Origin of the sequence: Salmonella sp. NW177 (assembly GCF_051811585.1) — a bacterium.
Classification (GTDB): domain Bacteria; phylum Pseudomonadota; class Gammaproteobacteria; order Enterobacterales; family Enterobacteriaceae; genus Salmonella; species Salmonella enterica.
Map to the genome: position 1 here is coordinate 57,672 of NZ_JAMMZV010000006.1, position 57,671 is coordinate 115,342.

Here is a 57,671-nt window from a genome sequence, read left to right on the forward strand (position 1 = left end):
GATCTCGCGTCCTACTCCACCGGTATCACCCTGGATGTTAACGGCGGCATGTTAATTCACTAAGCGAGGCAATGAGATGAAGATGACCGAATCACAAAAAGTCGCCGCAGCGGCGTGGCGCATCCGCCGCTACGCCCTGCAAATGGGGGAAGTTCAGGGACAGGGCTATATCGGCCAGGCTCTGGGCTATGCCGATGTGCTGGCAACCGCGTTCAGCCACGCGATGACCTACCGTCCGGAAGACCCTGAGTGGGAAGGGCGCGACCGCTTCCTGCTTTCTCACGGCCATTACGCTATCGCCTACTATGCGGCGCTGCTGGAAGCGGGAATTATCCCGGAAGAGGAGCTGGAAACCTACGGTTCCGACGACAGCCGCCTGCCGATGTCGGGGATGGCGACCTACACGCCGGGGATGGAGATGTCCGGTGGTTCGCTGGGGCAGGGGCTGTCCATTGCCGTAGGAATGGCGCTCGGGCTGAAGCAAAAGAGCAGCACGTCCTGGGTTTATAACTCTATGTCGGATGGGGAGTTGGACGAAGGTTCAACCTGGGAAGCGGCGATGTCGGCAGCCCACTATGGCCTGACTAACTTGATTAACATCGTTGATGTCAACAAACAGCAGGCGGACGGCGATTCGCGCAAAATCCTCGGCTTTGAGCCGCTGCATGAAAAATGGGCCGCTTTCGGCTGGTACGTACAGCGCGTGGACGGTAACGATCTGGCCGCGGTGATTGCGGCCTTTGACAACGCGAAAAGTCATGCCGGCAACCAGCCGCGGGTCATTCTCTGCGACACGCTGATGGGCAAAGGGGTGCCGTTCCTCGAAACCCGCGATAAGAACCATTTTATTCGCGTCGATGCTGACGAGTGGCAAAAAGCGATTGCGGTGCTGGACGCTAACAAACCGGAAGGAGTGCTGTAATGAGCCAGAGTAAACCACGTTTAAAAACGTCCGCGATGATTGCTTCTATCGCCGATGAAGGCCAGGCGACGATCCCTGCGCCGTTTGGCGTCGCGCTGTCAAAACTGGCGGCGCAGCGCCCGGAAATCGTCGGTATGACCGCGGACCTGTCAAAATATACCGATCTACATATTTTCGCCCAGGCTTTCCCGGATCGCTTTTTCCAGATGGGAATGGCGGAACAGTTGCTGATGGGCGCGGCGGGGGGCATGGCGAAAGAGGGATTTATTCCCTTCGCTACCACCTACGCTGCGTTTGCCACCCGTCGCGCCTATGATTTTATCCATCAGGTGATCGCCGAAGAGCATCTGAACGTGAAGATCTGTGCAGCGCTGCCGGGCCTGACGACGGGTTATGGCCCAAGCCACCAGGCAACCGAAGATCTGGCGATTATGCGCGGCATTCCCGGCATGGTTATCGTCGATCCTTGCGATGCGCTGGAGATAGAGCAGGCGGTACCGGCAATTGCTGACCATAACGGCCCGGTGTATATGCGCCTGCTGCGCGGTAAGGTGCCGCTGGTGCTGGATAAGTACGACTATCAGTTTGAGCTGGGCAAGGCGAAACTGCTGGAGGACGGCAATGATGTGCTGATTATCTCTTCCGGGCTGATGACCATGCGTGCTCTGGAGGTGGTTGAAAAGCTACGCGCCGATAATATCAGCGTGGCCGTACTGCACGTGCCGACAATCAAGCCACTTGATGAAAAAGCGATTATTGAGCAGGCGTCGAAGCCCGGTCGCCTGGTGATGACCGCGGAAAACCATACCTCGGTCGGCGGGTTAGGGGAGGCGGTTGCCGCGCTGCTGATGCGTAAGGGCGTACGCTGTGAGCTGGATACCGTTGGTTTGCCTGACGAATTCCTGCTGGCCGGCGCGCTGCCGACGCTGCACGATCGCTACGGCATCTCCACCGCGATGATGGTAGAAAAAATTAAGCATCGTCTGCGTTAATGACTTTCGCCGCCGCGTTCTGCGGCGGCGCTTCTCTGTTTCCGTTCGAGGTTTCCATGTCGATTAATTCCATTGAAGAATTAAACGCGCTGGTTGCGCGCGTCAAAAAAGCCCAGCGTCAGTACGCGAGTTTCACGCAACAACAGGTAGACAAAATCTTCCGCGCCGCCGCTCTGGCCGCCGCTGATGCCCGCATTCCGCTGGCCAAAATGGCGGTCGCCGAGTCTGGTATGGGCATCGTGGAAGACAAAGTGATTAAAAACCACTTCGCTTCCGAATATATCTATAACGCCTATAAAGATGAAAAGACCTGCGGCGTGCTGTCAGAAGACGACACTTTCGGGACCATTACGATTGCTGAACCTGTCGGTATTATTTGCGGCATCGTTCCGACAACCAACCCGACCTCTACCGCGATTTTCAAGTCGCTAATTAGCCTGAAAACGCGTAACGCCATCATCTTTTCTCCGCATCCGCGCGCTAAAGAGGCAACCAACAAAGCGGCAGATATCGTTCTGCAAGCGGCTATCGCTGCCGGCGCGCCGAAAGATCTGATTGGCTGGATCGATCAACCTTCCGTAGAACTGTCTAACGCGCTGATGCACCACCCGGATATTAACCTGATCCTTGCGACGGGTGGTCCAGGCATGGTTAAAGCAGCATACAGCTCCGGCAAACCGGCTATCGGCGTAGGCGCAGGTAACACTCCGGTAGTGATTGATGAAACTGCTGACATTAAACGCGCTGTGGCGTCAATCCTGATGTCGAAAACCTTCGATAACGGCGTAATCTGTGCTTCTGAACAGTCTGTTGTCGTTGTTGACTCCGTCTATGATGCCGTTCGCGAGCGTTTTGCGAAATGCGGCGCGGTGATTCTGAATAAAAAAGAGAGGAAAGCTGTAGGCGGAGTATTGCTCAAAAATGGGGCGCTGAACGTGGCAATTGTCGGCCAGTCAGCGGCTACAATCGCAGAGATTGCCGGCATTTTTGTGCCTGAAAACAGCAAGGTTCTGATAGGGGAGGTGAGTGCAACGGACGTCTCTGAGCCTTTCGCTCACGAAAAACTCTCTCCGACGCTCGCCATGTACCGAGCAAAAGATTTTGCCGATGCGGTAGATAAAGCGGAGCAACTGGTCGCTATGGGCGGTATCGGTCACACCTCCTGCCTGTACACTGACCAGGATAACCAGCCAGAACGCGTTGCTTACTTCGGTCAGATGATGAAAACCGCGCGTATCCTGATCAACACCCCGGCCTCTCAGGGTGGTATCGGCGACCTGTACAACTTCAAACTCGCACCTTCCCTGACGTTGGGTTGTGGTTCCTGGGGTGGTAACTCCATCTCTGAAAACGTTGGTCCGAAACACCTGATCAACAAGAAAACCGTTGCTAAGCGAGCTGAAAACATGTTGTGGCACAAACTTCCGAAATCTATCTACTTCCGCCGTGGCTCTCTGCCCATCGCGCTGGATGAAGTGATTACTGATGGCCACAAACGTGCGCTCATCGTGACTGACCGCTTCCTGTTCAACAACGGCTATGCAGACCAGATCACCTCTGTGCTGAAAGCGGCTGGCGTTGAAACCGAAGTCTTCTTCGAAGTTGAAGCCGACCCGACGCTTTCCGTTGTTCGCAAAGGCGCTGAGCTGGCTAACTCCTTCAAACCGGACGTGATCATCGCGCTGGGCGGCGGTTCCCCGATGGACGCCGCGAAAATCATGTGGGTCATGTACGAACATCCGGAAACTCACTTCGAAGAACTGGCGCTGCGCTTTATGGACATCCGTAAACGTATCTACAAGTTCCCGAAAATGGGCGTGAAAGCGAAAATGATCGCCGTCACCACCACTTCCGGTACCGGTTCTGAAGTCACACCGTTTGCGGTTGTGACCGACGATGCAACCGGTCAGAAATATCCGCTGGCTGACTATGCCCTGACCCCGGATATGGCGATTGTCGACGCCAACCTGGTGATGGATATGCCGAAGTCCCTGTGTGCGTTCGGTGGTCTGGATGCGGTAACTCACGCTCTGGAAGCTTATGTTTCCGTACTGGCTTCTGAGTTCTCTGACGGTCAGGCTCTGCAGGCCCTGAAACTGCTGAAAGAAAACCTGCCGGCGTCTTACCACGAAGGGTCTAAAAATCCGGTTTCGCGTGAACGTGTTCACAGTGCAGCGACTATCGCCGGTATCGCGTTTGCCAACGCCTTCCTCGGTGTATGTCACTCCATGGCGCACAAACTGGGCTCTCAGTTCCACATTCCGCACGGTCTGGCGAACGCCCTGCTGATTTGTAACGTTATCCGCTATAACGCGAATGACAACCCGACCAAGCAGACCGCTTTCAGCCAGTACGATCGTCCGCAGGCACGCCGTCGTTACGCTGAAATTGCTGACCACCTGGGCCTGAGCGCGCCGGGCGACCGTACCGCCGCTAAGATTGAAAAACTGCTGGCATGGCTGGAAAGCATTAAAGCTGAGCTGGGCATTCCTAAGTCTATCCGTGAAGCAGGCGTGCAGGAAGCTGACTTCCTGGCACACGTTGACAAACTGTCTGAAGATGCCTTCGATGACCAGTGCACCGGCGCTAACCCGCGTTATCCGCTGGTATCGGAACTGCGCCAACTGCTGCTGGCAAGTTTCTACGGCGAGGCGTTTGCTGAACAATAACGCATGGATCTCCGTCGCGGGGCGTCATTTTCCCCGCGGCTCACCGTAAGGATAATTTATGCGCCGCATCACAAAAACTGCTACACTCCGCCCCTTCATGACATTGTGGTTTTTGTCATTCCAAATTTGAGCATCTCCCTGAAAACTACACCGGCAACGGTCGGGGCGGTCCGGAGTAGTTATGTCTTTTGATTCCCTGGGATTAAACCCTGATATCCTGCGCGCTATTGCCGAGCAGGGTTACCGTGAACCTACCCCTATTCAGCAACAGGCGATTCCCGCCGTGCTGGAAGGCCGCGATCTGATGGCCAGCGCCCAGACTGGAACCGGTAAAACGGCGGGTTTTACCCTGCCATTGTTGCAGCATCTGATTACCCATCAGCCGCACGCTAAAGGTCGTCGCCCGGTGCGTGCGTTGATCCTCACGCCAACCCGCGAGCTGGCGGCGCAAATTGGCGAAAACGTCAGAGATTACAGTAAATATCTCAATATTCGCTCGCTGGTGGTATTTGGCGGCGTAAGCATCAATCCGCAGATGATGAAACTGCGCGGCGGCGTGGATGTGCTGGTGGCGACGCCGGGACGTCTGCTCGACCTGGAACATCAAAATGCCGTGAAGCTGGATCAGATTGAGATTCTGGTACTGGATGAAGCCGACCGTATGCTGGATATGGGCTTCATTCACGACATTCGTCGCGTGCTGGCGAAACTGCCGGCGAAGCGTCAGAATCTGCTGTTCTCCGCCACGTTCTCCGACGACATCAAAGCGCTCGCCGAAAAGCTGTTGCGCAATCCGCTGGAAATCGAAGTGGCGCGCCGCAACACGGCCTCAGAGCAGGTGACGCAGCACGTGCACTTTGTCGATAAAAAACGTAAGCGCGAACTGCTGTCACAAATGATTGGCCAGGGCAACTGGCAGCAGGTGTTGGTCTTCACCCGCACCAAGCATGGCGCGAACCATCTGGCGGAACAGCTTAATAAAGACGGTATTCGCAGCGCGGCGATCCACGGTAATAAATCGCAGGGCGCACGTACCCGCGCGCTGGCCGATTTTAAATCCGGCGATATTCGCGTGCTGGTGGCGACGGATATTGCGGCGCGTGGTCTGGATATTGAAGAACTGCCGCACGTGGTCAACTATGAACTGCCGAACGTGCCGGAAGATTATGTACACCGTATTGGCCGTACCGGTCGCGCGGCGGCAACTGGCGAGGCGCTGTCGCTGGTCTGTGTTGACGAGCATAAACTGTTGCGTGATATCGAAAAATTGCTGAAAAAAGAGATCCCACGCATTACGACGCCGGGCTATGAGCCGGACCCGTCGATTAAAGCGGAGCCGATTCAGAATGGCCGTCAGCAGCGCGGCGGCGGTCGTGGACGCGGACAAAATCAGGGGGGAGCGGGGCGCAGTCAGCAGCCGCGACGTCAGGATAGTGGGGCAGCGAAGGCGAAACCAAAACCGCGCACAGGCGAGGGGAAACCCGCGGGCGACAAAGCACGTCCGCCGCGTCGCCCGCGCAGAATCACGCCTGCCCAGTAAATTTTATCCGGCAACATGCCCGGTAGCGCGACGCTTACCGGGCCTACGGACTATGCAAATACGTAGGCCGGATAAGGTGCTTGCACCGTCATCCGGCAAAATACACATCGCGTTGCGAGCCGCCTTCCAGAACCGGCAAAAAAGGTACTTCCCGCCCCTGAAATGTGCCACAATAGTGGCTGTTTATACAGTACTTCAGGTTTTCTCATGGCATTGACCGCTGCGCTGAAAGCGCAAATCGCCGCCTGGTATAAGGCGCTTCAGGACCAGATCCCCGACTTTATTCCCCGTGCGCCGCAGCGGCAGATGATTGCTGACGTCGCCAGAACGCTGGCCGGGGAAGAAGGGAGACATCTGGCTATTGAAGCGCCGACCGGCGTCGGGAAAACCCTCTCCTATCTTATTCCCGGTATCGCCATTGCCCGGGAAGAGCAAAAAACACTGGTGGTCAGTACCGCTAACGTGGCGTTACAGGATCAGATCTTTAGCAAAGATTTGCCGCTGCTACGAAAAATCATCCCCGATCTGCGCTTTACCGCCGCCTTTGGCCGCGGGCGTTACGTGTGTCCGCGAAATCTGGCGGCGCTCGCCAGTAGCGAGCCTACGCAGCAGGATCTGCTCGCCTTTCTTGATGACGAACTGACGCCTAACAATCAGGAAGAGCAAAAGCGCTGCGCCAGGCTGAAAGGGGATCTTGACGGTTACAAATGGGATGGTCTGCGGGATCATACCGACATTGCTATTGACGACGATCTGTGGCGGCGATTAAGTACCGATAAAGCCAGTTGTCTGAACCGCAACTGTCACTATTACCGCGAATGTCCATTCTTTGTCGCCCGACGTGAAATACAGGAAGCGGAAGTCGTGGTGGCGAATCACGCGCTGGTAATGGCGGCGATGGAAAGTGAAGCCGTACTGCCGGAACCAAAGCATCTGCTGTTGGTACTGGATGAAGGTCATCATCTGCCCGATGTCGCTCGCGATGCGCTGGAGATGAGCGCGGAAATTACCGCCTCCTGGTATCGCTTGCAACTGGACCTGTTCAGCAAACTGGTGGCGACCTGCATGGAGCAATTTCGCCCTAAGACCACGCCGCCGTTAGCGAATCCTGAGCGACTTAACGCCCATTGCGAGGAGGTGTACGAACTGATCGCCTCGCTCAATGCCATTCTTAATCTGTATATGCCCGCAGCGCAGGAGGCGGAGCACCGTTTTGCAATGGGCGAGTTGCCTGATGAGGTCATGGAAATCTGCCAGCGACTGGCGAAGCTGACCGAGACGTTGCGTGGGCTGGCGGAATCCTTTCTCAACGATCTCAGCGAAAAAACCGGGTCGCACGATATTGTGCGTTTGCATCGGGTGATTTTACAGATGAACCGGGCGCTGGGAATGTTCGAGGCGCAAAGTAAATTATGGCGGCTGGCTTCGATGGCGCAGTCTTCAGGCGCGCCGGTGTCCAAATGGGCGACGCGTGAAATACGCGAAGGGCAACTCCACGTCTGGTTCCATTGTGTCGGTATCCGCGTCAGCGATCAGCTGGAAAGATTGTTATGGCGCAGCGTACCGCACATTATTGTCACCTCGGCGACACTGCGCTCGCTCAATAGCTTTTCGCGTCTGCAGGAAATGAGCGGCTTAAAAGAAAAAGCCGGCGACCGCTTTGTGGCGCTGGATTCGCCGTTTAATCATGTGGAACAGGGGAAACTGGTGATTCCTCAAATGCGCTACGAACCCACCATTGATAACGAAGAGCAGCATATTGCCGAAATGGCGGCCTATTTTCGTGAGCAACTGGAGAGCAAAAAACATCATGGTATGCTGGTACTGTTCGCCAGCGGGCGGGCGATGCAGCGTTTTCTGGAGCATGTCGCTGATGTGCGCTTACTCCTCCTGGTCCAGGGCGACCAGCCGCGTTACCGGCTGGTGGAGCTGCACCGTAAACGGGTGGAGAGCGGCGAACGCAGCGTGCTGGTTGGGCTTCAGTCTTTTGCCGAAGGGCTGGATCTTAAAGGCGAGCTGCTGACGCAGGTCCATATCCATAAAATTGCCTTCCCGCCGATCGACAGCCCGGTCGTGATCACCGAAGGCGAATGGCTAAAAAGTCTGAATCGTTATCCGTTTGAGGTACAAAGTTTACCAAGCGCGTCTTTTAATTTAATTCAGCAGGTAGGGCGATTGATCCGTAGCCACGCCTGTCGGGGAGAAGTGGTCATTTATGATAAGCGTTTGTTGACCAAAAACTACGGACAGCGTTTACTGAATGCCTTACCTGTTTTTCCGATAGAGCAGCCTGCCGTGCCAGACGTTATAGTAAAACCAAAAGCAAAACCTGCACGCCGCCGACGGCGTTAATGCTGTGAGCACACTTCAAGGAGCTTTCAATGGATTATCGCAAGATCATCAAAGAGATCGGGCGAGGTAAAAATCACGCCCGCGATCTGGATCTGGATACCGCGCGCGGTTTGTATACCCGAATGCTGAATGGCGACGTCCCCGACCTGGAAATGGGCAGTATATTGATGGCGCTGCGTATTAAAGGCGAAGGCGAAGCCGAAATGCTGGGCTTTTATGAAGCCATGCAGAATCATACCATCAAACTGACACCGCCCGCAGATAGGCCGTTGCCGGTCGTTATTCCCAGCTATAACGGCGCGCGTAAACAGGCGAATTTAACGCCGTTGCTGGCTATCCTGCTACATAAATTGGGCTTTCCAGTTGTAGTACACGGCGTCAGTGAAGATCCGACCCGCGTACTGACGGAAACAATATTTGCGCTGATGGGGATTGTGCCCACCCTACACGGCGGACAAGCGCAGGCCAAACTGGACGGGCATCAGCCGGTGTTTATCCCGGTGAGCGCGCTCTGCCCGCCGCTGGAAAAACAACTGGCGATGCGCTGGCGGATGGGCGTGCGCAACAGCGCGCATTCACTGGCCAAGCTGGCGACGCCATTTGCTGAGGATGCCGTGCTGCGTTTATCAAGCGTTTCTCACCCTGAATATGTCCCGCGTGTGGCGACCTTTTTTAGCCGCATTGGCGGGCGGGCTTTGTTAATGCATGGTACCGAAGGCGAAGTCTATGCCAACCCGCAACGCTGTCCGCAAATCAGCCTGATTGATAGCCGTGGCGTGCAGGTACTGCATGAGCGTCAGAGCGATATGCACGACGAGCCGCTTTCACTGCCTGCGACTAAAGATCCTGAAATCACCGCGCGCTGGATTGAGCGCTGCCTTGCCGGCCGCGAGCCGGTGCCGCAATCATTAAAAACGCAAATGGCCTGTTGTCTGGTTGCGACGGGAGAGGCAGCGACGTTAGAAGACGGGCTTGCGCGAGTCGAACAGGCTTTTAGCGAATAAAAAAAGCCCGTCCAGTGACGGACGGGCAAATAAGGGTAACAAACAGGGTTAATGAGGGTTGGAGCAGTGGGTCTGTTGGCAAACAGACGAGGGTAATACCCGTCAGAATTCAAACAACAGCGATGTTACAGCCTGAAATCTGGCGGGCAGGTAAATTATTTATAAATCACCGCAGTGCCGCTCATTTTGTCATTACCCACGGCGGAGGTGATGTTATAAGCGCTTGCGCCAGCAGCGGCGGCTTTTTCAGCCAGTTTAGCTTCCAGGCCATCCAGCGTGGTGGCGCCATCGGCAGACACTACGCCGATTTTATGCAGGTCTTGCGTCTGAGACGCGCTAACCGGTTCTGCGGCAAAAGCGCCAAAAGAAAGGGTGGAAAGCGCGATGGCTGCAACAGCATATTTAATGGTTTTCATGATTAATCTCTCGCAGGTTATTCTGTTTATGGGACGATGTTCCGTCGATGTGATGAGTATCACGGTTTTTTGCGAAAGATAAAATCGAATAGAATTGACGGCCTTGCTCAAAATTTTTGAATGACAAATAACCTATTGATTATTAATTAATTCAACAGTGGAATTTACCGTTCTTGTCATCTGGCTTTACAGAGTCGAGGTTAACGGCACATTCTGCGACGCAGAACGCTAAAAAGCATGAGCGTAAAGGAATGGATGATACTGGCGGTTTCGGTAAAGAAAAGTCAGCGTAACTGGCTGTCTTTTGAACCTCTGCGATTATATCCTGAAAATGTTGCGTTATGTAAATCTTTCTCCTGTTGGCAGGATATGCATAACCGAACGCCCGGTACGGCTTTACGCCGCGCTTCAGGGATAGGATCACCGCAAGATTCGCATTCATCGCGACTTTCGCCGTGGGGAAGTTCGCCGCGAGCGCGGGCAACGGCATCTTCAATGGTATTGTTGATTTGTTCATTCACTGCGTCGTCATTTGCCCAGCCGGATGCCATCACGCTCTCCTGATTTTAGGGTACCTGAGGTTAAGTGTAGCGCCGTCAGGCGAAAAAATCGCATCGCGCGATCTTTTCAGACCATGAGCAGAGCCAATGTTATTCAGATATCCGATCAAACGAGCGAGGCAGGGAATTCGCGGTGGTATATTTACCCCGTGGCGTTATACGGGTATCTTACGCCGCTGCTAAAAGGAGAATGCCATGTCCGCCCAGAAACCGGGGTTACACCCGCGCAACCGCCATCAACACCGTTATGATCTCGCCGCACTGTGTCAGACCACGCCGGAATTGACGTCCTTTCTTATCCGCACGCCCGCCGGTGAACAGAGCGTTGATTTTGCTAATCCGCAAGCGGTAAAAGCGCTCAATAAGGCGTTGCTGGCGCATTTTTATGCCGTTACACACTGGGACATTCCGCCAGGGTTTTTATGTCCGCCAGTGCCTGGTCGTGCGGATTATATCCATCATCTGGCGGATCTGCTTGGCGAAACGACAGGGAGTATTCCGGCGCAGGCAACTATTCTGGACGTGGGCGTGGGCGCCAATTGTATTTATCCGCTTATCGGCGTCCATGAATATGGCTGGCGATTTACCGGTAGTGAAGTCAGCGACGCAGCGATGTCCAGCGCGCAGGCTATCATTCAGGCTAATACGGGGTTAAGCCGCGCCATTCGTCTGCGTCGGCAAAAAGATCCGGCGGCCATTTTTACCGGTATTATTCATAAAAATGAATTTTATGACGCAACGCTTTGTAACCCGCCTTTTCACGACTCCGCCGCCGCAGCCCGCGCGGGCAGCGAGCGTAAGCGCCGCAATTTGGGGCAGAATAAAGATGATGCGCTGAACTTTGGCGGTCAACAGCAGGAGCTATGGTGTGAAGGCGGCGAAGTCGCCTTTATTAAAAAAATGATTGCTGAAAGCCAATCCTTCCGCCGTCAGGTGTTGTGGTTTACGACGTTGGTGTCGCGCGGCGAGAATTTACCGCCGCTTTACCGGGCATTGACGGAGGCTGGCGCGGTGAAAGTGGTGAAAAAAGAGATGGCCCAGGGGCAAAAGCAAAGCCGCTTTATTGCCTGGACCTTTATGGATGACGACCAGCGTCGCCGTTTTATCACCCGTAAACGCTAAATCGTCGGTTCGCGCGGCGGCAGTGAATCAGGCGACGGGCCGCCGGCGGGGGCGGGTAGAACCTGATACGTTTGCACCGGCGCGCGCACATTGGCCAGATCAAAATGCTTTTTCACCTGGCTATCAAGGGCAAAACGCACCGTCCACTGCTTGAGCGGTAGCGTGGTGAACGACACGCGTAAAGTAAACGCCGTGTTCGTTAAACCGACAATACCGGCGAACGTGGGTTCGCCGATAATCAGCCCGCGAATATCCTCCGTCTCCATCAGCGCCGTTACCGCGTCTTTCAGCGCCTGATTCGCTTTATCCGCATCCTCATGGCGATCCACGTCATAGTTGGCGACAACAGAGCCGATACCGCGCACAAAGTTGGCGAAAGTGGTGATCGAGGACCACGGGATAATATGGTATGCCCCGGTATCCTGCCGCACGCCGACGGAACGAATCGACATTCTTTCGACCGTCCCCGTCAGCGGGCCTATGGTGACTAAGTCGCCGGTATTCATCCCGTTTTCAAACTGAATAAAGACGCCGGTAATAATATCTTTCACCAGGGTTTGCGAACCGAAAGAGATAGCCAGACCTAACGCCCCCGCGCCAGCCAGCAATGGCGCGATATTGACGCCGATTTCCGATAACACGATCATGATGGTTATGGTACTGATAATCACTGCCAGCGCATTGCGGAACAGCGTCAGCAGCGTGCGCGTGCGGGCGCTGGGTAGCGGGCGGCCATGAATATCGGAGGCCAGGCGATTCTCAATCAGACTGGCGAGAATCGTCCATCCCACGGCGGAGAAGAATAAGATTAACGCGATACGGATGAGGATATCGACCATCTTTTCCCCCGCGCCATAATGTAGCCAGTGCCAGAAATCGAATAATCCCCAGGCGTTGAGCAACAGCATAACGGCGACGCAGACGGTCAAAAAGCGTGCGACTTTTAGCGCTGAGGAGAGCCAGCCGTTAAGCCGCTTTTGTAATTCCGGGTAGTTGCGCTGCGTATGGGGCGACAGGGTGATGGTTTTCGCTATCCAGCGGGTAAACATACCGGAGATAAACGCCGCGATGCCAATAATCGCCAGACTGCGCACGGTCGCGCCCATCATAAACTTCAGACTATTGCCTGGGTCGAATAACGAGAAGAAAAACAGCACGATAAAGTAGGCGCTGGCCAGCCAGTGCCACACCAGCGCAAAGGCGCGGATAAACAGGCTAAAAAAGGCTAATGATCGTTCCGCCAGACTTAATAAATGTTGCGTAATCTCCGCTTTGTTTTTAAAGATCAGGTACAGCGCCCAGATGGTGATGCAGAGCATGATCGCCACATTCGCCATCGCGCCAACCTGAACATTCACCTGGTTGGAAATAATCGGAACGGCAACAATCAGCCCGTAGCCAATCAAACTGCTAAGGGAACTCATACGGCGATTCCAGTAACGCGCTGTCGCATCCTGAATCGCGAATGGGCGTAATTCCGGTACATTAGGGCAAAAAATAAGCCGCAGAATCGCTTTAAAGAACTCTATCAGCGCGAAGGCATTCAGGAACAGGCTTTGCTGAAAAGCGATAGTTCGACTTCCCGCATGGAAATTATCACTGAGCATCTGACCGATAAATAAGGTGAGCGCCAGTAGCAGCAGGTCGATAATAAACGCGCCGACGATCATCGCCGGGAGCTGTAACCAGTTGCTGCGTTCACGGTTTTTCTTGCGCGCCCACAGGCCCATTTTTCGATATAACGGCAGGGCGCAAAGCCGTATCACGCTATAAAAACCAAATACCGCGACGGCCAGAAATAAAAAGTGGGTTAACGCGTTGGTGAAGGTTTGCGAGTTAAACGGCTTGTGCGGCGCATCGGTGATGTTGCGATAAAGCTGGGCGAAACGGGTAGCGAAAGCATCGCCGTACTGACGGGTAACGGTGGTGACGTTCTCCAGTACCGTTTTCTCATCTTTGGCCGCAGGCGGCGCAAGCGCTGGCGCCGGCTCGGTCGGCGGCGTGGTTGAGGCTTCGCGGAGTTGCGCTATCAATTCGTTACGTGAAGCCTCGTTCTCCAGTACGTCAGCCAGGGCCGCATAGGCCGCTTTTTTTTGTTCAGGACTGGGCTCTGGCGCTGCTTGCTGGCTGGTTGATGTCCCCGTGGTCACGCCGGGTATGACGACCGCATGGGCAGGCGCGCCCAGTAGACAAAAAAGGATGAACAGGGTCCACCGCATGACTCCTCCAGTGAGAAAAGAGACGCAAAACACTAAGTATAGATGGCGCAGGGGAGGGAAAATGAAATGGGACTATTCCATGATGCCCTTCCTGCCGCAGGGCAGGAAGGGCGATATCTCAGGAGACGTGCTGTAAAAATTCCTGTAAACGTGGGCTTGGCGGGTTTTCGATCAACGCCTGCGGACTGCCATCTTCGGCAATACGGCCTTTATCGATAAAAATCAGCCGTGAGGCGACTTTTTCGGCAAAGCCGATTTCGTGAGTGACAATGACCATGGTCATGCCTTCTTCCGCCAGATCCTGCATGACTTTCAGCACTTCATGGCGCAGTTCAGGGTCCAGAGCGGAGGTTGGCTCGTCAAAGAGCATCATTTTCGGCTTCACGGCCAGCGCTCGGGCAATGGCGACGCGCTGTTGTTGACCACCGGAAAGCTCGGAGGGGTAGTGGTGCGCCCGTTCCGCCAGTCCAACTTTCGCTAACAGAGCTTTCGCCTGTTTTTCCGCTTCTTCTTTCTTTACGCCGCGCACGCGCAGAGGACCGAACATCACGTTTTCGAGCGCGGTCAGATGCGGGAACAGATAAAACTGTTGAAACACCATGCCGGCTTCCTGGCGAATCAGCCGTTCGTCTACTTTAGGATCGTTAACTTTCAGACCATCGACAATCAGATCGCCGGAGGTGATCTCTTCCAGTTTATTGATACAGCGTAATAACGTGGATTTACCCGAACCGGAAGGGCCGATAATCACAACCACTTCGCCCTGACGGATGTTTAAATCAATGTTATGTAGCACCTGGGTGGGGCCAAAGTGCTTGGAGACGTTTTTAAATTCAATCACAGGATTTTCATCCTTCTTTCAAGACGACGCAAAATAAAGCTCAGTACCAGCGTAATGATCAAATAGAAGACGGCCACGGCGCTCCAGATTTCCAGGGCGCGAAAGTTACCGGCAATAATTTCCTGGCCCTGACGGGTCAGCTCGGCTACGCCGATAACAATAAACAACGAGGTGTCTTTGATGCTAATGATCCACTGGTTGCCCAGCGGCGGCAGCATACGGCGCAGAGCAAGCGGTAAAATAACATGGCGGATGGTTTCCCGGCGAGAAAGGCCCAGCGCCAGACCCGCTTCGCGAAAACCTTTGTGAATGGATAGTACTGCGCCACGAGTAATTTCCGCGATATAAGCGCCGGAGTTAATCATAATTGTCACGACCGCTGCGCTGAACGGATCAATACGCAAATCATTAAATGCCATCGGCAGGGCAAAGTAGATAAACATGACCTGGACAACGATGGGCGTGCCGCGAATAATTTCAATGAAAACCAGGGCGATGTGGTTGGCGAACCAGCCGCCAAACGTACGGGCAAAACCTGCCGCCAGTCCAATAACCAGGCCGCCAGCCAGACCGAGGACCGAGATCCACAGGGTCATTTTAGCGCCCTCAAGCAAAAGCGGAATGGCGGGCCAGATGGCGCTCCAGTCAAACTGCATATGTCGTTCCTGTTACCGTGGTGTAAATAGTCAAATGCTCTATCCGGCGCGGAAATGGCGTGAAAGTGTCTTATCCGTCACGGAAAAGAGCTGTAGGCCCGGTGAGCGTCCTCACTACCGGGCCACAAGCCAACATCAGGTTGTTTTATTTAGGTTCTGTACCGAACCATTTTTTGTAGATTTCGTTATAGGTGCCATTCTCACGCAGCGTTTTCAGCGCGCCGTTGACTTTCTCGCGCAGTTCATCGCTGCCTTTCGGGAAGGCAACTCCGTATTGCTGTGCTTCCAGCGATTCGCCTACCGCCTTGAACTGGCCGTTGCCTGCGGTTTTGATAAAGTACAGGATGTTCGGCGTATCGTGCAGAACAGCGTCTGCGCGGTTGGTGCCTAATTCCATGTACGCGTTATCAATGTTCGGGAACTGACGCAGGTCTTTAGTTTTGATGTTCGCTTTCGCGTAATCCACCGACCCGGTTCCGCTCTTCACGGCAACGACTTTGCCATCGAGGTCTTTAACGCTTTTAATATCGTTATTGTTGGCTTTCACCATCACGAGCAGACCGCTTTTGTAATAGCCATCGGAAAAGTCGATCGCTTTTTTACGCTCGTCCGTAATCGTAATACCCGCCAGCGCCAGATCGATATTTTTGGTTTGTAATGCCGGAATAATGCCGCTGAAATCCATCGGTTTCAGGGTGTAGTCCAGCTTCAGTTCTTTCGCGATAGCGTCCCACAGATCAACATCAAAACCGACGTATTTGTCGCCCTGTTTAAATTCAAACGGAACGAACGCCGTATCGGTTGCCACCACGAGTTTCTTATCCGCAGCGTGCGAAGACACCGCAAAAGCCAGGGTAAGTGCAGCCAGTGAAACTTTTAATAGAGACTTCATAGCATTTCCTTTTCTATCCACGGGGCGATCCCCTGCGAGAACATGTAGCGTAATGAAAAAATCATGCCAATTATGTAACTCATTGTTTTAACAGAAGCGTCAATCATTCCTGTGCACAATAAGTCGGGCAAAACCAGTATGCCGCACCGTTTTGGGGCACTGATTTAGTGCATGAATAACAACGTAGAGATACAGGGTCTATTTAGCGTAAAAATTGTTGTTAAAACAATCTTTAATTAACGATTGTGTGATGTAATTATTACAAATAATTCACTTTTATCGGAGGGGAGTACAAGACGTGTGCACTATTTAAGTGCAAAACCCCTGTGCCAGGCAGGGGTATAGGGATGACTTATATACCTGTGTACATCAAGTTGCAGGTGCGTTCGCTTCAGTTACCGACGGAAGTCAGGCTTCTGCGGATTCGCTGCGTTTGTACCCTCCTGCAACTCGAAGTATTCAGGGTAGAGATAGATTTATTCGATGTTGGATTCGATAAACCACAGGAATTTATCGAGGTCGCGTGATGCGGCGGTAAAGATATCGGCAGTGTCTTCATCTTTGGCTTCACCGATAGCTTTGCGAACATCATTAGCGACAACAGCGTAGCGATCGGCCAGTTCTTTTAAGTGATCCTGCACGTTATGGATATCGAGCGGATAGCTTTTCAGTGGAGTTTTGCTGTTGATAACTTGCGTGGTGCCTAACGCCACACCGCCAAGCTGTACGGCGCGCTCGGCCATAGTATCCAGATGATCGGTCAGTGCGGTACGGAAGCCATCCAGCATCTCATGAACGGCAATAAAGTTAGCACCGCGCATGTTCCAGTGGGCCTGTTTCGTGATCAGCGACAGGTCAATGAACTGGATCACCTGACGATTAAGCAACTCAACCGTCGCTTTTTTATCGCTCTCTGATACATCGTTACGGGTATAAAGCAGATTAGACGCTTTTGTTTTTACCAGTTTAGCGGTACTCATAATCTCATATCCTCTTGATGTTTGTGTCCCAGGTAATTAACGAAAATAAGTATAGCACCGGTTTTTAACTTTGCTTTTTTGAATTTACCTATCACTTTAATAGTACAGACAAGATTTAATATTTATTATGATTAAAAATCAATGGGTTAGATGGGTTTGCTGTTTGGTGGGTAATAATTCTCATTTTAATGTAAAAAATGAGAAAAAATATGACAAAAAATGACGAAGTAATAGCGCAATAATAAAAGGTGAATAAAGAGGTGATATTCTGCATGATTATGCACATCATGCAGAATAAGAAACTATTTTACGTCAACTTGTTTAATTTGCGGTTCGCGTCGAATCGTTAGGGTAGAACCCATTGAGGCGGCAATGATGGCGCACAGGGCCAGGATTTGTATGCCCGTAAGCGTTTCGCCCAGAAAAATCATCCCGGAAACGGCGGCCAGCGCGGGTTCCATGCTCATCAGCGTACCGAAGGTGCGGGTTGGCAGGCGCGTCAGTGCAATCATTTCCAGTGAATAAGGCAGCGCCGTAGAAAGCACAGCGACCGCTAACCCTAAGGGAAGAATCGACCAGTGCCATAGCGCGTCGCCAGCCTGAACTGCGCCAATCGGCACGAAAATGATGGCGGCAATCAGCGAGCCTACCGCCACCGTGGCCGGACCATGTTCCGCGCCTGCTCGCTGGCCGGTAAGAATATAGACAGCCCAACAGGCGCCAGCGCCGAGCGCTAACGCGGCCCCGGTAAGATCGACGTGAGACATATCTTGCCCTAATGGCAGCAGGAACCAGAGCCCAAGCACAGCCAGTACGACCCAAATAAAATCTACCGGCCGCCGGGATGAAAACAGCGCGACCGCCAGAGGACCGGTAAATTCCAGCGCGACCGCAATACCCAACGGCACCGTCTGAATCGACAGATAGAATAGATAGTTCATCCCGCCCAGCGACAGACCATAAAACAGTAAAGGCAGCCGCTGCTCTTTGGCAAAACGCAAACGCCAGGGTTTGAAAAAGGCGATAAGGATAAGCGTTCCCAACGCCAGACGAAGCGCCGTTACGCCCGGCGCGCCGACAAGAGGAAATAACGATTTCGCCAGTGAAGCGCCACTCTGAATAGAGGACATGGCAATGAGCAAAACCAAAATGGGCAACCAGACTGGTAGTTTACGTGTTGACCCCGGCATCCTTTCTCCTGTCAAAAAATGTCAGTACGAGTAAAGGTGGCAGTGTAATGGAAATTCCCCGCGGCGGTTGAGGATTCGTTGAAAAAAAATTTCCAGGATTCCATAAAATGAACTTAAATTGATGGATAAATAGACTGTTAGTTTAGGAATAATCTGGATGAATGTATCGCGCCGCACGCGCATTATTGGTGCAATCAGCCGGAAAAGTGATGTTAATTGAATAAGATAGCGCGATATGGAAACGTTCTGTTACATGAAAGGCGCCCTTAGACACCGTGAATCGCAAAGAGTTTCCCATTAATTTTTGATATATTTAAAACTTAGGACTTACTTGAAGCACATTTGAGGTGGTTATGAAAAAAATTGCATGTCTTTCAGCACTGGCCGCTGTTCTGGCTTTTTCCGCAGGTACTGCAGTAGCTGCTACTTCTACCGTTACCGGTGGTTACGCTCAGAGCGACGCGCAGGGCGTAGCGAATAAAATGAGCGGTTTTAACCTGAAGTATCGTTATGAGCAGGACGACAACCCGCTGGGCGTAATCGGTTCCTTCACCTACACCGAAAAAGATCGTACTAACGGTGCGGGCGATTACAACAAAGGTCAGTACTACGGCATCACTGCCGGCCCGGCTTACCGTCTGAACGATTGGGCGAGCATCTACGGTGTAGTCGGTGTGGGTTACGGTAAATTCCAGACGACCGATTACCCAACCTACAAACATGACACCAGCGATTATGGCTTCTCCTATGGCGCTGGTCTGCAATTCAACCCGATGGAAAATGTTGCTCTGGACTTCTCTTACGAGCAGAGCCGTATTCGTAGCGTTGACGTTGGCACCTGGATTGCTGGCGTGGGTTACCGCTTCTAATCACGTCGGTGAAAATGAAAAATCCGCCTTTCGGGGCGGATTTTTTTTGCCTGAAACGTGCATTATTTTAGTGAAAAAATATCGCTGCCCAGATGGTTATAGTCCACTTTTTGTAATTTGAAATTGGTGATATAAACGGGCCCGGCTTTCTGCTCGGAAATAAATCGATAGCGATTTTTGATCTCTTTAGCGCTAATTCCTGTCCATTGCGAGAAAAAACTCAGGAAATCGTTCGCAGAACGGCGAGCTTTAATGATCCGATGCGCTTTACTGTCGCTGGATAGCACCATAAACGGCACCTGGAAGTTTTGCTGGAATTTGTCGTCATGCGCCAGGTACTGTACCGCTTTGCCGCGCTCTTTAAACGCCAGCCCGTGATCGGAGAAATAGACGAGCGAAAAACTGTCGCCGCTATGACGAAGCTGAGTATAGAGCTGACGGAGCAAATCGTCGGTTTGCGTCATGGTGTATAAATAACAAGACGTCTCTTTCGACTGGACAAACGTCGCGTATTTTCCCTGAGTGCGGTCGCAGGCCTGGGGATGCGATCCCATTAAATGCAACACAATCAACTGCGGTTGCGTGCGTTCTGTCGCCAATACCTGCGCCGTCATGGTTAACAGCGCGTCGTCGCGAGTATTTTTATCCGCTTCAAAATCGCCGTTTTTCAGGAAATGCGCTTCATCGGCGCGTTTGGCGATACTGGCGATGGCCGTGTCGTATTCGCCGATTTGCCCCTGATTGGAAAACCACCATGTCTGAAAACCGGCGCGGTTAGCCAGCGTGACGAAGTTATCCTGATACTGCGGTTTGTTATCCACCACGCGATTGAGCGTTAAACCAAGCGATTTTTGCGTTGAGCCGCTGGCGGCGATGTAATCCATAAAGAAGTCGCCATTCACATGGCTGGCGAAGGGGGTATTATCCCAGTGGCCGCCGAAAGCGCCCATGGCATCCCGTCGCGCGCTTTCACCAATCACCACGACATAGATGTGATATCTGGGTTTCACCGCAGTAACCGTCCAGCTATCTTTTATGCCGGATAGCTGCGCCATACGGTGCTGCTCTTCAATGACTTCGTTGTTATTGACGATAACGTCTTTAGCGAAGCGAAAAACCGGATAGCCGGTATCAATAACCTTAAAAACGCCGCCCCACGCCAGATTTTGTACCGGCGCGACGAAAAATGCCGCGACGCTAATCAGCAGGCACAGGCTGTCGAGGCTATTCCAGCGCGGCCTGACCTCTTCTTTTCGGCGACGAAGCGCAATAATACCCAGCGCAAAAATAAAAAGTCCGGTCAGGTAGCTATACCACGGGAAGATGGTCAGGATTTCGCTCGACTCTTCCATATTGGTGGAGTGCAGCGCCAGCAGCGTATTAAAGTTCGGCGCGCCGTAAGCCTGTCCAAAGGGAAAATAGCAAGCGGCTACCAGCGAACAGATGCCGAGCAGCGCTTTTTGTCCGCGGGGCAGGTAGCGCCAGAGCAGCAGCAACAGGCAGGTAAACGCCGCGGTATAAAGCAGGCTAAAGGGGTAGCCGAGCGCGAGGTTAATCAGCAGCGACTGTAAAAAGTAGAGGCCCGCCCACGGGCTTACAGCCCGACGACGGGCGAGAAGTGAATCGATAAGGGTTGAATTCATATGCCACTATTGCAAAAACGCCATGTGCTAACCCTGGCGCGAAGGGTCATTACCTGCCTGATTATGCGTAAAAAAGGTATTGGGTTCGCAACGGCGAGTCGCAAAATATTCAGGGCTGCCAGAAGATAGAGCGTGCGGGTAAGAAGGTCAACCGCCGGAAAGAAAATGTTTTGCGAAGAGAATAGCAAAACCACAAAAAAACAGGGGAAATGGGCGCCATTTCCGTTGAGGATGCAAAATAAAGCGGCGTACCGCACCGCCGCCTTATTTCGTGGAAGGGTTATCCTGTTCCGGTTTGCCGTTGATCATATCGCACAACATAGAGAGCAGCATTAACCGGACTTTAAAGGGAGAGTGACTGAACACGCGTATACACCTCTTAAATTCGTTCATATAAACCTCCTGATGTTTCTATCCCATCGATCCGTGAGGGATGTCTGCATTACATACAGATATAGCACAGGCTATGTTTTATAGCTATTGCTAAAACGTTAATTTTTTGTGCCCGGACAACTCTGGTTTACAATGAGCGCTCTGTCAGCTGACGCGTTAACGCGTCACAGAAACGAGGAAGCAAAATGGGTCGTCGCGCAGGTACGCCAACAACAAAAAAAGTGACGCAATTGGTGAACGTAGAAGAACACGTTGAAGGATTTCGTCAGGTCAGAGAGGCGCATCGCCGTGAGTTGATAGACGATTACGTTGAGCTGATTTCCGATTTAATTATTGAGGTAGGGGAAGCGCGTCAGGTGGATATGGCGGCGCGGCTCGGCGTCTCCCAGCCGACTGTGGCCAAAATGCTTAAGCGCCTGGCATCGTTAGGATTTATTCAAATGATCCCCTGGCGCGGCGTTTTTCTGACGCCGGAAGGGGAGAAGCTGGCGCAGGAAAGCCGCGAGCGGCACCAAATTGTCGAAAATTTTTTACTGGTATTAGGCGTAAGTCCGGAGATCGCGCGTCGTGATGCGGAAGGGATGGAACACCATGTCAGCCAGGAGACATTGGATGCCTTTTTGGCCTTCACGCAACAGCATGGAACATCTGCAGAATGAGTCTGGCCTTTTTACGGGCGCTGCGGCGTGACCGTTTTTTTCAGTTGTTGATCATTGTGGGGATGGCGCTAAGCCTGTTTGTTCCTTTTGCGCCCCGCGCCTGGCCTGGCGCGATTGACTGGCACACCATTATTACCCTCAGTGGGTTAATGTTGCTCACTAAAGGCGTTGAGCTGAGCGGCTATTTTGATGTGCTGGGACGCAAGATGACGCGCCGATTTCATACCGAGCGGCAACTGGCGATGTTCCTGGTGCTGGCTGCGGCGGCGCTGTCGACCTTTCTGACAAACGATGTCGCGCTGTTTATCGTTGTGCCGCTGACGATAACATTAAAAAAACTGTGCGCGATTCCGGTCAACCGATTGATTATTTTTGAAGCGTTGGCGGTTAACGCCGGTTCGCTGCTGACGCCTGTCGGTAATCCGCAAAATATTCTGTTGTGGGGACGCTCCGGCTTAACCTTTGCTGAATTTAGCGGGCAAATGGCGCCGCTTGCCGTCATGATGATGCTGACGTTACTGCTCCTGTGCTGGTTTTGTTTTCCGGGTAGGGCGTTACAGTATCATACCGGTACGCGTTCGCCGCAGTGGCAGCCCCGTCTGGTGTGGAGTTGCCTGGCATTATATGTCGTTTTTCTTACCGCGCTGGAGCTCAGGCAAGAGTTATGGGGACTGGTGTTGGTGGCGGCTGGGTTTATTGTGCTGGCGCGCAGGGTGATAGTCAGCGTGGACTGGACGCTGCTGCTGGTATTTATGGCGATGTTTATTGATGTCCATCTGCTAACGCAATTGCCGGCGTTGCAGGGCGTTTTCAACCAGGTTGGCGCACTGTCTCACCTGGGACTTTGGCTAACCGCTATCGGCCTGTCGCAGGTTATCAGTAATGTGCCCAGTACCATTCTCCTGCTGAACTATGTACCGGCCTCGACGCTGCTGGCGTGGGCGGTGAATATCGGCGGGTTTGGTCTGCTGCCGGGGTCGCTGGCAAATCTTATTGCTTTACGGATGGCGAACGATCGCCGAATCTGGTGGCGATTTCATTTCTATTCGCTGCCGATGCTGGCATGGGCGGCGCTGGTGGGATATGGATTATTGCAACTGATGCTGTAAGAGAAGCCCGATAGTGTCTATCGGGCTTCGCAGGCAGAGTCTGTCAGTTCAGACGAACCGGCATCCCGGAACGATCCTGAACCGCCTGTTGTACGACGGTCTGATCAACGTCAGGCTCGTTGGTGACGGCCAGGATACTCTTATTAAGCGTGATCGGCACCGCTTCCTTACCTTCAAACTGCGCTTCCGTCGTTGACAGCGGGTTATGCACCTCAATGTAACGGCTACCGTCCGGCTCGGTGGTGGCTTTTACCGGTTCATCGATAAACTGCACGCGGGTACCGACCGGCACATTTTCAAACAGGAATTTGATATCGTCGTTGCGCAGACGTACGCAGCCGTGGCTCACGCGAAGCCCGATGCCGAAGTTGGCGTTGGTGCCGTGAATAGCATACAGGCGACCAATGTACAGCGCGTACAGGCCCATCGGGTTATCCGGGCCCGCAGGTACGACCGCAGGCAACGGCTCGCCGGCGGCGCGATATTCAGCGTGCATTTTTGCCGTAGGCGTCCAGGTCGGACCGGCTTTTTTACGTTCAACTTTGGTCGTCCAGTTGATAGGCGTGTCTTTACCTAACTGACCGATCCCAATCGGCAGGACGATAACGGTGTTTGTGCCTTTCGGGTAGTAATAGAGGCGCATTTCCGCGCTATTGATGATAATGCCTTCGTGTACGGTATCCGGCAGGATCAGCTGCTGCGGAATATTCAGCACGGTACCGCCCTTCGGCAGGAAGGTATCCACGCCCGGGTTGGCTTCCAGCATGTTGGAGAGCCCCATCTGATACTCCGCGGCAAAATACTCCAGCGGCTGGGTATTGCCCTCCGGAACGGTGATGACCTGATTTTGCCCAATTAAACGGCTACCATCGGTAGGCAGCGGGTAAGTGACTGCTGAGGCTGTTTTACAAAAACCAACTACAGCGAAAGCCGCCGCGAAAAGCGTTGTTAATTTCATATTCATGTTATGCGAGATTCTGTGCCAAGCAGGCTAGTAGGTTGAGAATTCTGTCATGTTGGGAGCGCATTATAGGTGCATTCCAGTAAACAGGGAATTCAGATGTGTACGAAATCACGTTTTTTTCCCTTACGGTTCAGTGTAGCCCTTTGTACAGGGCGCGATCTTATTTCAGACTTGTGGCATAATAAGCGGTTTGTCACATCTTTTTTCAGGATAAGCCTGTGTTAGTTTCCAGCAACGTTACCATGCAGTTCGGCAGTAAGCCGCTGTTCGAAAACATTTCCGTCAAATTTGGCGGCGGCAACCGTTACGGCCTGATCGGCGCCAACGGTAGCGGAAAGTCCACTTTTATGAAAATCCTCGGCGGCGACCTGGAGCCGACGCTGGGCAATGTTTCCCTCGATCCGAATGAGCGCATCGGTAAGCTGCGTCAGGACCAGTTCGCTTTTGAAACATTCACCGTACTTGATACTGTCATTATGGGGCATGGAGAACTGTGGGAAGTCAAGCAGGAGCGCGACCGTATCTACGCTTTGCCGGAAATGAGCGAAGAAGACGGCTATAAAGTCGCCGATCTGGAAGTAAAATACGGCGAGATGGACGGTTATTCCGCTGAGGCGCGCGCGGGCGAACTGCTGTTGGGGGTGGGCATCCCGCTGGAGCAGCATTACGGTCTGATGAGTGAAGTCGCGCCAGGCTGGAAATTGCGTGTGCTGCTGGCGCAGGCGTTATTCTCTAATCCGGACATCCTGTTGCTCGACGAACCGACCAACAACCTGGATATTGATACTATCCGTTGGCTGGAGCAGGTGCTGAACGAGCGCGATAGCACGATGATCATCATTTCGCACGACCGTCACTTCCTGAACATGGTTTGTACGCATATGGCGGATCTGGATTACGGCGACTTGCGCGTCTATCCGGGTAACTATGATGAGTATATGACGGCGGCGACCCAGGCGCGTGAACGTCTGTTGGCCGATAATGCGAAGAAAAAAGCGCAAATTGCCGAGCTGCAATCTTTTGTTAGCCGTTTTAGCGCCAATGCCTCTAAATCGCGTCAGGCAACGTCGCGCGCGCGGCAGATCGATAAAATCAAGCTGGAAGAGGTGAAAGCCTCCAGCCGTCAGAACCCGTTCATCCGTTTTGAGCAGGATAAAAAACTGTTCCGTAACGCTCTGGAAGTGGAGGCGCTGACGAAAGGTTTTGATAACGGTCCGCTGTTTAAAAATGTCAATTTGCTGCTCGAAGTCGGCGAGAAGCTGGCGGTACTCGGCACCAATGGCGTGGGTAAATCTACGCTGCTGAAGACGCTGGTTGGCGATCTGGACGCCGATCACGGCACCGTTAAATGGTCGGAAAACGCGCGTATTGGTTACTACGCGCAGGACCACGAATATGAATTCGAAAATGACCTGACGGTGTTTGAATGGATGAGTCAGTGGAAGCAGGAAGGCGACGACGAGCAGGCAGTGCGCAGTATTCTGGGCCGCCTGTTATTTAGCCAGGATGATATCAAAAAGCCTGCGAAAGTCCTTTCCGGTGGCGAGAAGGGCCGTATGCTGTTCGGCAAACTGATGATGCAAAAGCCGAATATCCTGATCATGGACGAACCGACTAACCACCTGGATATGGAGTCGATCGAATCGCTGAATATGGCGCTGGAGCTGTATCAGGGCACGCTGATCTTTGTTTCGCACGACCGTGAGTTCGTCAGCTCGCTGGCAACCCGCGTCATTGAAATTACGCCGGAGCGCGTGGTGGACTTCAGCGGCAACTACGACGATTATTTGCGTAGTAAAGGGATTGAAAGCTAAACACTGACGCCCGGTGGCGCTGTGCTTACCGGGCCTACGTATCCTGGCGCGTAGGTTCGGTAAGACGGGTGCGCCCAGGCAAAGGGCACACCGCAGGTGAGCGGGCAGGGCGGTACGACCGTCAAACGTCCATACCTAATGCCCGTTTACCGTGAATATTCAGATCGCGCAGCGTGAAGCGCCCTTCCCAGGTGGTTTCATAGTCCTCGCGCGGGAAATCGCCCGGTGATGCGCCTGTCTCCAGCGCCGCTTTCACCTTACGCGCATAGGCCAGGTTTTTCTCACACATTGGCGCGGCAGGAATGTACATCACATTGCCCCAGCCCTGCTGATTTTCGACGGGGGCGACGGAGTGGATGACATCGCAATGCCACCACACGGAATCCCCGGCTTCCAGTGGCGGAATGCTGGTTAACGCCGCCATCAGTAAAGGATGCCACTGTTCAGAAATCGGCAGCACCCGGCCCGGCGCGACGCCGCATAATTCATCTTCCGGGACATCATCCAGCAGCGGGCGCAGCAGAATATACGCCATCGCCTCCGGGATAGGGACGACATGAAGCAACCCCTGACCGGGCAGCATATCGGAGAGCGCGGTCCAGCCCTGGAAGGTGCGAAATACCGAGCATTTTGTGGTGTTATCCACCGTATACTCTTCAACTTCGGTACGGTGCGCCGCATTCCACGGATCGTACTGCTCGACGTTGCCGTTAAACACGCTGGCGAATACCTGCTGATAGGCTGGCAGCAGCCAGCGTTCCAGCGCGCCGGAGTCGGTATGCGCTCCCAGTCCTTTGGATGTGGTGCCCGGCGGGCGGCGACGGATGCGATCCGGATAAATGATGCTGATATCCGGATTAAACCATCGCTTGCCGTCGTGCTCTACCTGCCACAGACGGTTGAGGAACGACTGCGCCAGCGCCATCTCTTCACTTTGGCGGGCCTGCATTTGCGCCTGCGACCAGTAGACAGGATAGATTTCAGGCCGGGAGGCGCTCAGCGTACCGAAAAAATTATCCCCCGGTCCTTTATACACCTCGTCAAAATGGTTCTTGTCCAGATAGTCGAGCATCGACTGGTCCCATGCCAGCGCCTGTTCGCGTGGAAAATGACCTTTAATCACCGCGCACCCGCGGCGCTTAACCTCGGCGCGGGTGGCATCGCTAATGTTGCCCATCGCCAGTTCGCTAAAAGGGATAATTGGCCATACCGGCTGTCCCTGTGCCTTCAGATCGTTAATTTCCGCCACCCGGGCTGCTATGGTGGCGCTCAAACGGTCGAACACCGCCTGTACGTCGCCGATTTGCGCGCGTAGCGCCTGCTTCATCTGACGAATGGCCGCTTTTGGGTCGGCGGGCAGCGTTTCGTGGGTAAAAGGAGTTGTCATATCAACCTCATCATCTTTCGTTCGAAAGTAAAATTAGTTACATGTGATACTTTAAGTTAAAATAAGGTTAATGCAAGTTTAAAATATTGCAGGGGCGCACAAAGAGGGAAGCGAGAGGAAAACGTAAGGTGGCCAGGACGTCTTAATGTCTTATGCGGCTATTCCTTTCGTTCAGCCACTTTTCATTCGAAATAAATTTGTGGTTCTGCTCACATTGTTATTAAAATGTTTCTGGTCGCAGTTACAGCCAGGAGCTTAAGTATGACCGTTAACGTTGTCGTTACCGATATGGACGGCACTTTTCTCGACGATGCCAAGCAGTACGATCGTGTACGCTTCATGGCGCAATACCAGGAACTGAAAAAACGTAATATCGAATTTGTGGTCGCCAGCGGTAATCAGTACTACCAGTTGATCTCCTTCTTCCCCGAGCTGAAAGACGAAATTTCCTTTGTCGCAGAAAATGGCGCGCTGGTATATGAACATGGCAAACAGTTGTTTCACGGGGAGCTAACCCGGCATGAATCGCGTATTGTGATTGGCGAACTGCTGAAGGATAAGCAGCTTAACTTCGTCGCCTGTGGTCTGAAAAGCGCTTATGTCAGCAAAAACGCTCCCGAGGCTTTCGTGGCGCTGATGGCCAAACATTATCACCGTCTGCAGCCGGTAAACGATTATCACGACATTGACGATATCCTGTTTAAGTTCTCCCTGAATTTGCCTGATGAACAAATTCCGCTGGTTATCGACAAACTGCACGTATCTCTGGATGGCATCATGAAGCCCGTCACCAGCGGCTTCGGTTTTATCGACCTGATTATCCCGGGACTGCATAAAGCGAATGGCATCAGTCGTCTGTTAAAGCGCTGGAACAGATCGCCACAGAATGTCGTCGCCATTGGCGACAGCGGTAATGATGCGGAAATGTTGAAAATGGCGCATTACTCTTTTGCCATGGGCAATGCCGCAGACAATATCAAAGCGCTTTCACGTTATCACACTGATGATAATAACCATCAAGGCGCGCTCAACGTCATTCAGGCCGTGCTTGACGGCACCGATCCCTTCTGATTAACAGGCCTGCGTAGGCCTGTTAAACGTAGCGCCATCAGGCAGTTCGGACATATTGCCGATGGCGCCAGGGAAAATTACAGCATATGTTCGGTACGGGCGATGATATCGTCCTGCGCATCCGGCGACAGCGCGGTGAAGAAGGCGGAGTAGCCTGCCACACGCACGACCAGATCGCGGTACTGGTCCGGATGTTTTTTCGCATCCAGCAGCGTTTCGCGTGACACGATGTTGTACTGGATATGCCAGCCTTTATGCACCTCAAAGAACGTCCGTAGCAGAACCATCAGTTTCTGTTTGTCGGATTCGTTTTCCAGCGTCGTTGGGTTCAGTTTCTGATTGAGCAGCACGCCGCCGAGAATGGAACCGGTAGGTAATTTGCCTACGGAACCAATCACTGCCGTCGGGCCGAGATGATCCGTACCCGATGCAGGGCTTGCGCCTTCCGCCAGCGGCGTATGCGCTTTGCGACCATCCGGGGTAGCCATAGTCGCGGCGCCAAACGGCACGTTTGCTGAGATAGAGGACGTACCGGCGTAATAGTTGCCGCCGACAGGGCCACGACCGTAGCGCGGGTTATGATATTGCTTCAGCTCATCAATATAGGTCTGATAAGCGCGCGCCAGCAGGGTATCGACGGTATCATCGTCGTTGCCGTACTTCGGCGCGCCGTTAATCAGACGCTGGCGCAGCTGCTCATGGGTCAGCCCGTCAAAGTCATCGGCCAGCGCGGCGGCAAGCTGCTGTTGACCGATAACGCCCTGTTCGAAGACCAGTTTTTTCACGGCGGCGAGGCTGTTGCCCAGGTTGGCGATACCGACCTGAAGACCGGATACCCAGTCATATTTAGCGCCGCCTTGCTTGATACTCTTCGCGCGTTCAATACAGTCATCTACCAGCGCTGAGCAGAGAATATCGTGGACGTTCTCTTCCAGCATGGTGTCGACCACATACTCAATTTCGATCGATTTGCGCGTGTAGTAGCGAATTTGGGTATCCCAGGCGGCCATCACTTCGTCAAAATTGTTAAAGTTGCCTGCGGAGAGCGCCTTTTCCTGCGGCAGAAATACCTTGCCGCTGGTGGCGTCGCGACCGCCTTCCAGCGCCGCCAGCATGACGCGGGCGAAGTTAATAAAGCTCATGCCGGTGCAGCGATAACCCCATTTCCCGCCGACGGCGGTTTCGATACAGCCGATCGCCGCGTAATCGTAAGCGTCCTGTGGTTCGATCCCCAACTTGATAAATTCCGGGATGACGATTTCATCATTGTTAAACGCCGGCATCCCAAAGCCGCAGCGGATGACCTGGACGCAGGCGTCAAGGAAATCGTTACTCATTCCGGCGTGATAACGCACACTGAGGTTGGGCTGGGTAGAACGCAAACGTCCGCAGGACTCCAGAATAGCGTAAGACAGCGGATTCACTGCGTCCATTGGCTGACCGTTGATAAGATTCTGACCGCCAATGGTGACGTTTTGATACAGCGGGCTGCCCGCGGAAGCTTTAGAGTGCGAACCGGAGCGGATCTTGTTTACTTCCAGCAGTTTCAGCCAGCAGCTGTGCAGCAGTTCAATGGCGTGCTCACGATCCAGCGTCTGGTCTAGTTCGACATCGCGACGATAATAGGGGTAAAGATACTGGTCCATACGACCAAATGACACCGAGTGACCGTTAGACTCAATTTGTAGAATCAGTTGGATGAAGTAGCACAATTGCAGTGCTTGCCAGAAGGTCTGCGGCGGTTGGTGGGCGATCACCTCGCAGTTTTCCGCGATGGTAAGTAGCTCTTTACGACGGCTTTCACGGGACTCTTCGCCCGCCATCTGGCGCGCCAGCGCGGCAAAGCGCGTGATGTGCTGGCTTACCGCGTCCAGCACAATATCAATCGCCTTCAGGAACTGCTCGCCATGCAGATCTTCCAGCACGGTCAGGTTGATGCGTGAGCGGCGCTCGGCGACTTTATCGCGCAGGCCATCAAGCCCTTTTTCCAGCAGTAGCGGGAAGTTCACCGCCAGGTGCGCATCGCCGGAGGTCATATTGCCTTCGGCTTTGATAATGCCAGTCGCCAGAAGCTCTTTTTGTTCATCGGTAAACATGCCGTAGCAGCGATCCTGGACGGTTTGACCGCGCCACCACGGACAGACGTCGTGCAGAATACGTTTGTTTTCTTCACTGACGGAAAAACCTGCGCCGGGCCGGTCTGCCAGGTCGTCGATCTCTTTTTCAATCCACGAGACGGTATATTCCGGGAAAATCGGCGCGGCGCGGACTTCACTTGCCTGGTTGCCGACGATCAGTTCATCGTGTTTTATCCAGATAGTGCGTTCCGCCAGGTGATGGGCCAGCGCCAGCGCGCGGCGTACCGGAATCGGTTTATCCAGATGCTGCTGATACATTTCGGTATAATGCTGCGCGCGTTCGGTACAGACCGGCGGTTTCACGATATGTACCAGCGCGGTTTTGTGCGCCTTAATGCGGTCACTGAGCGTGTCCAGTTTCAGTTGGGTCATGATAATTATCCTCGTAGGGTCACGGTTAAACCTTTTTGGCAGGCGTACTTCTGGGCAAAATCAAGTAACGCCGGCGCATCCAGTGGTTTATCCGGGGCATGATAGGGCTGACTGAGTAAGTGGTATTTATTGATGCCCAGCGTGTGGTAGGGCAGAAAATGAATTTCCCCGACGTGCAGTTCGTCGGCGGCAAAGTCGGTAATGGCTTTAATGGTCTCCTTATCGGCATTAAATCCCTGAATCAGCGGGACGCGAATCACCATTTTTTTGCCCGCGGCGGCGAGTTTCCTGAGATTTTCCAGCACCCGCGAGGCGCTACCATCGGTCCACTGCTTAAACGGCCCGTCGGCGACATGTTTCAAATCAGCCAGAAACAGATCGATATAAGGCAGTGAGGGCGCAATGTATTTCCATGGAACATGCAGACAGGTCTCAACCGCTGTATGAATACCGGCGTCATGGCTGGCTTTAAACAGCTCTGCCGCCAGTTCCGGCTGCATAAACGGTTCGCCGCCGGAAAGCGTAAGACCGCCGCCGCTGCGATCGTAAAAAGGTTTATCGCGCAGTACCGTCGCCATGATCTCATCCACGCTTTTTATTTCGCCGCACACGGTTAACGCCTGTGTGGGGCAGCAATGCGCCAGGACTGAAAAATGGGCGTCGGTCAGTTTTTCGCGATGGATGAGCAGGCCGTTTAGCGCGCGCTCAATGACGTCCGGCGCGGCTTGCGCGCACAGGTCGCATCCTTCGAGACACAGCCGCGCGTCGTATAACAGATCCTGAGCGCGGGCGCGGCTTTCCGGGTTCTGGCACCAGCGACAGCCCAACGAACAGCCTTTGAGAAATACTACGGTACGGATACCGGGGCCATCGTGGGTAGAATAGCGCTGAATATTGAAGATCATAAACGGCCTCTCTTATTTCATATAAAGATTAAATTACTTTCGAATGAAAGTTGTCTTGATGTGCGTCAACGAATGGAGAGGTTCTGACAAAGAGGCGTTAAATGAGGTACAACATCACGGTTTGAGGCTGTGATATGGCGTTTAAGATGATGCCGCGCTGCTTGAGCCGATCGTCAGTCGGAGCTTGGGTAAGCTGGCTTTGCGTCTGATGACAGTAATTATCTGTTGATACAGCACGGCCATAAACCGTGCTTTGGTATGTTTATCCGTAAAGTGGCTACTGTCCGCAGACTTCACAGCCGGGGTTGCGCATTAACTTCATTTCGCGGAACTGACAGGTCATCGCATCGTACATGACGATTTTTCCGCTGGCAGGCTGACCGTAATGCGCCAGCAGCTTAATGGCCTCCATTGCCTGTAGCGAACCGATCACGCCAATCAGCGGCGCCATCACCCCTGCCTCTACGCAGGTCAGAGCGTTTTCGCCAAACAGACGGCTCAGGCAGCGGTAACAGGGTTCGTTTTCCCGATACGTAAAGACGGTAACTTGTCCTTCCATACGAATTGCCGCGCCGGAGATTAGCGGCACTTTCGCGGTATAGCACCCGGCGTTAAGTTGATTACGTACGCTAACGTTATCAGTACAGTCCAGTACCAGCGAATGCCCGGCAATCAGGCTGGTCATAGCGTCGTCGTCCAGCCGCGCGTTAACGGGCGTAATGGTAATATGCGGGTTGATTCGCGCCAGCGCGTCGCGGGCGGACTCAACCTTTGGCTGCCCGACCGTGGCGTCGCTGTGCAAGGTTTGACGCTGGAGATTGGAAACGGAAACGGTATCAAAATCGAGTAGCGTCAGTTGCCCGACGCCAGCGCCGGCCAGATACTGCGTTGCCGCGCAGCCGAGTCCGCCCAGCCCGACCACTAATACCCGCGCCTCTTTTAACGCTTCCTGCCCTTCAAAATCGAAGCCGCGCAGAATAATTTGTCGGTTATAGCGCAGCATCTCCTGGTCGCTAAGTTCCGCCATTACAGGCCTCCGAACAGAGCATTAAACGGCTCGACTTCCACCCATTCTCCCGGCTCAACATTGCCGCGTTCACGCTCCAGCACAATAAAGCAGTTGCCCAGACTAAACGAGCTAAAAATATGTGAACCCTGGTGTCCGGTGGTCGTGACCTCCAGTTCGCCGTTGGCGCTACGTTGCAGGATGCCGCGCTGGAAATCGAGACGCCCCGGCGTTTTCTTCAGGCGAGATGTTGTGCGTACACGCTGGCGCGGCGGTACAGCGCTTGCCGTGTTGCCGCCAAGCTTCGCCAGTAAGGGCTGAACCAGTTGATAAAACGTGAGCGCCGCAGAGACTGGATTCCCCGGCAGGCCACAGAACCAGCTATTACTGAGTTTGCCGAAGGCAAACGGTTTGCCTGGTTTGATAGCCAGCTTCCAGAAGGCGATTTCGCCCAGCTCCTCAAGGATGGTTTTGGTATAGTCCGCTTCACCAACCGAGACGCCGCCGGAGCTTATCACTACATCGGCCTGGCTGTCGGCGTCGATAAATGCGGCGCGAAGCTTACCGGGATCGTCAGGAATAATGCCTAAATTGATCACTTCGCAGCCAAGCTGTTGCAGCATCAAATGTATAGTTAGACGGTTAGTGTCATAAATTTGTCCCGCCTCCAGCGGCTGGCCCGGAAGCTGGAGCTCGTCGCCGGTCGAGAACAGCGCTACGCGCACTTTACGTACAACCTGCGCATCGGCAATTCCCAGCGACGCCAGCACCGGCAGTTCGGCAGTAGTCAGGCGCGTACCGGCCGGAAAGACCACCGCATCCTGGCGAATATCCTCGCCGCGGCGGCGGATGTTTTGTCCGCAACGAACATCGGCGGTAAAACGCACGCCGTCATCGGTTTGTTCCGTCTGCTCTTGCATAACTACCGCCTCGCAACCTGTCGGCACCGGGGCGCCGGTCATAATGCGAATGCAGGTGCCCGCAGGCCACTCTCCCTGGTAAGGCTGACCGGCAAATGCTTTGCCGGCGACGGGCAGCGGCTTATCGGCGGACAAATCCGCCACGCGTACCGCATAACCATCCATAGCTGAATTATCAAAGCCGGGGACATCGAGGGGAGAAACGATATCGGTCGCCAGGATGCGGCCAAAGCAGTTCACCAGCGGCAACGTTTCTACGGCGGTGAGCGGGGTAATACGTGAAAGCATCTGGGTCAGCGCTGTTTCAAGCGGCATCAATCCGGCGGAAAATTCCATGAACATACTCCTGCGAGGCAAAATCGAATCCGGCTATTATGTCAGAAAACAGTGGCGGGCAGTATGCTACCTCGGTCTTAGAGACGGCCTTGCGCCTTTACATACCTTACGCATCTTTCTATATTCAAAAATCGAATGAATAACTCACAACAATTCTGATAGTTATAGTAAAAGTTGTGTGCCACCGTTAATGGACCCTAAAAATGAATAAAGCAGTGATTGCGATTCACGGCGGCGCAGGCGCGATTGCTCGCGCGCAAATGAGCCATGAGCAGGAGCTACGCTATATCCAGGCGCTGTCAGAGATTGTCGAAAGCGGGCAAAAGATGCTGGAAGCGGGTGACAGCGCGCTTGATGTAGTGACGGAAGCGGTGCGCCTGCTGGAAGCGTGTCCGCTCTTCAATGCGGGTATCGGCGCGGTCTATACCCGAGACGGGACTCATGAACTGGATGCCTGCGTGATGGACGGCAATACCCTGAAAGCCGGAGCCGTCGCGGGCGTGAGTCATGTTCGCCATCCTGTGCTCGCCGCCAGACTGGTGATGGAGCGCAGCCCGCATGTACTCATGGTGGGGGAAGGGGCGGAAAACTTTGCCTTTTCACAGGGGATGGCGCGCGTTTCGCCGGATATCTTTTCCACCCCGGCGCGTTACGAGCAATTGCTGGCGGCGCGTGCGGCGGGCGAAATGGCGCTCGATCACAGCGGCGCGCCGCTGGACGAAACGAAAAAAATGGGTACAGTCGGCGCGGTGGCGCGGGATAAATTCGGCAATCTGGCGGCGGCAACGTCTACCGGCGGGATGACCAATAAATTGCCCGGGCGCGTCGGCGACAGCCCGCTGGTCGGCGCCGGGTGTTATGCCAACAACGCCAGCGTCGCCGTTTCCTGTACCGGAACGGGAGAGGTCTTTATTCGCACGCTCGCGGCTTACGATATCGCCGCATTGATGGAATATGGCGGACTCAGCCTTGCCGACGCCTGCGAGCGCGTGGTGATGGAAAAATTACCGGCGCTGGGCGGCAGCGGTGGATTAATCGCCGTTGATCACGAAGGTAATGTCGCGTTGCCGTTTAACAGCGAAGGGATGTATCGCGCCTGGGGATATGCCGGGGATACGCCTACCACAGGAATTTACCGGGAATAAGGAGCCGCAGGTGCCGCACAGCGATGAACTGGATAGCCGCGATGTTCTGTCCGTCAGTGGCCTGAATATCGCGTTTCACCACGAAGGGCAACAGGTAGACGCCGTGCGTAATGTGTCATTACGCCTGAAGCGTGGAGAGACTCTGGCGATTGTCGGCGAGTCGGGATCGGGAAAATCGGTGACGGCGCTGGCGTTAATGCGGCTGATTGAGCAGTCGGGCGCGAACGTGCGCTGCGGCGAAATGCTGTTGCGTCGGCGTAATCGCCAGGTGATTGAGCTGTCTGAGCAGAGTGACGCGCAGATGCGGCGTGTGCGCGGCGCGGATATCGCCATGATTTTCCAGGAGCCAATGACCTCGCTCAACCCGGTATTTACCGTTGGCGAGCAAATTGCCGAATCTATTCGTTTGCATCAGGGCGCCAGCCACGAAGAGGCGCTGGCGGAAGCGAAACGTATGCTCGATCAGGTACGGATCCCGGAGTCGCAGGCGATTTTATCGCGTTATCCGCATCAGCTTTCCGGCGGGATGCGCCAGCGAGTCATGATCGCGATGGCGCTATCCTGCCGTCCGGCGGTATTGATTGCCGATGAACCCACCACGGCGCTGGATGTCACTATCCAGGCGCAAATTCTGCAACTTATCAAAGTGTTGCAGCAAGAGATGTCGATGGGCGTGATTTTTATCACCCACGACATGGGCGTCGTGGCGGATATCGCCGATCGCGTGCTGGTGATGTATCAGGGCGAGGCCGTGGAAACCGGCAGCGTAGAGCAGATTTTCCATGCGCCGACGCATCCTTATACCCAAACGTTACTGGCCGCCGTCCCTCAGCTTGGCGCGATGCGCGGCCACTCGCTGCCACGCCGTTTCCCGTTGATTTCCGCTGACGAACCGGCCCTTTATGAATCGCAGATTGAGCAAGACACGGTGGTGGAAGGCGAACCTATTCTCCAGGTTCGGGGGCTGGTGACGCGATTCCCGCTGCGTAGCGGTCTCTTTAACCGTATTACGCGTGAAGTTCATGCCGTTGAGAATATCAGTTTCGATCTCTGGCCCGGCGAAACGCTATCGCTGGTGGGCGAGTCCGGTAGCGGAAAATCGACGACCGGACGCGCGCTGTTGCGGTTGGTTGAATCCCGGCAGGGGGAGATTATCTTTAACGGCCAGCGCATTGACACGTTGTCTGCGGGTAAACTCCAGCCGTTGCGCCGCGATATTCAGTGTATTTTCCAGGACCCTTACGCCTCGCTCGACCCGCGCCAGACCGTGGGGTATTCCATTATGGAACCTTTACGGATTCATGGTCTGGGGCAGGGGGACGCTGCGGCAAAGCGCGTGGCCTGGTTGCTTGAGCGTGTCGGATTACGGCCTGAACATGCCTGGCGTTATCCGCACGAGTTTTCCGGCGGTCAACGTCAGCGCATCTGCATAGCTCGCGCGCTGGCATTGAATCCTAAAGTGATTATTGCCGATGAGGCGGTCTCCGCGCTGGATGTTTCCGTTCGCGGACAGATTATTAATTTACTGCTTGATTTACAACGGGAAATGGGGATCGCCTACCTGTTTATTTCGCATGATATGGCGGTCGTGGAGCGAATTAGCCATCGCGTGGCGGTGATGTATCTTGGTCAAATTGTTGAGATGGGGCCGCGGCGCGCCGTTTTTGAAAATCCGCAGCATCCTTATACGCGTAAATTGATGGCGGCGGTGCCGGTTGCCGATCCTTCCAGACACCGGCCGCGGCGCGTTCTGCTATCAGATGATATACCCAGCAATATTCATAAACGTGGCGAAGAGACGCCCGCCGTTTCATTACAGTTGGTCGGGCCGGGACATTATGTTGCGCGGCCGCTGCAGGATAATGCGCTCTCGCGCTTATAACATTCAGACTGGCAGGGTTTCAGGAGAACAACATGACGCAATTTATTACGCATAAATGGCTGGCGGCGCTGGGACTGGCCTCATCCATTGCGGCTTTTCCGGCCCTGGCGGCCAAAGATGTGGTGGTGGCGGTAGGGTCTAATTTCACCACGCTCGATCCGTATGACGCCAACGATACACTCTCGCAGGCGGTGGCGAAGTCATTTTATCAAGGTCTGTTTGGCCTGGATAAAGACATGAAGGTAAAAAACGTCCTGGCGGAAGGCTATACCGTTTCTGATGACGGTCTGACCTACACCATTACCCTACGGCAGGGGGTGAAATTTCAGGACGGCGCGGATTTTGATGCGGCGGCGGTGAAAGCGAATCTCGATCGCGCCAGCAATCCGGATAATCACCTCAAGCGTTATAACCTGTATAAAAATATCGCAAAAACGGAGGTTGTCGACCCGGCAACGGTAAAAATTACCCTGAAACAGCCGTTCTCCGCTTTCATTAATATTCTGGCGCACCCGGCGACGGCGATGATCTCGCCGCAAGCGCTGGAAAAATATGGCAAGGATATTGGTTTTCATCCGGTCGGTACCGGTCCATACCAGCTTGAAACCTGGAATCAGACCGACTTTGTCAAAGTGAAAAAGTTCGCCGGTTACTGGCAGCAGGGCTTACCCAAGCTGGATTCTATTACCTGGCGTCCGGTTACTGACAACAATACCCGCGCGGCGATGCTGCAAACCGGCGAAGCGCAATTTGCTTTTCCTATCCCTTATGAGCAGGCCGCGTTACTGGCGAAAAATAAAAACCTCGAACTGGTCGCCAGCCCGTCCATTATGCAGCGTTATATCAGTATGAATGTGACGCAGAAGCCGTTTGATAATCCTAAGGTGCGTGAGGCGTTGAATTACGCTATCAATCGCCAGGCGCTGGTTAAAGTGGCGTTTGCCGGATACGCCACGCCGGCGACGGGCGTGGTGCCGCCGTCGATAGCCTATGCGCAAAGCTATCAGCCGTGGCCCTATGATCCGGCTAAAGCGCGCGAACTGTTGAAAGAGGCGGGGTATCCAGACGGTTTCAGTACCACGCTGTGGTCATCGCATAACCATAGCACCGCGCAAAAAGTGTTGCAGTTTACCCAACAGCAACTGGCGCAGATTGGCATTAAAGCCCGGATAACCGCGATGGACGCCGGCCAGCGCGCCGCGGAAGTCGAGGGCAAAGGGCAAAAAGAGAGCGGCGTGCGAATGTTCTATACCGGCTGGTCGGCGTCGACGGGCGAAGCTGACTGGGCGTTATCGCCGCTCTTCGCATCACAAAACTGGCCGCCGACGCAGTTTAATACCGCTTTTTACAGCAACAAGCAGGTCGACAGCGATTTGGCGGCGGCCTTAAAAACCAACGATCCGCAGGAGAAAACACGATTGTACAAAGAGGCGCAGGATATTATCTGGAAAGAGTCGCCCTGGATACCGTTGGTGGTGGAGAAATTGGTTTCTGCGCACAGTAAAAATTTGACCGGTTTCTGGATTATGCCGGATACCGGTTTCAGCTTTGACGATGCGGATTTGAAGTAAGTAATGCGATGGGGCTGGATGGCGCGCGCGTTGTCCGCCATCCGGTAAAAGGTTCGTGTGATGCTTAACTATGTTCTCAAGCGCCTGCTGGGATTAATTCCTACGCTGTTGATTGTGGCAGTGCTGGTGTTTTTATTTGTTCATTTGTTGCCCGGCGACCCGGCGCGGCTGATAGCCGGACCGGAAGCCGACGCGCAGGTGATCGCGCTGGTTCGTCAGCAGCTGGGGCTTGATCAGCCGCTTCATGTCCAGTTTTGGCATTACATCACCCATGTTTTACAAGGCGATTTCGGGACGTCAATGGTTTCCCGCCGCCCGGTTTCTGAGGAGATCGCCAGCCGCTTTTTGCCGACGCTGTGGCTGACGATAACCAGTATGATATGGGCGGTGCTGTTTGGCATGGCGATCGGCATCGCCGCCGCCGTGTGGCGTAATCGCTGGCCTGACCGGGTAGGAATGACGCTTGCCGTGACCGGCATTTCTTTCCCGGCTTTTGCGCTGGGAATGTTGTTAATGCAGATTTTTTCCGTGGATCTGGGCTGGCTACCGACCGTGGGGGCGGATAGCTGGCAACATTATATTTTACCCTCCCTGACGCTTGGCGCGGCGGTGGCATCCGTCATGGCGCGTTTTACGCGCTCCTCGTTTGTCGATGTCCTGAGCGAGGATTACATGAGGACCGCGCGGGCGAAAGGCGTTAGTGAAACGTGGGTGGTGTTAAAACATGGCCTGCGCAATGCGATGATCCCGGTCGTCACCATGATGGGACTGCAATTTGGCTTTCTGCTCGGCGGATCGATCGTCGTCGAAAAAGTGTTTAACTGGCCGGGGCTTGGGCGATTACTGGTCGACTCCGTCGACATGCGCGACTACCCCGTGATTCAGGCGGAAGTGCTGCTGTTTTCTCTGGAATTTATTCTTATCAACTTAGTGGTGGATGTCCTCTATGCCGCCATTAATCCGGCTATCAGGTATAAGTAAGGATGCGATTATTTAACTGGCGCCGTCAGGCGATTTTACATGCTATGCCGGTGGTAAAACCCGACCAGATACGCACGCCGTGGCGGGAGTTCTGGCGTCGTTTTCGCCGCCAGCATGTCGCGTTGGTCGCCGGGGGATTCGTACTGGTGTTAATTCTGGTGGCGATTTTTGCCCGTTGGCTGACGCCCTACGATGCGGAAAACTATTTTGACTACGATAGCCTGAACAATGGCCCCTCTTTGCAGCACTGGTTTGGCGTTGACTCGCTGGGAAGAGACATCTTTAGCCGGGTTCTCGTTGGGGCGCAGATCTCACTGGCGGCGGGCGTGTTCGCGGTATTTATCGGTGCGATAATTGGCACGGTGTTGGGATTGCTGGCGGGATATTATGAAGGCTGGTGGGATCGTTTTATTATGCGCATTTGCGATGTGCTGTTCGCCTTCCCCGGCATTTTGCTGGCGATTGCCGTTGTGGCGGTGTTAGGCAGCGGTATTGCTAATGTGATCGTTGCGGTGGCGATTTTCTCTATTCCGGCGTTTGCTCGTCTGGTGCGCGGAAATACCCTGGTCTTAAAACAGCAGACGTTTATTGAGTCTGCCCGCAGTATCGGCGCCAGCGACACGACGATTTTGTTTAGCCATATATTGCCGGGAACGGTCTCGTCAATTGTGGTTTTCTTTACGATGCGTATCGGTACGTCAATTATTTCCGCGGCAAGCCTGTCATTTCTCGGATTAGGCGCGCAGCCGCCAACGCCGGAGTGGGGAGCGATGCTCAATGAAGCGCGGGCGGATATGGTCATCGCGCCGCACGTAGCGCTCTTCCCGGCGGTGGCGATTTTCCTGACTGTGCTGGCGTTTAACCTGTTAGGTGACGGGTTGCGCGATGCGCTGGACCCGAAGATTAAGGGGTAAGCCAGCCCGGTGGCGTTGACGCCTGGCGGGCCTGGAACGGCCTCGTCAGGCGGGATAACACATCCGGCACCCGCGCTGGGGGAGGTGGCGTTAAACCCGACTGCCCCACAAATCATATTCGTCGGCGTTTTCCACTTTCACGCGCACGATATCGCCCGGCTTGACGTTGGTTTCGCCGTTCAAATAGACCGCGCCGTCAATTTCCGGCGCATCCGCCATGCTACGCCCGATAGCGCCTTCTTCGTCAACCTCATCGACGATCACCAGAATTTCGCGGCCCACTTTTTCCTGCAAGCGCTCAGCGGAGATTTGCTGTTGCAGTTGCATAAAGCGGTTCCAGCGCTCTTCTTTCACCTCTTCCGGCACCTGATCCGGCAGCTCATTCGCGCCTGCGCCTTCCACCGGGCTGTACTTGAAGCAGCCTACACGATCGAGGCGCGCCTCTTTCAGGAAGTCGAGCAGCATCTGGAAGTCTTCTTCCGTTTCGCCGGGGAAGCCGACAATAAAGGTGGAGCGTAAGGTCAGTTCCGGGCAGATTTCGCGCCACTGCTTAATGCGCGCCAGCTGGCGGTCAACGGAACCGGGACGTTTCATCAGTTTAAGAATCCGCGGGCTGGCATGTTGCAGCGGAATGTCCAGATAAGGCAGGATTTTGCCTTCCGCCATTAGCGGAATCACATCATCAACGTGTGGGTAGGGGTAGACGTAGTGCAGACGTGTCCAGACGCCCAGTTTTGATAACTGTTCGCACAGGCTCACCATACTGGTTTTCACCGGTTCGCCATTATGGAATCCGGTGCGGTGCTTCACATCTACGCCGTAGGCGGAGGTATCTTGCGAAATCACCAGAATCTCTTTGACCCCGGCATCAACCAGACGTTTCGCTTCGCTTAATACGTCGCCAATCGGACGGCTGACCAGATCCCCGCGCATCGACGGGATGATGCAGAACGTGCAGCGGTGATTACAGCCTTCAGAAATTTTCAGATACGCATAATGGCGCGGCGTCAGTTTTACACCCTGTTCCGGTACGAGGCTTAAAAATGGATTGTGCTTCGGCTTCGGTACGTAATGATGTACGTGCTGCAGAACTTGTTCATAGCTATGCGGCCCGGTGATTTCCAGTACTTTCGGATGCACTTCGCGGATCTGATCTTCTTTTGCGCCCAGGCAGCCGGTGACGATTACCTTACCGTTCTCGTTCAGCGCTTCGCCAATGGCTTCCAGCGACTCTTGTACCGCGCTGTCAATAAAGCCACAGGTATTAACGATAACCATATCCGCATCGTCATAGCGTGGCACAACGTCATAGCCTTCGGTACGCAGCTCAGTCAGGATGCGTTCCGAATCAACGAGGTTTTTCGGACAGCCCAGGGAAACGAAGCCGATCTTTGGCTGGTGGGTTACATTACTCATAGCTTAAAAAGTGTTCATTTATTGGAATGGTCAGGGCAGGGATTCTACAGATATCCGAACAAAAATTGTATCGCAATCTCATCAGGAGCGGCGGCATCAACCGTTGTGGTTGTCAGCAAAAGGTGAAAAAGGGCAATTCTAAGAAAATTCTTGATCTCTGACACCCCTTTGTCTAAAAAACGACCATACTATTAAGTTGAACCCTGGTAGAAAAGAGGAGGAAAAAAGGTATGGTCGTTGACAGACTGAGAACCGATCTTCTCAACAAGCTGATAAACGCGCGTATCGATCTTGCCGCTTATCTGCAATTGCGAAAAGCGAAGGGGTATATGTCAGTCAGCGAAAGTGACACTCTGCGTGACAATTTTTTTGAACTGAATCGCGAGCTCCACGATCACGCTTTACGGCAGGGACTGCATCTCGATCAGGAGGAGTGGAACGCGCTGCGCCGTGCCGAAGGCGCGCTTGCGGCCGCCGCCGTTTGTTTAATGAGCGGACACCATGATTGTCCGACCTTTATTGCCGTCAACGCAGATAAACTTGAAAACTGTCTGACAACTTTGACGCTGAGTATTCAGAGTCTGAAAGCACATTCACCGCTTACACAGGTCTGAATAAGGGGGAGGCGACTCCCCCTTTTTACCGGACCGCGCCGCTTAATGTTTTGTAAAAATAAACCGACCTCTTGCGATGCTGACTACGCTTTAACGCAGAGCCCTGAAGGAGGCGGTATGCGTCGAATACTTCTCGCGATAGTTTCATTCTCTCTTTTCTCTTCATGGGCGAACGCCAATCTTGCGCCGGTGAACGTTGAGGTGCTGCAAACCCGACTCGATCACCCGTGGTCGCTGGCTTTTTTGCCGGATAACCGTGGGATGCTCATTACCCTGAAAGGGGGACAACTGCGCCACTGGCAGACGGGGAAGGGACTTTCCGATCCGCTGGCTGGCGTACCGAAAGTGTGGGCAAACGGGCAGGGAGGTTTGCTGGACGTCGTGCTGGCGCCTGACTTTGCCCAGTCGCGCCGCGTCTGGCTGAGCTATGCTGAAGCTGACCGCGAAGGAAACGCCGGTACGGCAGTCGGTTTTGGACGGCTGAGCGACGATCTTCAGCGTCTGGAGCATTTTCGTACCGTGTTTCGCCAGATGCCTAAGCTGTCTACCGGCAACCATTTTGGCGGACGTATGGTATTCGATGCGCAAGGGTTTCTTTTTATTGCCCTGGGTGAAAATAACCAGCGCGCTACCGCGCAGGATTTGGATAAATTACAGGGTAAGCTGGTGCGCCTGACCGGGCAGGGCGAAATTCCGCCGGATAATCCGTTTGTGCATCAGGCGAGCGCGCGTCCGGAAATCTGGTCTTACGGTATTCGTAATCCGCAGGGGCTGGCCATCAATCCCTGGAGCGGCGCGCTATGGCTGCATGAACACGGTCCGCGCGGCGGCGATGAAATTAACATCCCGGAAAAAGGCAAAAATTATGGCTGGCCGCTGGCCACATGGGGCGTCAACTATAGTGGTCTGAAAGTGCCGGAAGCCAAAGGTGAAATTGTCGAGGGAACGGAGCAACCGGTTTACTACTGGAAGGATTCTCCGGCGATCAGCGGGATGGCTTTTTATGCCAGCGACGTTTTTGCGCCGTGGCGGCACAAACTGTTTATCGGCGCGCTAAAAGATAAAGAGGTCATTGTGATGCGCGTCGATGGCAATACGGTGACGGAAGAAGGCCGTATTCTGGGTGACAGAAAGCAGCGTATTCGGGATGTGCGTGTCGGACCTGACGGCTACTTATATGTGTTAACCGATGAGTCCGACGGGCAGTTACTCAAGGTAAGTCCTGCAGCCACGCGTTAGGTCACCGGGATCATCACCACTTTGCGAAAAGCAGGGCGCTCGGTAAGCTGTTGATACCATCGTTCCAGATTCGGGCGCGGCGTCCATTTCAGACCCACGTTCAGCAGGTTATAGACGAAAGGCGCAATAGCGATATCGCCGGTGCCAAAGTTATCTCCGGAGAACCACGGCTGGCGGGCCAGAGCATCATCAAGAAGCGCAAACAGGCCATCACACTTTTCGATACCAGCTTCAATTGCCGCCTGGTCGCGTTTTTCCGGCGGGGTTCTGACCAGTCCCATCAGGATCACGCGGTGCGCCGGGCTTAACGTCTGATTCGCCCAGTCCATCCATTTTTCGCCCTCCGCACGCCGCGCCGGATTATCAACCCATAGCCGGTTCTGGCCGTATTGCGCCGCCAGATAGCGGACAATGGCATTGGATTCCCACAATAACAGGTCGGTTTCATCATCTTTAAGCAGCGGCACCAGCCCATTAGGATTCATCGCCAGATAGTCGGCATCCTGGTTAACGCCGAATTTTCCGCCTGCCAGAATTTGATCGTATGGCAGTTCCAGCTCTTCAAGCGTCCACAACACTTTTTTAACATTAGTCGAGTTGTTCCGGCCCCACAGCGTAATCATATTAACCCCTTCCGTTTTATCAGGATGATGACAGTAATCGGCCTACCGTGAGATAAACCTAACATTTACACAATGGTCTGTAAAAAAATCGTTATGAAGGAAGCGTAACGGGATGTTATTGCATAAACTTTAAAAACTTTACCAAGTTACGGTTTCTTTAACGTCGTGAGTGCGTTATTACTCACCGCACTTATTACACGGTGGTGTGACGTGTGTTTTTGGAATGGATACTCGGGTGGTACTATGACGCAATACGCTTCTTCCCTTCGTAGCCTCGCGGCAGGTTCGGTTCTCTTATTCCTTTTCGCTTCGCCTGTAAAGGCAGAGGAACAAACGATCGCGCCGCCGGGCGTTGATGCGCGAGCCTGGATCTTAATGGATTACGCCAGCGGTAAAGTACTGGCGGAAGGCAACGCCGATGAGAAACTCGACCCTGCCAGTTTGACAAAAATTATGACCAGCTACGTGGTGGGCCAGGCGCTGAAGGCAGGGAAAATCAAGCTGACCGATATGGTGACGGTGGGCAAAGATGCCTGGGCGACGGGGAACCCGGCGCTACGTGGGTCGTCGGTGATGTTTCTGAAGCCAGGCGATCAGGTGTCTGTTGCGGATCTTAATAAAGGCATCATCATTCAGTCAGGTAATGATGCCTGTATCGCGCTTGCCGACTACGTCGCCGGAAGCCAGGAGTCCTTTATCGGCCTGATGAACGCCTATGCGAAACGACTGGGGTTAACCAATACAACCTTCCAGACGGTACACGGTCTTGATGCGCCAGGGCAGTTCAGTACCGCTCGCGATATGGCGCTGCTCGGCAAGGCCTTGATTCACGATGTGCCTGACGAATACGCCATTCATAAAGAGAAAGAATTTACTTTTAATAATATTCGTCAACCGAACCGCAACCGCCTGTTGTGGAGCACCAATCTGCATGTCGACGGCATGAAAACGGGGACAACGGCAGGGGCTGGATATAACCTTGTCGCCTCCGCCACCCAGGGCGATATGCGCCTGATCTCTGTCGTGCTGGGGGCGAAAACGGACCGTATTCGTTTTAATGAGTCAGAAAAACTGCTGACCTGGGGTTTCCGCTTCTTTGAAACGGTCACGCCGATTAAACCTGACGCGACATTCGTGACGCAACGGGTCTGGTTTGGCGATAAGCGTGAGGTCAATTTGGGGGCGGGCGATGCGGGGTCTGTGACGATTCCGCGTGGGCAGCTTAAAAACCTGAAGGCCAGCTTTACGTTGAACGAACCACAGCTCACGGCGCCGTTGAAGAAAGGGCAGGTTGTCGGCACCATCGATTTCCAGCTTAACGGAAAATCCATTGAGCAACGCCCGTTAATGGTGATGGAAAACGTCGAGGAGGGGGGATTTTTCAGCCGGATGTGGGATTTTGTGCTGATGAAACTCCATCAGTGGTTTGGCAGTTGGTTCTCGTAAAATAACCCCATTGCCGGGTGCGCGTCGCATCCGGCAACGGGCGGTTAATACATCAGAGTAATTTGTTGCGCTTTAGCGTAGGCCACAAAGGCCTCATCGGGACGGCGGTCGCTGATAATCGTATCAAAGCGTGATAATTCCCCCATCCGCGCCGGACGTACCTTGCCGAATTTACTGTGATCCACCACCAGTACATGGCACTGTGCCATTGTCATTGCCCAATGTTTTACCGGCAGCTCTTCCAGATTAAAGCAGGTAGCGCCTTTACTGGTATGAACGCCGGCGGCGGAATAAAACGCGATATCCGGACAAATATTGTTTAACGTTTCATGGAAATCAAGCGGCTTGAAAATGGCGTTGCTGGCGTGAAACTCCCCGCCGCTGAGGATGGCGCGGCAATGGGGTTTGTCCTGCAGCGCCAGGAAGGTATTAAGTGAATAGCACACCGCCGTAAAGGGAAGGTCATTATCAATGGCTTCGATGATCCACGGCGTGGTGGTGCCACAGTCAATAAATACCGTCTGATGCGCTTGTACCAGGCCTGCAGCCAACTGAGCGGCTCGGCGTTTTTCTTCCACCAGACGAGATTTTTGATCGCTTAACAGATAATGACTGGCGCTGCGGGGCTCCAGTACGATATAGCCGCCCAGCAACACGACAGGCGCGCTTTTATGGTTCAGGTCGCGACGAATGGTCATTTCAGAGACGCCCAACAGGGTCGCGGCTTCTTTTAGATGAAGTTTATCGCTGCGTTTTAAGGCCTGCAGCAATTGACCAATACGCTCGTCGCGTCGCGTTTCCATAGTTCCCCTGGAGAGTTAAATAAGCGCTCCGCACCATACAGAGCGCTTAATATTACTCTTTTTTTCGCTATTTAGTCACGTACCCAGCCTTTTCGAATGGGCAATGCGAAACAGAAACGGTAACAACGTTGCAGCGCCTGGTAGAGCGGCGCGCCGTACCATTGCCAGATCAGCTGTGCGCTCAGGCAGCCAAGCATCGCTACCAGCAGCGCGCCAATCATATCTAACGGCCAGTGTACGCCGAGATAGACGCGCGACCAGGCGATGGTAATAGCTATCGCCATCATCACGATGCCTGACCAGAGGCGGTGCCAGAACAAAAACGCCAGCGCAAAGGTAAAAATCACCGTACCGTGATCGCTGGGGAAAGAGTCATCGGCGGCATGATGCAGGAAGTTATAGCCGATATGATCGACAAACGGACGGTCGTGCGGGAAAAGGTGTCCCATTGTCCAGGAGACCGCCAGACTGATAATCAGCGCGATGCCGATTTTAACGATCAGCTGACGCTGGGCGCAGACCCGATCGCGGGGACCCCACAGCCAGAGTACCACGGCTAAGAGCGGGACGATGTTGATGACATCTTTGGCGATAAAGATAGCGAGCGAAATCGTCCACTGCGCGGAATCAGGCGTGGCATTAATAAAATAAAACAGCGAGTTGTTAAGGTTTTCCAGCATAACATCCAGGCTCGGAGCAATGAAATCAAAAGGGATAGCCAGCTCATCCCCGTGCAAACTGAGCATAAATGCAGCGTAACAGGGAGGAAAAGCAGTATTGTCTTATTTGGCGGCAACATGAAGAGATTTAAGACAATGGCATAAAATAACGTTGATGATAACGGCGCAAACTTAAATTAACCTTAAAGTACGCAAGCGCTAAGCAGCTTTCTGTAAAAATGTGCGCTATTTCCCTTGCAGCCTCATAATTCGCTATCTCAGTTCCCCGACTTTCATTACACTCTGCGCGGTTTTTATTGGCGAAGAGATGGTATGCAGAATCGTTTACAATCAGGCGGCAGGCTGGGACGTCAGGCGCTACTTTTTCCTCTCTGTCTGGTGCTGTACGAATTTTCTACTTATATTGGCAACGACATGATCCAGCCGGGTATGCTGGCGGTGGTTGAGCAGTATCAGGCGGGCCTGGACTGGGTTCCGACGTCCATGACCGCTTATCTGGCGGGCGGTATGTTCTTACAGTGGCTGCTTGGCCCGTTGTCTGACCGGATTGGCCGTCGTCCCGTGATGCTGGCGGGCGTCGTGTGGTTTATTGTCACTTGCCTGGCGACGTTACTGGCGAAAAACATCGAACAATTTACATTCCTGCGTTTTTTGCAAGGGATTAGCCTGTGTTTTATCGGCGCTGTAGGGTATGCCGCGATTCAGGAATCCTTTGAGGAAGCGGTGTGTATAAAAATTACCGCGCTGATGGCGAACGTGGCGTTAATCGCGCCGCTACTGGGACCACTGGTTGGGGCGGCATGGGTGCATGTTCTGCCGTGGGAGGGGATGTTTATTTTATTTGCCGCACTGGCCGCTATCGCCTTTTTCGGGCTACAGCGCGCAATGCCGGAGACCGCCACGCGGCGGGGCGAAACGCTGTCATTTAAGGCGCTGGGCCGGGATTATCGACTGGTAATAAAAAATCGGCGGTTCGTCGCAGGGGCGTTAGCGCTGGGATTTGTCAGCCTGCCGCTGTTGGCCTGGATTGCGCAGTCGCCGATTATCATCATTAGCGGCGAACAGCTCAGCAGCTATGAATATGGTTTGCTGCAGGTGCCCGTTTTTGGCGCGCTCATTGCCGGTAATCTGGTGTTGGCGCGTTTAACCTCCCGACGTACGGTTCGCTCGCTGATCGTGATGGGCGGCTGGCCTATCGTCGCGGGGCTGATCATCGCCGCGGCGGCGACGGTGGTTTCATCCCATGCTTATTTATGGATGACGGCGGGATTAAGCGTATACGCTTTTGGCATTGGGCTGGCGAATGCCGGACTGGTGCGTCTGACGCTCTTTTCCAGCGATATGAGTAAAGGAACGGTCTCGGCGGCGATGGGAATGCTACAAATGCTGATTTTTACCGTTGGCATTGAAGTCAGTAAACACGCCTGGTTAAGCGGCGGCAATGGGCTATTTAGCCTGTTTAATCTGGCAAACGGTATTCTTTGGCTACTGCTGATGCTGGTCTTCTTAAAAGATAAGCGGACGGGGAATTTGCAAACAGTCTGAGAGAGCGGCTACGCCTGATAAGCTTTCTGTTATCAGGCATAGAGAGGCATCCGCTAGACGTTGAACGGCGGCTCGTTGTTTAATACGCTGTCGATAATATCCAGCACGCCTTCCTGGTTGTTCGATCCGGCGCGGTATTTCGCCGCCGCCGCGACCGCCTCGCTGGCGTGCGACATGGCAAAACTAAACCCGGCCTGACGCAGCATCTCAATATCGTTGCCGCCGTCGCCGAATACCACCACTTCACTATCATGAATGCCCCAGCGCTGCTGTAACAGACGCAGGCCGTTGGCTTTATGCACGCCGGGAATTATTAAATCAATACTGCCATAGCCGGTATGAACGGGGACCATGATATCGCCAATGGCGTCGTGCAGCGCCGCCTGTACTTCCGGTATCCGTTCATCGGTAATATTAAGGCCGAATTTGAAAAAGACATCGTTGATATTGTTGAAATTATCCACAAACTCCAGACGATGATAATACATTGCCGCAACGGCTTTTAACGCATCGTTGTACCGTTTCAGCGTGTAGGCGCTGTTTTTTCCACAGGCGATAATCTCCACATCGGCGCGTGTGAGCAGGTGTTCGACAACCGTCTGGAAGTCGGCTTTTGTCAGCTCGCCGTTAAAAATATCCTCTCCTTCGCTGACCACCCAACCGCCGTTTTCCGCGACAAAAGCGATTTCGTGCGCAATTTCCGGAAAGAACGAGATTAACTGGTAATACTGGTTGCCGCTGGCCACGACAAAGCGAATGCCTTGCCGCTTCATTTGTTGGTACTGCGCCATAAACCGGTCACGGTTATAGGTTTTTTGATCGCTCAGAAACGTGCCGTCCATGTCGACGGCGATTAATTTGATACTCATGCGTTATGCTCCATCACCGGTTGCGGAGTCGATACAGGTTTGGCGACGGCCTTCGCCACCAGCGCCGCCAGAATAACCAGCGCCAGCACAACCATCATGGCGCTGCGTAATCCATAATGCTCTCCCAGATAGCCCAACAGCGGCGGCCCGACCAAAAACGCCAGATAGCCGGTCGTAGCGACAACGCTCACGCGCGTCGGCGCGTCGGGACCGGTATCGCTGGCGGCGGAAATGGTCAGCGGGAAGCCGAGCGAAGCGCCTAAGCCCCAAAGAATGACCGAGACGCCGGCGACCCAGTCGCTATCGACAAAAATAATCAGGCCAATGCCCAGCGCTCCCATTAACGCGCTGGCGCGAACAACCGTCACCCGGCTATAGCGGTCAATAAACCAGCCGCCGGTAAAGCGGCCAACGGTCATACCAAGCGTGAAACCGGCGTAGATCAGAGAGCCGGAGGTTGGGCTAAAACCGTGTCCGTCTACCATCAGTAGCGGCAGCCAGTCATTCGCAGAGCCTTCGGCGAATGCCATTGCCAGCACCACCACGCCAATAAGCAAAAGCTGGATGTCCCGATAAAAAGGTAATCCTTTTTCCTGAAGGTGAGCATCTTCCGATGCGTTTTTACCCGTACCGTCAGGGATCGCCCGAATGGCGATAAAAATGGGCGCGATCGCCACGGCAGCCGCGAGGATGATATGGATGTTAGCCGGGACGCTTAATGCGGTTAACGCCATGCCGACACCAGCGCCCGCCAGCGTGCCGAAACTGTAAAAACCATGCATCATCGGCAGAACGGTTTTATTCAGCTCGCGTTCGACCGCCGCGCCTTCGACATTAATCGCCACTTCGGCGGCGCCAAAACTGGCGCCGAAAACGGCTAATCCAAGGGCAAAAATCAGCGGCGAGGCGCACCACAGCGCGACGCTAAGAATAACCATCCCGGTTACTGCGCAGGTCATCGTCGTGCGAATAACCTTTCGGGTGCCAAATCGTTTCACCAGCCAGGCGGAACAAAGAATACCGCTCATTGAACCGATAGAAAGCCCAAATAAGACCGCCCCCATTTCCGCGGTAGAGACGGAAAGAATATCCCGAATAGCAGGCGTTCGGGTTGCCCAGGAGGCCATCAGCAGTCCGGGTAAAAAGAAGAACATAAACAGCGCCCAGGTACGGCGTTTTAAGGCGTTACGTGAGGAGAGGACGGTCATAGCGTCAGGCCAGAAAATAGAAGCGAGAGGTAAACATTAGCAAGCTTGTGTACATTTGTACATATCGTCGTCATACTTCGTTGTGCAGACAGTTTTTACTGTCTGTTTTTTCAGCGTAAGCGGCAGGCTACTATCGCCTGCATCCTGAATGAGATGTGGAACTCATCATGAAAGAAAATGCCGTAAGACGCGCCAATGATCCTAAGCGACGGGAAAAAATAATTCAGGCCACACTGGAAGCGGTAAAGACCTATGGCGTTCATGCCGTGACGCACCGGAAAATCGCCGCTATCGCTCAGGTGCCGCTTGGCTCGATGACCTACTATTTTGCCGGTATGGATGCGTTATTGAGTGAAGCTTTTACACTTTTCACCGAGAACATGTCGCGTCAATACCAGGATTTTTTTGCGCAGGTGACGGATGCGGAGGGGGCGTGCCAGGCGATAACGGAAATGATTTACGGCTCGCAGGTTACGACGCCGGATAATATGGCGTTAATGTATCAGTTATATGCCTATGCCAGCGATAAGCCAGCGTTAAAAATAGTCATGCAAAACTGGATGCAGCGTAGCCAGAATACGCTGGCGCAGTGGTTTGACGCGCAGACCGCCCGCGCGCTGGATGCGTTTATCGAGGGGATGACGCTGCATTTTGTAACGGATCGAACGCCGCTGGCGCGCGAAGCGATTTTACAGATGGTAAAGCGAATCGCCGGAGCGTCAATGTCGTGTCACTCTGCGTCAGGCAACAAAAAACCCACCAACCTTGAACCGAAATGGCGGGGTTGATGGGCTCCACAAAATGGGGACATCAAAGAAAAGCAGTGGCAATAGGTATGACTGATGCTTTAACGAAAAGTTCGACCTATTGGCAAAATTTTTTCACTTAAAGGCAAACTTCAGTTTTATCCTAACCCCGGCCAGATGATGACAATAAGCGTCCCCGCCAGCGTTAGCAGGACGTTGGCGATGGCGTAAGTCCCCGCATAACCCAGCGCTGGAATATTGCTGCGCGCCGTATCGCTAATGATTTCCATCGCCGGGGCGCAGGTACGCGCGCCCATCATGGCGCCGAACAGCAGCGCCCGGTTCATGCGCAGCACATAAGCGCCAAACAAGAAGCAGATCACCACCGGTACCAGGCTGACGACAAGCCCGGCGATCAGCATTTGTCCGCCGACCGCGCCCAGACCGTTGTTGATACCGCTGCCGGCGCTTAAACCAACGCCTGCCATAAATACCATCAAGCCGAATTCTTTCACCATGTTAAGCGCGCCCTGCGGAATATAACCAAAGGTAGGATGGTTAGCGCGCAGGAAACCGAGCATGATCCCGGCGAACAGCAATCCGGCCGCGTTGCCGATGCCGAAACTAAAATTGCTGAACTGGAAGGTAATCATCCCGATCATTAACCCGATGATAAAAAAAGCGCAGAAGGCGAGCAGGTCCGTCACCTGGCTATGGATCGAAATAAAACCAATGCGATCGGCGATGGTTTTTACGCGTCTGGCGTCGCCGCTCACCTGTAACACGTCGCCTTTATTCAGCACGACGTTATCGTCGATAGGCATTTCGATCTGGCTGCGGATGACGCGGTTAAGGAAGCAGCCATGATCGGTCAGCTTGAGCTGAGCGAGGCGGCGACCGACCGCATTGTGGTTTTTCACCACAATTTCTTCCGTCACGATGCGCATATCAAGCAGATCGCGATCAAACACTTCCTTACCATTACGGAAGCTGGGATCGAGCCTGGCGTGCGCGTCCGGATAGCCGACCAGCGCAATCTCATCGCCCATTTGCAGCACCGCATCGCCATCCGGGTTCGCCAGAATACCGTTACGGCGAATACGTTCGATATAGCAGCCTGTCTGGCGGTAAATACCCAGCTCGCGCAGGTTTTTGCCGTCAGTCCAGGCCACCAGTTCCGGGCCAACCCGATAGGCGCGGATAACCGGCAAATAAACCTTTCGATTAGCATCGGTATCCAGACCGCGCTCGCGAGCAATTTGCTGGGCGCTGGTTTGCAAATCCTGATGCTGCAGTTTAGGCAAGTAGCGCGCGCCCACGATCAGACTGACCAACCCAATCAGATAGGTCAGGGCATAGCCCAGGCTCAGATTATCAAGAGCGGAGGAGAGTTGGGTGCTGGCGATGCCGGAATGTCGCAGGGTATCGCCTGCGCCAACCAGCACGGGCGTGGATGTCATTGAGCCGGCCAGCATACCGGCCGTCAGGCCGATATCCCAGCCGAATAGCTTACCAAGGCCTAAGGCGATTAGCAGAGCGCTACCGACCATGACCAGGGCAAGCATCAGATAATTTTTACCGTCGCGAAAAAAAATCGAAAAAAAGTTGGGGCCAGCCTCGACGCCGACACAAAAAATAAACAGCATAAATCCCAGATTTAGCGCGTCGGTGTTAATACTGAAGTGTTGCTGCCCTAATAATAGAGAGACCACTAAAACGCCAATGGAATTACCAAGTTGGACTGAACCCAGACGTAACTTGCCAAGACACAGGCCAAGAGCCAGGACCACAAATAATAACAGGATGTAATTCCCATTTAACAAATCTGCGACGTTTATATTCACGGAGACTAACTTCTTGTTTACGAGTAAGCTGTTGAAAGAAATGGTAATTTACGCTACTGTTTTTATCATGAATTAAGGGTGCAATCGTATTGCATACAGCATCCAAATAAAAACAACACAACAATATATCCTGCTAGTTTAATCTTATTGCGTACTAACGGCTATAAGAATCGTGCAGGTGTGTTTTTGGCATGGAATGCCACATGACTTTATCTGACTGGATGCCTCACGGCGGAAAGCGTGTTCGATAGAGAGTGTCAGGAGGAACGATTGAAACATAAACACGGGTGGGCAAGCGTTGTCTGCTGCTTTGTACTCTTTATTGTGGTGTGTCTTTCATTAACTATGCATGTACAAGGCGCTTTTCGCGCGGCAGGGCATCCTGAGATTGGACTGTTATTTTTTACGTTGCCTGGTGCGGTGGCCAGTTTTTGTTCTCACCGACGCGAGGTGATCCGACCGCTGATCGGGGCGATGCTGGCGGCGCCGTTTTGCCTGGTGTTAATGCGCGTGGTATTTATGCCTACCCGATCGTTTTGGCAAGAACTGGCGTGGTTATTTAGCGCCGTATTCTGGTGTGCGTTAGGCGCGCTCTGCTATTTGTTTATTAGCAGCCTGTTTAGCCACCGGCGAAAAAAACGCCGATAGCGCCCTCCGGTAGAGGGCGTTGCCAGAGCAATCAGGCGAAAAGATTCAGATTTTCTTTTGCCCATGCTTCAAAATCCGTACAGCCGCCGATATGTTTTTGATCGACAAAAATCTGCGGTACGGTTTCTACAGGTTTACCTACGGTTTTTTCCAAATCCGCTTTAGTAATGCCTTCTGCATGGATATCAATATAGCGGTAGTTAAAATCGTCGCGTTCTTTGCTCAGTTTTTCCGCCAACTCTTTTGCACGCACGCAATAAGGGCACCCTGGGCGGCCAAAAATAACAGTAAACATATCTCTCCTCGAACATAAAGCCAGACGGCGAACAGGTGTTATCATGCCGCGATTTACGGCAGATGAAAAGCAGGTTACGCCTGTTCCTTTGATAACCCAGGGCTATATCTGTTAAGCACGCCGGACCAGAACGTTCTACACTGTGCGTCAGTTAACCGGGAGGCTTGATATGCGCACGATTGGCGTGTTACCCAAAAGCATACTGATACTGGAATACCTCGGTATGATTTTGCTGGCGCTTGCTCTGCTATCGCTTAATCATTACCTTACGCTGCCCGCGCCGTTCAATACGTCGCTGGCTGGCGTATTGATGGTTTTCCTCGGCGTCGTGTTGATCCTCCCCGCCGCGGTGGCGATGATGTGGCGTATTGCGCAGTTACTGGCGCCGCAGTTGATGAAACGTCCACCCGACATTTCTTCCCGTTCAGATAGAGAAAAGCATAATGAGTCCGACCATTGAACTTCTTTGTGGCCATCGTTCTATTCGCCATTTCACCGATGAACCCGTGACTGACGCGCAGCGAGAGGCCATTATTGCCGCCGCGCGCAGCACGTCCAGTTCCAGTTTTTTACAGTGCAGCTCTATTATCCGTATTACCGATCGGGCGCTGCGCGAGGCGTTAGTGCCCCTGACGGGCGGGCAAAAGCATGTGGCGCAGGCCGCTGAGTTCTGGGTATTTTGCGCCGATTTTAATCGTCATTTGCAGATCTGCCCTGACGCGCAGTTGGGGCTTGCCGAACAACTGCTGCTCGGTGTCGTCGATACGGCGATGATGGGGCAAAATGCGCTGACGGCGGCGGAATCACTGGGGTTAGGCGGCGTGTATATCGGCGGCATCCGTAACAATATTGAATCTGTTACAGAACTGTTAAAATTGCCGAAGCATGTATTGCCGCTCTTTGGCCTGTGTTTGGGATGGCCTGCGGATAATCCGGATCTGAAACCGCGCCTGCCTGCCGAGCTTGTGGTTCATGAGAACCAGTATCAACCGCTTGATGAAAAGCTGCTGGCGCGCTATGACGAGCAGTTGGCTGAGTATTATCTGACCCGCGGCAGTAATACGCGACGCGATACCTGGAGCGATCATATCCGTCGCACCCTGATTAAAGAAAATCGCCCATTTATCCTTGAATATTTGCATAAACAGGGCTGGGCGACGCGCTAAAACCTGCGGGCCAGTGTATGATACGCGGGCTTTTCAGGGTTTTCAGCGAGGTGCAGGGTGAAAATTGCCATATTGTCCAGGGATGGAACGCTCTATTCTTGCAAACGTCTGCGCGAAGCGGCGATGCGGCGCGGCCATCTGGTCGAGATACTCGATCCTCTTTCCTGCTATATGAATATTAATCCGGCAGCGTCGTCGATCCATTACAAGGGGCGTCGTCTGCCCCATTTTGACGCCGTTATTCCCCGTATTGGTTCGGCCATTACCTTTTATGGTACCGCTGCGCTACGTCAGTTTGAGCTACTGGGTAGTTATCCGCTGAATGAATCCGTCGCCATTACCCGCGCGCGCGATAAGCTGCGATCGCTACAACTTCTGGCGCGCCAGGGGATCGATCTTCCCATTACCGGGATCGCCCATTCGCCGGATGATACCAGCGATCTTATTAAGATGGTTGGCGGGGCGCCGCTGGTCGTGAAGCTGGTAGAAGGCACGCAAGGGATCGGCGTGGTATTGGCGGAGACGCGTCAGGCTGCTGAAAGCGTTATTGATGCGTTTCGGGGGCTGAATGCCCATATCCTGGTTCAGGAATACATTGCCGAAGCTAAAGGATGCGATATTCGTTGTCTGGTCGTCGGCAATGAGGTTGTGGCGGCGATTGAGCGGTGCGCGAAAGCCGGTGATTTTCGCTCCAATCTTCATCGCGGCGGGGTGGCCAGCATCGCGACGATCACGCCCCGTGAACGGGATATCGCCATCAAAGCCGCACAAACGCTGGGGCTGGATGTGGCGGGCGTCGATATTTTACGCGCCGCGCGCGGGCCGCTGGTGATGGAGGTGAATGCCTCGCCGGGACTGGAAGGTATCGAAAAGACTACGGGCGTGGATATCGCGGGGCGAATGATTCAGTGGATAGAACGTCACGCTACGCCTGAATTTTGCCTTAAAATCGGCGGCTAATCGCAATCGTGGATTCCGCCGTAGTACGAAGCACGCTTTTTGCGTAAGCTGTGCCGGTAATTTTTTCATCGTCATCGTAAGAGGTAGCACATTATTATGATATCACTGGTCGTTCCCACTCTGGATACGTTGCGTCAATGGCTCGACGACCTGGGCATGAATTTCTTCGAATGTGATACCTGCCAGGCGCTGCATTTGCCGCATATGCAGAATTTTGACGGCGTCTACGATGCTAAAATCGATTTGGTGGACAACACCATTCTTTTTTCCGCGATGGCGGAGGTCAGGCCTTCCGCGTTGCTGCCGCTGGCGGCCGATCTCTCTGCTATCAACGCCAGTTCGTTGACGGTAAAAGCCTTTCTCGATATGCAGGATGATAATCTACCAAAACTGGTTGTGTGCCAGTCTTTATCCGTTATGCAAGGAGTCACCTACGAACAGTTCGAATGGTTTGTTCGCCAAAGTGAAGAGCAGATTTCTATGGTGATCCTTGAGGCCGGGGCGCATCAGCTTCTGTTTAACGCGGAAGAAGACGCGCAAAAAACCAGCGCGGTTGACCATTTTCTTCACTGATCCCTCCCGATAATCAGGCAGTCGCTGCCAGCGCGGCTGCTGTTTACGTTTTTTTATGCTGCCGTTAACCTTTATTTAAAGAATTATTCACCTCCTTTCTGACCATTTCGCTTTATCACATAGACAAAACCTGCATAAAAAATTGATAAAAGGCGTTTTTTAATCTGGGCTATAGCCTCAAACCTTAGCTAAAGTTATTCTTGCGAAGCTTCTATAGCGAGCTTGATGGCAGGGAGGGTGACCTCTCTTCTTCATTTGTATCAAATGAAAAGGTATGCACATTTCAGGCATGTTTTAAACCACGCCTAATGGGTTCATTTGTTAACGGATTTCAGAAGGAAAGCGATGATGACCGCCTTAAAGAAAAAATGGCTATCGGGTCTGGTTGCGGGTGCTCTGATGGTCGTCTCTGTCGGCACGCTCGCTGCCGAACAAAAAACGCTGCACATTTATAACTGGTCAGATTATATTGCGCCGGACACGGTAGCGAACTTTGAAAAAGAGACCGGGATTAACGTTATCTATGATGTCTTTGACTCTAACGAAGTGCTGGAAGGCAAGT

Annotated in this window: 53 protein-coding genes (2 of these 53 cut by a window edge); 29 read left to right on the plus strand and 24 right to left on the minus strand. The window is 53.5% G+C overall.

Annotated elements, in window-relative coordinates; genetic code table 11:
- The 7 genes from NA986_RS16935 to ybiB form a co-directional block, all read left to right on the plus strand.
- Positions 1-63 carry the end of an SDR family NAD(P)-dependent oxidoreductase gene (locus NA986_RS16935; protein ID WP_000924697.1) on the plus strand. Its footprint begins 687 nt before the window's first position, so 63 of the gene's 750 nt are visible here — the last part of the coding sequence; the start codon falls outside the window, past its left edge; the stop codon is at positions 61-63.
- Between the two features lie 13 nt (positions 64-76).
- Complete coding sequence (locus NA986_RS16940) at positions 77-922, plus strand: transketolase (RefSeq protein WP_000784291.1); 846 nt, start codon at positions 77-79, stop codon at positions 920-922.
- Positions 922-1,914: a transketolase family protein gene (locus tag NA986_RS16945; protein ID WP_023216738.1), complete on the plus strand. Its 993-nt coding sequence runs from the start codon at positions 922-924 to the stop codon at positions 1,912-1,914. The genes NA986_RS16940 and NA986_RS16945 overlap by 1 nt, the downstream gene beginning before the upstream one ends.
- A gap of 56 nt (positions 1,915-1,970) precedes the next feature.
- The gene (gene adhE, locus NA986_RS16950) at positions 1,971-4,583 is read left to right on the plus strand and encodes a bifunctional acetaldehyde-CoA/alcohol dehydrogenase (protein ID WP_094445023.1); all 2,613 of its coding nucleotides are present in this window, start codon (positions 1,971-1,973) and stop codon (positions 4,581-4,583) included.
- A gap of 181 nt (positions 4,584-4,764) precedes the next feature.
- Positions 4,765-6,123, plus strand: coding sequence for an ATP-dependent RNA helicase RhlE (gene rhlE, locus NA986_RS16955; RefSeq protein ID WP_020898577.1), 1,359 nt, complete (start codon positions 4,765-4,767; stop codon positions 6,121-6,123).
- 207 nt (positions 6,124-6,330) lie between these two features.
- Positions 6,331-8,475 (plus strand): ATP-dependent DNA helicase DinG, encoded by a 2,145-nt coding sequence (gene dinG, locus NA986_RS16960; protein ID WP_001218630.1) that lies wholly within the window; start codon positions 6,331-6,333, stop codon positions 8,473-8,475.
- Between the two features lie 29 nt (positions 8,476-8,504).
- Positions 8,505-9,479: a DNA-binding protein YbiB gene (ybiB, locus tag NA986_RS16965; protein WP_070793876.1), complete on the plus strand. Its 975-nt coding sequence runs from the start codon at positions 8,505-8,507 to the stop codon at positions 9,477-9,479.
- A 155-nt stretch (positions 9,480-9,634) separates the two neighbouring features.
- Here the strand turns inward: ybiB and ybiJ are convergent, their stop codons facing one another.
- Positions 9,635-9,895, minus strand: coding sequence for a DUF1471 family protein YbiJ (gene ybiJ / locus NA986_RS16970; RefSeq protein WP_023216252.1), 261 nt, complete (start codon positions 9,893-9,895; stop codon positions 9,635-9,637).
- 284 nt (positions 9,896-10,179) lie between these two features.
- A complete protein-coding gene (locus tag NA986_RS16975; RefSeq protein WP_000146332.1) occupies positions 10,180-10,446 on the minus strand; it encodes a DksA/TraR family C4-type zinc finger protein in 267 nt (88 codons plus the stop codon).
- Positions 10,447-10,650: 204 nt separating this feature from the next.
- Here NA986_RS16975 and rlmF point away from each other — a divergent pair, with 204 nt between their 5' ends.
- Positions 10,651-11,577, plus strand: a complete 927-nt coding sequence (gene rlmF, locus NA986_RS16980; RefSeq protein WP_001275962.1) for a 23S rRNA (adenine(1618)-N(6))-methyltransferase RlmF — start codon at positions 10,651-10,653, stop codon at positions 11,575-11,577.
- Here the strand turns inward: rlmF and ybiO are convergent.
- The 6 genes from ybiO to rhtA form a co-directional block, all read right to left on the minus strand.
- The gene (gene ybiO / locus NA986_RS16985) at positions 11,574-13,796 is read right to left on the minus strand and encodes a mechanosensitive channel protein (RefSeq protein ID WP_020898579.1); all 2,223 of its coding nucleotides are present in this window, start codon (positions 13,794-13,796) and stop codon (positions 11,574-11,576) included. The two genes, rlmF and ybiO, sit on opposite strands and share 4 nt — an antisense overlap.
- 118 nt (positions 13,797-13,914) lie before the next feature.
- Complete coding sequence (gene glnQ, locus NA986_RS16990) at positions 13,915-14,637, minus strand: glutamine ABC transporter ATP-binding protein GlnQ (RefSeq protein ID WP_000569093.1); 723 nt, start codon at positions 14,635-14,637, stop codon at positions 13,915-13,917.
- Positions 14,634-15,293, minus strand: coding sequence for a glutamine ABC transporter permease GlnP (glnP, locus tag NA986_RS16995; protein WP_001159076.1), 660 nt, complete (start codon positions 15,291-15,293; stop codon positions 14,634-14,636). The genes glnQ and glnP overlap by 4 nt, the downstream gene beginning before the upstream one ends.
- A gap of 145 nt (positions 15,294-15,438) precedes the next feature.
- On the minus strand, positions 15,439-16,185 hold the full coding sequence (gene glnH, locus NA986_RS17000) for a glutamine ABC transporter substrate-binding protein GlnH (protein ID WP_000838671.1): 747 nt from the start codon (positions 16,183-16,185) through the stop codon (positions 15,439-15,441).
- Between the two features lie 476 nt (positions 16,186-16,661).
- Positions 16,662-17,165, minus strand: a complete 504-nt coding sequence (dps, locus tag NA986_RS17005; protein WP_000100805.1) for a DNA starvation/stationary phase protection protein Dps — start codon at positions 17,163-17,165, stop codon at positions 16,662-16,664.
- Positions 17,166-17,467: 302 nt separating this feature from the next.
- Positions 17,468-18,355 (minus strand): threonine/homoserine exporter RhtA, encoded by an 888-nt coding sequence (gene rhtA / locus NA986_RS17010; RefSeq protein ID WP_001119554.1) that lies wholly within the window; start codon positions 18,353-18,355, stop codon positions 17,468-17,470.
- A gap of 353 nt (positions 18,356-18,708) precedes the next feature.
- Here rhtA and ompX point away from each other — a divergent pair, with 353 nt between their 5' ends.
- Complete coding sequence (gene ompX / locus NA986_RS17015; protein WP_000716763.1) at positions 18,709-19,224, plus strand: outer membrane protein OmpX; 516 nt, start codon at positions 18,709-18,711, stop codon at positions 19,222-19,224.
- A 62-nt stretch (positions 19,225-19,286) separates the two neighbouring features.
- Here the strand turns inward: ompX and NA986_RS17020 are convergent, their stop codons facing one another.
- Positions 19,287-20,867 (minus strand): phosphoethanolamine transferase, encoded by a 1,581-nt coding sequence (locus NA986_RS17020; protein ID WP_001089327.1) that lies wholly within the window; start codon positions 20,865-20,867, stop codon positions 19,287-19,289.
- A gap of 264 nt (positions 20,868-21,131) precedes the next feature.
- Entirely contained in the window at positions 21,132-21,260 is a 129-nt protein-coding gene (gene mntS, locus NA986_RS17025; protein WP_001001755.1) for a manganase accumulation protein MntS, read from the minus strand.
- A 185-nt stretch (positions 21,261-21,445) separates the two neighbouring features.
- Here mntS and mntR point away from each other — a divergent pair, with 185 nt between their 5' ends.
- Together mntR and NA986_RS17035 are read left to right on the plus strand one after the other, a co-directional pair.
- Positions 21,446-21,919, plus strand: coding sequence for a manganese-binding transcriptional regulator MntR (gene mntR / locus NA986_RS17030; RefSeq protein ID WP_000533542.1), 474 nt, complete (start codon positions 21,446-21,448; stop codon positions 21,917-21,919).
- On the plus strand, positions 21,916-23,028 hold the full coding sequence (locus NA986_RS17035) for an anion transporter (RefSeq protein ID WP_020898580.1): 1,113 nt from the start codon (positions 21,916-21,918) through the stop codon (positions 23,026-23,028). Before mntR ends, NA986_RS17035 begins: the two co-directional genes overlap by 4 nt.
- Before the next feature lie 43 nt (positions 23,029-23,071).
- Here NA986_RS17035 and ldtB read toward each other — a convergent pair whose 3' ends face one another.
- Positions 23,072-23,992: a L,D-transpeptidase gene (gene ldtB, locus NA986_RS17040; RefSeq protein WP_001056404.1), complete on the minus strand. Its 921-nt coding sequence runs from the start codon at positions 23,990-23,992 to the stop codon at positions 23,072-23,074.
- 218 nt (positions 23,993-24,210) lie between these two features.
- Here ldtB and NA986_RS17045 point away from each other — a divergent pair, with 218 nt between their 5' ends.
- The gene (locus NA986_RS17045) at positions 24,211-25,806 is read left to right on the plus strand and encodes an ABC-F family ATPase (protein WP_000961480.1); all 1,596 of its coding nucleotides are present in this window, start codon (positions 24,211-24,213) and stop codon (positions 25,804-25,806) included.
- A 121-nt stretch (positions 25,807-25,927) separates the two neighbouring features.
- Here the strand turns inward: NA986_RS17045 and NA986_RS17050 are convergent, their stop codons facing one another.
- Positions 25,928-27,193, minus strand: coding sequence for a DUF1479 domain-containing protein (locus NA986_RS17050; protein WP_001586229.1), 1,266 nt, complete (start codon positions 27,191-27,193; stop codon positions 25,928-25,930).
- Between the two features lie 261 nt (positions 27,194-27,454).
- On the opposite strand from NA986_RS17050, the gene NA986_RS17055 reads away from it, so the two are divergent.
- Positions 27,455-28,264, plus strand: a complete 810-nt coding sequence (locus NA986_RS17055; RefSeq protein WP_000217907.1) for a Cof-type HAD-IIB family hydrolase — start codon at positions 27,455-27,457, stop codon at positions 28,262-28,264.
- A gap of 77 nt (positions 28,265-28,341) precedes the next feature.
- Here the strand turns inward: NA986_RS17055 and NA986_RS17060 are convergent, their stop codons facing one another.
- The 4 genes from NA986_RS17060 to moeA all read right to left on the minus strand — a co-directional run bounded on the left by NA986_RS17060 (position 28,342) and on the right by moeA (position 33,941).
- A complete protein-coding gene (locus NA986_RS17060; RefSeq protein WP_023181379.1) occupies positions 28,342-30,774 on the minus strand; it encodes a glycyl radical protein in 2,433 nt (810 codons plus the stop codon).
- Positions 30,775-30,779: 5 nt separating this feature from the next.
- Positions 30,780-31,679: a glycyl-radical enzyme activating protein gene (locus tag NA986_RS17065; protein WP_023216249.1), complete on the minus strand. Its 900-nt coding sequence runs from the start codon at positions 31,677-31,679 to the stop codon at positions 30,780-30,782.
- A 277-nt stretch (positions 31,680-31,956) separates the two neighbouring features.
- Positions 31,957-32,706, minus strand: a complete 750-nt coding sequence (gene moeB / locus NA986_RS17070) for a molybdopterin-synthase adenylyltransferase MoeB (protein ID WP_000829286.1) — start codon at positions 32,704-32,706, stop codon at positions 31,957-31,959.
- The gene (moeA, locus tag NA986_RS17075; protein ID WP_001522974.1) at positions 32,706-33,941 is read right to left on the minus strand and encodes a molybdopterin molybdotransferase MoeA; all 1,236 of its coding nucleotides are present in this window, start codon (positions 33,939-33,941) and stop codon (positions 32,706-32,708) included. Before moeA ends, moeB begins: the two co-directional genes overlap by 1 nt.
- Before the next feature lie 203 nt (positions 33,942-34,144).
- On the opposite strand from moeA, the gene iaaA reads away from it, so the two are divergent.
- From iaaA to gsiD, 5 genes are read left to right on the plus strand one after another with little or no spacing between them, the layout of a single operon-like run.
- A complete protein-coding gene (gene iaaA / locus NA986_RS17080; protein WP_001030503.1) occupies positions 34,145-35,086 on the plus strand; it encodes a beta-aspartyl-peptidase in 942 nt (313 codons plus the stop codon).
- A 10-nt stretch (positions 35,087-35,096) separates the two neighbouring features.
- Entirely contained in the window at positions 35,097-36,968 is a 1,872-nt protein-coding gene (gsiA, locus tag NA986_RS17085; RefSeq protein WP_001120589.1) for a glutathione ABC transporter ATP-binding protein GsiA, read from the plus strand.
- Between the two features lie 32 nt (positions 36,969-37,000).
- Positions 37,001-38,539 carry a glutathione ABC transporter substrate-binding protein GsiB gene (gene gsiB / locus NA986_RS17090; protein WP_000191427.1) on the plus strand — a complete coding sequence of 513 codons (1,539 nt, stop codon included), beginning with the start codon at positions 37,001-37,003 and terminating at the stop codon, positions 38,537-38,539.
- 60 nt (positions 38,540-38,599) lie between these two features.
- The gene (gsiC, locus tag NA986_RS17095) at positions 38,600-39,520 is read left to right on the plus strand and encodes a glutathione ABC transporter permease GsiC (protein ID WP_000936066.1); all 921 of its coding nucleotides are present in this window, start codon (positions 38,600-38,602) and stop codon (positions 39,518-39,520) included.
- 2 nt (positions 39,521-39,522) lie between these two features.
- A complete protein-coding gene (gene gsiD / locus NA986_RS17100; RefSeq protein ID WP_001628718.1) occupies positions 39,523-40,434 on the plus strand; it encodes a glutathione ABC transporter permease GsiD in 912 nt (303 codons plus the stop codon).
- A 90-nt stretch (positions 40,435-40,524) separates the two neighbouring features.
- Here the strand turns inward: gsiD and rimO are convergent, their stop codons facing one another.
- Positions 40,525-41,850: a 30S ribosomal protein S12 methylthiotransferase RimO gene (rimO, locus tag NA986_RS17105; RefSeq protein ID WP_000073317.1), complete on the minus strand. Its 1,326-nt coding sequence runs from the start codon at positions 41,848-41,850 to the stop codon at positions 40,525-40,527.
- Positions 41,851-42,080: 230 nt separating this feature from the next.
- Here rimO and bssR point away from each other — a divergent pair, with 230 nt between their 5' ends.
- Positions 42,081-42,464: a biofilm formation regulator BssR gene (gene bssR / locus NA986_RS17110; RefSeq protein WP_000259651.1), complete on the plus strand. Its 384-nt coding sequence runs from the start codon at positions 42,081-42,083 to the stop codon at positions 42,462-42,464.
- 117 nt (positions 42,465-42,581) lie between these two features.
- On the plus strand, positions 42,582-43,703 hold the full coding sequence (locus NA986_RS17115; RefSeq protein WP_023216248.1) for a PQQ-dependent sugar dehydrogenase: 1,122 nt from the start codon (positions 42,582-42,584) through the stop codon (positions 43,701-43,703).
- Here NA986_RS17115 and NA986_RS17120 read toward each other — a convergent pair.
- Positions 43,700-44,326 (minus strand): glutathione S-transferase family protein, encoded by a 627-nt coding sequence (locus tag NA986_RS17120; protein ID WP_000631904.1) that lies wholly within the window; start codon positions 44,324-44,326, stop codon positions 43,700-43,702. The genes NA986_RS17115 and NA986_RS17120 overlap by 4 nt on opposite strands.
- A 243-nt stretch (positions 44,327-44,569) precedes the next feature.
- On the opposite strand from NA986_RS17120, the gene dacC reads away from it, so the two are divergent.
- Positions 44,570-45,772 carry a serine-type D-Ala-D-Ala carboxypeptidase gene (gene dacC / locus NA986_RS17125; RefSeq protein WP_000195712.1) on the plus strand — a complete coding sequence of 401 codons (1,203 nt, stop codon included), beginning with the start codon at positions 44,570-44,572 and terminating at the stop codon, positions 45,770-45,772.
- A gap of 44 nt (positions 45,773-45,816) precedes the next feature.
- Here dacC and deoR read toward each other — a convergent pair whose 3' ends face one another.
- Both deoR and ybjG read right to left on the minus strand, forming a co-directional pair.
- Positions 45,817-46,575 carry a DNA-binding transcriptional repressor DeoR gene (deoR, locus tag NA986_RS17130; RefSeq protein WP_000450103.1) on the minus strand — a complete coding sequence of 253 codons (759 nt, stop codon included), beginning with the start codon at positions 46,573-46,575 and terminating at the stop codon, positions 45,817-45,819.
- Positions 46,576-46,646: 71 nt separating this feature from the next.
- Positions 46,647-47,255, minus strand: coding sequence for an undecaprenyl-diphosphate phosphatase (gene ybjG / locus NA986_RS17135; RefSeq protein ID WP_001531378.1), 609 nt, complete (start codon positions 47,253-47,255; stop codon positions 46,647-46,649).
- A 312-nt stretch (positions 47,256-47,567) separates the two neighbouring features.
- Between ybjG and NA986_RS17140 the strand changes: the two genes are divergently transcribed.
- The gene (locus tag NA986_RS17140; protein WP_001181284.1) at positions 47,568-48,800 is read left to right on the plus strand and encodes an MFS transporter; all 1,233 of its coding nucleotides are present in this window, start codon (positions 47,568-47,570) and stop codon (positions 48,798-48,800) included.
- Between the two features lie 53 nt (positions 48,801-48,853).
- Here the strand turns inward: NA986_RS17140 and NA986_RS17145 are convergent, their stop codons facing one another.
- Positions 48,854-49,669 (minus strand): Cof-type HAD-IIB family hydrolase, encoded by an 816-nt coding sequence (locus NA986_RS17145; protein ID WP_000023554.1) that lies wholly within the window; start codon positions 49,667-49,669, stop codon positions 48,854-48,856.
- Entirely contained in the window at positions 49,666-50,877 is a 1,212-nt protein-coding gene (locus tag NA986_RS17150; protein WP_000217430.1) for an MFS transporter, read from the minus strand. Before NA986_RS17150 ends, NA986_RS17145 begins: the two co-directional genes overlap by 4 nt.
- Before the next feature lie 167 nt (positions 50,878-51,044).
- Here NA986_RS17150 and NA986_RS17155 point away from each other — a divergent pair, with 167 nt between their 5' ends.
- Complete coding sequence (locus NA986_RS17155) at positions 51,045-51,665, plus strand: TetR/AcrR family transcriptional regulator (protein ID WP_000661870.1); 621 nt, start codon at positions 51,045-51,047, stop codon at positions 51,663-51,665.
- A 116-nt stretch (positions 51,666-51,781) separates the two neighbouring features.
- On the opposite strand, the gene NA986_RS17160 is transcribed toward NA986_RS17155, so the two are convergent.
- Positions 51,782-53,467: an aspartate:alanine antiporter gene (locus tag NA986_RS17160; protein WP_001024852.1), complete on the minus strand. Its 1,686-nt coding sequence runs from the start codon at positions 53,465-53,467 to the stop codon at positions 51,782-51,784.
- 270 nt (positions 53,468-53,737) lie between these two features.
- On the opposite strand from NA986_RS17160, the gene NA986_RS17165 reads away from it, so the two are divergent.
- Entirely contained in the window at positions 53,738-54,115 is a 378-nt protein-coding gene (locus NA986_RS17165) for an inner membrane protein YbjM (protein ID WP_000680850.1), read from the plus strand.
- A 31-nt stretch (positions 54,116-54,146) separates the two neighbouring features.
- On the opposite strand, the gene NA986_RS17170 is transcribed toward NA986_RS17165, so the two are convergent.
- Positions 54,147-54,410, minus strand: a complete 264-nt coding sequence (locus NA986_RS17170) for a GrxA family glutaredoxin (RefSeq protein ID WP_000495513.1) — start codon at positions 54,408-54,410, stop codon at positions 54,147-54,149.
- Between the two features lie 169 nt (positions 54,411-54,579).
- Between NA986_RS17170 and NA986_RS17175 the strand changes: the two genes are divergently transcribed.
- The 5 genes from NA986_RS17175 to potF form a co-directional block, all read left to right on the plus strand.
- Positions 54,580-54,870 carry a YbjC family protein gene (locus tag NA986_RS17175; RefSeq protein WP_001259129.1) on the plus strand — a complete coding sequence of 97 codons (291 nt, stop codon included), beginning with the start codon at positions 54,580-54,582 and terminating at the stop codon, positions 54,868-54,870.
- On the plus strand, positions 54,854-55,576 hold the full coding sequence (gene nfsA, locus NA986_RS17180) for a nitroreductase NfsA (RefSeq protein ID WP_000075300.1): 723 nt from the start codon (positions 54,854-54,856) through the stop codon (positions 55,574-55,576). The genes NA986_RS17175 and nfsA overlap by 17 nt, the downstream gene beginning before the upstream one ends.
- Positions 55,577-55,633: 57 nt before the next feature.
- Complete coding sequence (gene rimK, locus NA986_RS17185) at positions 55,634-56,536, plus strand: 30S ribosomal protein S6--L-glutamate ligase (RefSeq protein WP_000684361.1); 903 nt, start codon at positions 55,634-55,636, stop codon at positions 56,534-56,536.
- 96 nt (positions 56,537-56,632) lie between these two features.
- Positions 56,633-57,109: a YbjN domain-containing protein gene (locus NA986_RS17190; protein WP_000624810.1), complete on the plus strand. Its 477-nt coding sequence runs from the start codon at positions 56,633-56,635 to the stop codon at positions 57,107-57,109.
- Between the two features lie 348 nt (positions 57,110-57,457).
- A protein-coding gene (potF, locus tag NA986_RS17195) for a spermidine/putrescine ABC transporter substrate-binding protein PotF (protein ID WP_000125769.1) crosses the window boundary here: on the plus strand, positions 57,458-57,671 show its 5' portion. The gene runs 899 nt beyond the window's last position; the window shows 214 of its 1,113 coding nt (coding positions 1-214); the start codon lies at positions 57,458-57,460; its stop codon lies beyond the right edge, outside the window.

Coding starts and splice junctions, on each gene's coding strand:
- ybiO (WP_020898579.1), bottom strand. CDS start 13,796: ATGCGGTGGACCCTGTTCATCCTTTTTTGTCTACTGGGCGCGCCTGCC.
- adhE (WP_094445023.1), top strand. CDS start 1,971: ATGTCGATTAATTCCATTGAAGAATTAAACGCGCTGGTTGCGCGCGTC.
- gsiC (WP_000936066.1), top strand. CDS start 38,600: ATGCTTAACTATGTTCTCAAGCGCCTGCTGGGATTAATTCCTACGCTG.
- rlmF (WP_001275962.1), top strand. CDS start 10,651: ATGTCCGCCCAGAAACCGGGGTTACACCCGCGCAACCGCCATCAACAC.
- NA986_RS17150 (WP_000217430.1), bottom strand. CDS start 50,877: ATGACCGTCCTCTCCTCACGTAACGCCTTAAAACGCCGTACCTGGGCG.
- rhlE (WP_020898577.1), top strand. CDS start 4,765: ATGTCTTTTGATTCCCTGGGATTAAACCCTGATATCCTGCGCGCTATT.
- ompX (WP_000716763.1), top strand. CDS start 18,709: ATGAAAAAAATTGCATGTCTTTCAGCACTGGCCGCTGTTCTGGCTTTT.
- NA986_RS17020 (WP_001089327.1), bottom strand. CDS start 20,867: ATGAATTCAACCCTTATCGATTCACTTCTCGCCCGTCGTCGGGCTGTA.
- glnP (WP_001159076.1), bottom strand. CDS start 15,293: ATGCAGTTTGACTGGAGCGCCATCTGGCCCGCCATTCCGCTTTTGCTT.
- NA986_RS17120 (WP_000631904.1), bottom strand. CDS start 44,326: ATGATTACGCTGTGGGGCCGGAACAACTCGACTAATGTTAAAAAAGTG.
- NA986_RS17175 (WP_001259129.1), top strand. CDS start 54,580: ATGCGCACGATTGGCGTGTTACCCAAAAGCATACTGATACTGGAATAC.
- NA986_RS17035 (WP_020898580.1), top strand. CDS start 21,916: ATGAGTCTGGCCTTTTTACGGGCGCTGCGGCGTGACCGTTTTTTTCAG.
- ybjG (WP_001531378.1), bottom strand. CDS start 47,255: ATGCTGGAAAACCTTAACAACTCGCTGTTTTATTTTATTAATGCCACG.
- NA986_RS17060 (WP_023181379.1), bottom strand. CDS start 30,774: ATGACCCAACTGAAACTGGACACGCTCAGTGACCGCATTAAGGCGCAC.
- NA986_RS17055 (WP_000217907.1), top strand. CDS start 27,455: ATGACCGTTAACGTTGTCGTTACCGATATGGACGGCACTTTTCTCGAC.
- gsiD (WP_001628718.1), top strand. CDS start 39,523: ATGCGATTATTTAACTGGCGCCGTCAGGCGATTTTACATGCTATGCCG.
- NA986_RS17050 (WP_001586229.1), bottom strand. CDS start 27,193: ATGACAACTCCTTTTACCCACGAAACGCTGCCCGCCGACCCAAAAGCG.
- NA986_RS17115 (WP_023216248.1), top strand. CDS start 42,582: ATGCGTCGAATACTTCTCGCGATAGTTTCATTCTCTCTTTTCTCTTCA.
- ybiB (WP_070793876.1), top strand. CDS start 8,505: ATGGATTATCGCAAGATCATCAAAGAGATCGGGCGAGGTAAAAATCAC.
- dinG (WP_001218630.1), top strand. CDS start 6,331: ATGGCATTGACCGCTGCGCTGAAAGCGCAAATCGCCGCCTGGTATAAG.
- NA986_RS16945 (WP_023216738.1), top strand. CDS start 922: ATGAGCCAGAGTAAACCACGTTTAAAAACGTCCGCGATGATTGCTTCT.
- rhtA (WP_001119554.1), bottom strand. CDS start 18,355: ATGCCGGGGTCAACACGTAAACTACCAGTCTGGTTGCCCATTTTGGTT.
- glnH (WP_000838671.1), bottom strand. CDS start 16,185: ATGAAGTCTCTATTAAAAGTTTCACTGGCTGCACTTACCCTGGCTTTT.
- dacC (WP_000195712.1), top strand. CDS start 44,570: ATGACGCAATACGCTTCTTCCCTTCGTAGCCTCGCGGCAGGTTCGGTT.
- NA986_RS17065 (WP_023216249.1), bottom strand. CDS start 31,679: ATGATCTTCAATATTCAGCGCTATTCTACCCACGATGGCCCCGGTATC.
- iaaA (WP_001030503.1), top strand. CDS start 34,145: ATGAATAAAGCAGTGATTGCGATTCACGGCGGCGCAGGCGCGATTGCT.
- nfsA (WP_000075300.1), top strand. CDS start 54,854: ATGAGTCCGACCATTGAACTTCTTTGTGGCCATCGTTCTATTCGCCAT.
- mntR (WP_000533542.1), top strand. CDS start 21,446: ATGGGTCGTCGCGCAGGTACGCCAACAACAAAAAAAGTGACGCAATTG.
- gsiB (WP_000191427.1), top strand. CDS start 37,001: ATGACGCAATTTATTACGCATAAATGGCTGGCGGCGCTGGGACTGGCC.
- ldtB (WP_001056404.1), bottom strand. CDS start 23,992: ATGAATATGAAATTAACAACGCTTTTCGCGGCGGCTTTCGCTGTAGTT.
- NA986_RS17145 (WP_000023554.1), bottom strand. CDS start 49,669: ATGAGTATCAAATTAATCGCCGTCGACATGGACGGCACGTTTCTGAGC.
- dps (WP_000100805.1), bottom strand. CDS start 17,165: ATGAGTACCGCTAAACTGGTAAAAACAAAAGCGTCTAATCTGCTTTAT.
- NA986_RS16940 (WP_000784291.1), top strand. CDS start 77: ATGAAGATGACCGAATCACAAAAAGTCGCCGCAGCGGCGTGGCGCATC.
- NA986_RS17140 (WP_001181284.1), top strand. CDS start 47,568: ATGCAGAATCGTTTACAATCAGGCGGCAGGCTGGGACGTCAGGCGCTA.
- moeB (WP_000829286.1), bottom strand. CDS start 32,706: ATGGCGGAACTTAGCGACCAGGAGATGCTGCGCTATAACCGACAAATT.
- NA986_RS16975 (WP_000146332.1), bottom strand. CDS start 10,446: ATGGCATCCGGCTGGGCAAATGACGACGCAGTGAATGAACAAATCAAC.
- mntS (WP_001001755.1), bottom strand. CDS start 21,260: ATGAACGAATTTAAGAGGTGTATACGCGTGTTCAGTCACTCTCCCTTT.
- moeA (WP_001522974.1), bottom strand. CDS start 33,941: ATGGAATTTTCCGCCGGATTGATGCCGCTTGAAACAGCGCTGACCCAG.
- bssR (WP_000259651.1), top strand. CDS start 42,081: ATGGTCGTTGACAGACTGAGAACCGATCTTCTCAACAAGCTGATAAAC.
- deoR (WP_000450103.1), bottom strand. CDS start 46,575: ATGGAAACGCGACGCGACGAGCGTATTGGTCAATTGCTGCAGGCCTTA.
- rimO (WP_000073317.1), bottom strand. CDS start 41,850: ATGAGTAATGTAACCCACCAGCCAAAGATCGGCTTCGTTTCCCTGGGC.
- NA986_RS17170 (WP_000495513.1), bottom strand. CDS start 54,410: ATGTTTACTGTTATTTTTGGCCGCCCAGGGTGCCCTTATTGCGTGCGT.
- NA986_RS17155 (WP_000661870.1), top strand. CDS start 51,045: ATGAAAGAAAATGCCGTAAGACGCGCCAATGATCCTAAGCGACGGGAA.
- NA986_RS17190 (WP_000624810.1), top strand. CDS start 56,633: ATGATATCACTGGTCGTTCCCACTCTGGATACGTTGCGTCAATGGCTC.
- ybiJ (WP_023216252.1), bottom strand. CDS start 9,895: ATGAAAACCATTAAATATGCTGTTGCAGCCATCGCGCTTTCCACCCTT.